A 57,671-nucleotide genomic window follows, 5' to 3' on the forward strand; every position below is an offset into this window, starting at 1 on the left:
GGCGGATCTTCCGAAGGTCCCGGATCAGCCCCAACCGCATGACGTCAGTCACCAAAGCCGTCCTCACCCTGGAGAGGCAGCGCTGAAAACGCTCACTGAGTGCCGACGCTCTGGTTTCGTCAGGATCCGTTGGCAGGTCAGCGCCAAGGCTCGGCGCGATGACTGCCGCACGGCCTTCGTGCCGCTCAAGCACCGGGCGGAGGGTGAGTACCGGGACGTCCCGGTAGCCCCGTTCGTCGAGCAGGAGATCGACGACCACCTGTCGCGGTGGGAGCCGGCGCCCGTGGCCTTCACCGGACTGCGGGGCAGGCGACGGCGTCTGGAGGTCTTCTTCGCCCCGCGCTAGCGTGGCAAGGGCGTGATGCCCACCGCCTCCACCTACGGCTACCACTTCAAGAAGGCGTGCGTGTCGGCCGGCCTGGTCGATGTGGATGGCAAGGCCAAATACACGCCTGGCAGTCTCCGGCACTTCTTCGCCTCGACCGCGTTGGCGAACGGCGTACCGATCCGCGAGGTCTCGCGCTGGCTCGGCCATAAGTCGATCAAGACGACCGTGGACATCTATGGTCACCTGGTCCCCGAGGCGTGGGATCGTTGTCGAGACGTCATGCAGAACGCCATGCGCCCTGCGGTCGAGGACTCGGGGGAGTCTGTCTCCGCGGCTTGATGTGCTTGATGTGCTGGATGAGTCCCGACGGTGCTGGATCGGTGCTGGATACGATCACCCGAAGGAACGTTTGCGCAGGTGGGAGCGCTGCATTGAACGTTCCGCTTCAACGTGTGAGCGTCTCGTCGCGGTGAGTCAAGGGCTTCGTCAAGCCTGCATGCAGCAAGGGGTCGGCCTCTCCGGGGTCGGCCCCTTGTTGTTGCCCTTGCCGGGGTGGTGCTGAGATGTCTGCTCTGAGCGGTGAGAGTGGTACGTTATCCGGTACCACTGCCGGAAGGGTGAGGTCATGTCGATAACTGCGAGCGAAGCCCGGAAGGCTCTCTTTCCGCTGATCAAGAAGGTCAACGAGAACCACGAGGCCATCGAGATCGTTTCCAAGCACGGCAATGCCGTCCTCGTCTCGGCCGAGGACTACGCGGCATTGCGTGAGGGCTCGTACCTGCTGCGTTCCCCGGCGAACGCTCGCCGGTTGCTCAAGGCGTACGAGAACGCCCTGGCCAACAGCAATGTGGCGGAGCGAGAGCTGATCGACCCCGAGTCGCCGGATGCGGTCAGTGAGGGTGCCGAGTGAGGCTGGTCTTCGAAGATCAGGGCTGGGAGGACTACACGTCCTGGCTCAAGAACGATCGCAAGATGCTCGCTCGGATCAACAAGCTCATCGAGGACGTCAAACGCGACCCCTTCACGGGAATCGGTAAGCCCGAGCCGCTCAAGTACCACCTGCCAGGTGCTTGGTCGCGGCGGATCGACGACGAGCAGCGGCTGGTCTATCTGGTCACGGACAAGGAGGTCGTGATCCTCGCGGCCCGCTATCACTACTGAGTTCTCCGTTGTCGCCACTGAGCCAGTCCCTCGGTCGGGACGGAACGGATGCAAACAGCAGTTACGGGACAGTCCTTAGGCGCTTACTAACGTCGATGTTAGTAACTTCGGTGTCACCAACCCGGTTCGGGGGTCGTTGGGTGCGCCCCGCAACGGGTGGCTACTGGCCCCGGCCCGCCCGCTCACACCGTGAAGACGATCTTGCCGAAGTGGTGGCCCGCGGCCAGGCGGGCGAAGCCCTCTGCGGCTCGGGGGAGGGGGAAGGTCTGGTCGATGACCGGGCGGGTGCCGGTGGTGGTGCAGAAGGTGAGGAGGGCGGTGAGTTCCTCGCGGGTGGCGATCGTGGAGCCGATGACGGTGAGTTCGTGGTCGACGATGCGGGTCAGTTCCGTGTGCGGGGGGCGGTCGCCGGTGGTGGCGCCGGAGACGACCAGGGTGCCGCCGCGGCGGAGGGAGCGGACCGAGTGGGACCAGGTGGCGGCGCCGACGGTTTCGAGGACGGCGTCGGCCGGGTGGGGGAGGCGGGTGCCGGGCGGGAGGGCGTCGGTGGCGCCCAGGGTGCGGGCGCGGGCGCGTTTGCGGGCGTCGCGGCTGGTGGCGTAGACGCGGAGGCCGGCGGCCCGGGCGAGGGTGATGGCGGCGGTGGCGACGCCGCCGCCGGCGCCCTGGACGAGGACGGTGTCGCCGGGGCGGGCGCGGGCCTGGGTGAAGAGCATGCGGTAGGCGGTGAGCCAGGCGGTGGGCAGGCAGGCGGCCTCGGCGAAGGAGAGTTCCGGGGGCTTGGGGACGAGGTTCGCGGTGGGGACGGTGACCTGCTCGGCGAAGGTGCCCTGGTACTTCTCGGTGAGGATGGAGCGGGCCTCGCCGGGGGCGAGACCGTGGCCGGTGAGGCCGACCACGGGGTGGACGACGACCTCGTTGCCGTCCTCGTCGACGCCGGCGGCGTCGGTGCCGAGGGTCATGGGGAGCCGGTCGGCGGGCAGGCCGACCCCGCGCAGCGACCACAGGTCGTGGTGGTTGAGGGAGGCGGCCCGGACGGTGACGCGGGCCCAGCCGGGGCGGGGGCGGGGAGCCGGGAGGTCCCCGACGCGCAGGCCCCGGAGGGGGTCGGGGAGGCCGGTCTCGGCGGCGTGGGCGGCCAGCATGAGGGGGTGGTCACCACTCCCGCTGCGGGAAGTCGTCCCGGCCGCACCAGTGCACGACCGTGCCGCCGTAGCTCATGCCGGCGCCGAAGCCGAGCAGGAGGATCGCGTCGCCGGGGGCGAGGCGGCCGGTGCGCTCGGCCTCGGCGAGGGCGATGACGACGCTGGAGCCGCTGGTGTTGCCGAACCGGTCGGCGACGACGACCGCCTTGCCGGCCGGCTGGCCGAGGCGGCGGATCAGCTCCCGCACGAGGGTGGGGTTGGCCTGGTGGGTGACGATCAGTTCCAGCTCGTCGAGGGCGACGCCCGCCTTCGCGGTCACCTCGTCCACGAAGCCGGGGACCACGTGCAGGGCGAAGTCCTTGACGCCCTTGCCGTCCATGCGGGTCACGTTGGGCCCGCTGAAGCGGTTCAGCCGCCCGTCCTCGGCGACGCGTTCGATGTACGCGGTGTAGTAGCGCCCGGGGTCGGTGCCGAGGACGGTCCGGCCGATGCCGGGGCTGCCCGTGCAGTGCTCCAGGAGGTAGCAGGCGGCACCGTCGCCGAAGATGGCGTGCTGGGTGCGGTCGTCCGGGTCGTTGAGCTGGGCCACCGTGTCGGCGACGACGACGGCCACGCGCCGGTACTGGCCCGACTCCATGTACTTGTGGCCGACGTCGAGGGCGAACAGGCCGCCGGCGCAGCCGCCCGCGTTCACGTCGAAGCCGGGCACGCCGTGCACCTGGGCCTTGCGCAGGACCAGGGCGGCGACCGCCGGGATCATGTGGTCGGGCGTGGAGGTGCAGCAGATCAGCAGGTCGATGTCCGCCGGGTCCGTGCCGGCCCGCTTGCACGCGTCCTCCAGCGCGCCGAGCGCCAGGTCCGAGGTGAACTCGTCGGGCCCGGCGATCCGGCGGCCGGTGATGCCGAGCCGTTCGCGCATCCAGGCGTCGCTGGTGTCGAAGCGTTCGACGAGCTGTGCGTTGGTGACCTCGTGCCGTGGGAGGCAGACGCCTATGGAGCGGATGCCGACGCCGGTGGGCACCCGCGTACTGTCGACGGACCCCGTCATGGTGGTGGTCCCCTTCCCCTGTCTCGGGCGTTGCCGGGTCATGTGCTGCGGTGCCGCAGGCCGGACGACATCCGTACCGCGCCGTCGACGCGGAGCGTCCCGCCGTTGATCATCGAGTTGTCGAGGACGTGGGCGACGAGCGCGGCGAACTCGGCCGGATCGCCCCAGCGGCGCGGATGCACCAGGTCGCGGTCCAGCTCCGTGCGGGCGGCGGCGGGCAGCGTGGCGGCCGCCGGTGTGGTGAAGAAGCCCGGCGCGACGGTGACGACCCGGATGAGGGAGCCGGCCAGTTCGCGGGCGAGCGGCAGCGTCATGGAGACGATGCCGCCCTTGGACGCCGCGTAGGCCGCCTGCCCGGCCTGCCCCTCGTAGGCCGCGAGGGACGCGGTGTTGACCAGCACCCCGCGTTCGCCGCGGGCCGGTTCGTTGCCGGCCATGCGGGCGGCGGCCAGCCGGACGACGTTGAAGGTGCCGATCAGGTTGTTCGTGACGACCTGCGTGAAGTCCTCCAGGGAGTGCGGGCCGGACCGGCCGAGCACCCGCGCCGCGTGGGGTTCTCCGGCGCAGTTCACGACGGCGCGGAGGGTGCCGTGCCGCTGCGCGGTGTCCAGTGCCGCGGTCACCTCCGCCTCGCTCGTGACGTCGCCGCGGACGAACACCGCGGTGCCGCCGAGCGTCTTGAGGGCCGCCTCGCCGCGCTCCGCGCTCCGGCCGAGGAGGACCGGGACGACGCCGGAGGCCATCAGCCGCTCGGCGACGGCGAGTCCGAGTCCGGAGGTGCCGCCGGTGACCAGTGCTGACGTGGTGGGTGGCATCAGTGCTGGTGCTCCTCGTGCGGGCCGCCGGGCGGGCGGGGCGCGGCGGTCCGCGCCGCGATGACGGCGGCGAGGGCGCGCGGCTGGTGGGTGAGGAAGTAGTGCCCGCCGCCGGGGATCTCGGCCAGCTCGACGTGGGCCGCGTACCGCTTCCAGTCCCGGTGGGCGTGGGCGTAACCCCGGGTGGCGGGGTCCTCGTCGCCGATGACGACGACGAGCGGCGCGTCGAGCGGCGGGTGCTGCCGCCGGCCGGATCCGGTCTGGAAGCGCAGGCCCTGGATCATGTCGTGCCGGAGCACCTTCAGGACCGTGTGCAGGTCCGTCGCGTCGAGGGCGCCGTCGAAGCCGCCGAGCGCCTTCATGTGGGTGTGGAGGGCGTCCGCCGGCCGGCGTTGGGCGCGTTCCAGTTCCTCGGCCGGCGCGGTGGAGGGCAGCGCGCCGCCGACGTACACGGCGGCGGGCCGCCTGCCCTGCCGTTCCGTGCGCTGCGCGACGGCGACGGCGAGGGCCGAGCCGGCGCAGTGGCCGTACACGGCGAAGGGGCCGTCGACGCGGTCGAGGATCTCGGCGGTGATCAGGTCGGCCGTCTCGTCCAGGCCGAGGAGGGGCTCGCCGGGGTGGGCCGGGTCGTGGCCGGGCAGTGCGGCGCTCCAGGTCGTGACGGAGGGGGCCAGTTCGGCGGCGAGGTGGTGGTAGGCGGCCGCGGTGCCGCCGCCGTACGGGACGCACACCAGGGTCAGGGCGGTGTCGTCCGTGGCCGGGGTGAGGGGGCGCAGGATGCGTCGTCCTCCGGTGTCGTGGAGCTGCCGCATGCGCCGGGCCAGCCGCTGGGGTGTGGGGTGCTGGAAGACGTCGAGGACCTCGACGCCCCGGCCGACGGCCCGGGCGAGACGGACGGCCTTGACGGAGTCGCCGCCGAGGGCGAAGAAGTCGTCGTGGACGGAGAGTTGCGCCACGGCGAGGGCGGTCCGGAAGGCGTCGAGCACGATCTGCTCGGCGGGGGTGGCCGCCGTGTCGTCGTTTCCGCCGGTGACCACCGGGTCGGGCAGGGCGCGCCGGTCCAGCTTGCCGTTGGCCGTGAGGGGGATCCGGTCGAGCGCCGTCACGGTGGCCGGGACCATGTGCGAGGGGAGCCGGCGGGCGAGGCGGCGGCGCAGGGCGGCGGTGTCGGCCCCCGCCGGGCCGGCCGGGACGACGTACGCGGCGAGCACGCGGTCGCCGGCGGCGTCCTCGCGGACGACGACACGGCAGGCCGCGACCGCCGGGGAGCAGGCCAACGCGGCCTCGATCTCGCCGAGTTCGATACGGAAGCCGTGGAGCTTCACCTGGTCGTCGGCGCGCCCCCGGTAGTGCAGGAGCCCGTCGGGGGTGCGGCGGGCGAGGTCCCCGGACCGGTACATGCGGGCGCCGGGCGGACCGGACGGGTCGGCGACGAAGCGGGTGGCGGTGAGCCCCGGCTGGTTCAGGTAGCCGTGGGCGAGCTGGGCGCCGGCCACGTAGATCTCGCCCGTGACACCGGGGGGTACGGGGCGCAGCCGCTCGTCGAGGACGTGGAGCGCGAGGCCCGGCAGGCTCCGTCCGATCGGGCTCCCGGCGTGCCGGGTGAGGTGGGACGGGCCGAGGGCGAGGTGGCTCGCGTGGACCGTGGTCTCGGTGATCCCGTACATGTTGACCAGCGCCGGCCCGTCGCCGGGATGCAGGGCCCACCACCGCTCGGCCGACCGGACGTCTAGCGCCTCGCCGCCGAGGACGACGTAGCGCAGCGGCGGCCGCCGGCCGGGCCGCGGTGCGTCCTCGTAGGCCTGGAGGAGTTGCTGGAAGGCGGAGGGGGTCTGGCTCAGCACGGTGACGGACTCGTCCGCCAGGAGCCGCAGCAGGCGCTCTGGTGCGCGGCGGGTGGCCGGGGGCACCAGGACGAGCCGGCCGCCGTGCAGCAGGGGCCCCCACAGTTCCCAGACGGAGAAGTCGAAGGCGAAGGAGTGGGCCATCGACCACACGTCGTCAGGGCGCAGGTCGAAGAGTTCCCGGCTCGCGGCGAACAGGTCGAGCACGTTGCCGTGCGGGACGACCACGCCCTTGGGGCGACCGGTGGAGCCCGAGGTGTGGATGACGTAGGCGGCGTCGTCCCGGGTGAGGGCCCGGCCGGTCTCCGCGGGGGCCGGGTCGTGGCCGGGGAGGGCGGCCAGGGCGGCGAGGGTGTCCGGGGCGTCGGGCGCGAGGACCGCAGGGCCGGGGAGTCGCGGACCGTCGGCGGTGTCCAGCAGCAGGGACGGCTCCGCGTCGGCCAGCAGGGACGCGACCCGCTCCGGCGGGTGCTCCGGGTCGACGGGGAGGTACGCGGCGCCCGCCTTGAGGACGGCGAGCAGCGCCACCACGAGGCCGGGGGAGGGCGGCAGGCGGACGGCGGCCAGGCGGCCGGGGCCGCAGCCGTGCCGCAGGAGCAGGCGGGCCAGCCGGTTGGCCCGGGCGTTCAGTTCCCCGTAGGAGAGGGTCTCGGCGCCGCAGGTCACGGCGGTGGCGGCCGGGTGGCGGCCGGCACGTTCCTCGAAGGCGGCCACGAGGGTGGCGGGCCCGCCGTCCGTGCCGGCCCGGCGCGGGCGCACCCGTGTCAGGTCGCGCCGCTCCGCGTCGCCGAGGACGCCGATCGCGTCGAGGGGGTTTTCGGGCCGGGCGAGGACCTGCCGGAGGAACGTGTCGAACCGCTCGCGGTGGCCGGTGAGTTCGGCGTCGTCGTAGAGGCCGGGGTGGGCGTCGAGGGTGAACGTCAGGTTTTCGGGCGTGGCGTACACGCCCAGCATGAGGTCCTCGATCGGTCCGGGCGCGAGGTTGCCGAGCCGGGCGGGGCAGCCGCCGAACGACAGCTGCTCGCCGAGTGACATGACGTTGGCGATGGGGCCGAAGACGCGGGCGGTGCCCCGCCGGGTGCGCAGGTCGCGCCGGATGTCCTCGAACCGGTGGCGGCGGTGGGGGCGCGTCCCGTCGATCGTCGCGCGGACGCGGCCGAGCAGGGTGAGGAAGCTGTCCCCGGGCGGGCAGGAGACCCGCAGAGGAATGATGTTGGAGACCATGCCGGGGGTCGTCGCGGCCGCCTCCGACCGCCGGTTGGCGACCGGGAGCCCCAGCACGACGTCGGGCGCGCCGGTCATCAGGCCGGTGTGGGCGGCGCACGCGGCGATCACGGTGTGCGGCCAGGTGACGCCGTGGGCGTCGGCGAACGTGGTGAGCCGGTCGCGGAGCGCGGGGTCCGCGTACCAGGTCTGCCGGAGGGCGACGCCCGTCGGCGGCAGGGACGTGTCCCGGAAGCCGGGCACCCGGTCGAGGCCCTCGAACACGCCGCGCCAGTACCGGCGGTCCTTCTGGAAGCCGGCCGAGGCACGGTACCGCCCGTCCTCCTCGACGAGTGCGGCGAGGGGACCGAAGGGGGTGGCGGCAGGTGCCCGGCCGGCGGCCAACGCGTCGTGGACCTCCGCGGCGCGCCGGACCAGGAGCAGCGACCCCGCACCGTCGGAGACGATGTGGTGCAGCTGCCAGAACCAGAGGTGCCGTTCCGGGGAGAGGCGCAGCACCGCCGTGCGGGCGACCTCGCCCGCGGACGGGTCGAGGGGGGAGTGGACGCGTGCCCGCATCCACTCCTGTGCCGCCCGCCACGGGTCCGCCTCGCCGGTGAGGTCGACGAGCGGCACGGCGTGCTCCCGTCCGGCCCGGATCCGCTGCCAGGGGCCGTCCGCGTCCTCGCCGAAGACGGTGGACAGCGACTCCGCCTCGGCGAAGGTCCTGCGGACGGCCTCCCGGAGGAGCCCGGGCCCAAGCGGTCCCGTGATGTCCAGGTACTCGGCGTAGGCGTACGCGAGCCCGGAGGGGTCCAGCCGCAGGCCGTACCAGATCCCGGCCTGGCCCTGGGTGAGCGGAAGCCGGGACGGGAGGCCGGCGGAGGAACCTGGCACGTCAACCCTCTCGTGGGAGGAGGGCCGGACGCCCCGGCCCTCCCGCTGGGTGGTGCGGTGTATGTGGGGGGAGGGCGGCTACCGGGCGGCGGCGCCGGTGCCGCGGCAGATCTCCAGCAGCGCCATCGCGATGGCCGTGCCCTGCCGTCCGTAGACCTCGGCGTAGGGGGAGATGACGCTCATCTCGCGGGCGAGGTCGGTGCGGGTGCCCCCGGCACTCTGGCGGATGCGCTGGATCTCGCGGGAGAGCTCGCGGCGGCGTTCCACCAGGGCTCGGATCTCCGCGTCCACGAGGTCGAGGTCGGCGCGGAGGGCGGACACGTCCGCCGGCGCGGTCGACTCGGTCTGCTGCATGGTCAGTTGCCCCAGGTGTGGCCGAGCGTGCCGATCAGGTTCTCGACGAGCTGACGGGCCTGCTGCTCGAGGTCCACGACCGTCTGCGCCGCGGCCGGGACCGTGCCGCCGCCGGTGGTCTCCGCGGCCATGGCCGAGGGAGCCGTCGCGACGGCGGCGAGAGCGACTAACGCGACGGTGGCGACCCGGCGGGTGGTCGGCCTGACGGTGGTGTGGGCAAGGGTGCGCATGAATGTCTTCTCCTCGGAACCTTCACGTCGGTGAAGTGGTCGTGTTCGGTGCTTCGATCCTCACACTCACCTCAAGTCCCGTCAGCACTACGCAATGTCAGGGTCCTGTGATGGCAACTCCTTGTCACCGCAGTCGATTTGGCCATCCAGGCCGTCACCCGGGCCGTCCCCCGGACCGCCGCCGGCGCCGAGCTCCTCCAGGGCGCTGACGAGCGGCAGGGCCGGCGCCCAGTCGAGGCACGCGCCGACCGCCGGAGGCAGCGCGCGGGCCACCAGACGGGCCGCCGCCCGCTCGGTCTCCCCGCTCTCGGGGTGGCCGAGAAAGAGCGTCAGATGGGTCCCGCCGTCGGCCGCGCGGAGCACGTGGACGTGCTCCAGCCGGTCCTCGGGCCGCGCCAGGCGGTGGAGCCGGTCGATGAGCGGGGGCTCGCGGGGCAGCGCTCCGGCGGGCACGGTCGTCGACACCAGATACATCAGTTGCGCCTCCGCGAACATCCGGTGAACCAGCTCGTATACCTCTGAGTAGCGTTGCCCTGGCTCGAAACCGGCTGGGATAATTGAGGTGACTGCGGTGTAATTCGCGCTGTCGACGGGGGAACTTCGGGGGGAGTCGGACGATGGGACAACTGGGTCTTGATGCGGATGCCGAGGCGGTGTACCGGATCCTTCTCAAGCGGCCCAGGGCAGGTGTGGCGGAGATAGCCGAGGGGCTCGACTGGCCCGTGGAGCGTGCCAGGCACACCTTGGACAGACTGGCCGAACTCACCCTGGTACGGAAGTCCTCCGAGGAGCTGGGCAAGGTCCGTCTGGTCAACCCGGAGTTCGGGCTCGCCGGACTCCTGCAGCGCCGGGAGCGGGAGCTGGCCCAGCATCAGCAGGCCGTCGCCGCCACCCGCCTGGCCATCACGCAGATGCTCACCGAGTACGGTGACGACAGCGGCGCGCAGACCGACGAGGTCCGCCGCTACACCGGCCTCGACGCCATCAACTCCCAGATCGAGCGGCTGGCGCAGGGCGCCGAGAGCAGCGTCGAGGTGTTCGCGCCCGGCGGCGCCCAGACGGAGGCGGCCCTGGAGGCCGCCCGGCCGCTGGACCAGGCCGCCGTCGAGCGGGGTGTCGACGTCCGCTACGTCTACCTGGACTCGGTGCGCAACGACCCGGCGACGCTGAACTACGCCCGCTGGCTGGACGAGATCGGCGGCGAGGTGCGGGTGCTGCCCCAACTGCCGCCCCGCATGATCATCTTCGATCGCCGGGCGGCCATCGTGCCCATCGACCCGGAGGCCGCCGCCCGCGGGGTGCTGATCCTGCGCGGCGCCGGTGTCGTCACCGCGCTGGTGTCGCTCTTCCGGGAGACGTGGGCGCGGGCGCAGCCGCTGTGCGGGAGCCGGGCGACCACGGTGGATCCGGACGGACTGACCCGCCAGGAACAAGCCGTTCTCGACCTGCTCTTCGAGGGCCACACCGACGAGGTCGTCGCCCGCAAGCTGGGCGTGTCCGTGCGCACCGGCCGCCGTATCACCGCCGACCTGATGGCCCGTCTGGGTGCCCGCAGCCGCTACCAAGCGGGGGCGCTGGCGATGGAACGCGGCTGGCTCGGCAGGAGCGCCCGCAGCGGCGCGGACGCCGACGAGGACACGGCGGGAGGCGGGTCCGGGCACGACGGCGCGGCGCCCTCCGCGCCGGCCGCGGAAGGGGCGGCCGGCGGCTGAGGCCGCCGGGCGGGCGGCGCCGGTCGGCGCCGTCATCGCGCGTGCACGGGCGCTTCGTGTCGGGCGTCGGCCGCGTTCGGCGCCGGCGACGCGAGGGGCGCGTTGACCGCCTCCGGCACCGGCATGCCGGTGAGCGCCAGCAGCACCGACTCGGCCGCCTGGGTGCCGGCCCGCTCCTGTGCCTCGGGCGTGCTCGCGCCCAGGTGGGGCGTCACGATCACGTTGTCCAGCGTGAACAGCGGGGAGTCGGTGCAGGGCTCCTGCGCGTACACGTCCAGGGCGGCGCCCGCGATCCGCCCTTCCGCCAGCGCCGCGTACAGCGCCTGTTCGTCGACGATGCCGCCGCGCGCCGCGTTCACGATCCGCAGGTCGCCGCGGACGCGCCGGAGGGCGTCGGCGCCGATCAGTCCGGCGGTCCCGCCGGTCAGCGGCAGGTGGACGGTGAGGAACTGGGCCCGGGCGAGGAGTTCGTCGAGGCCGGTCAGCCGCACCCCCAGGGCGCGGGCGTGCTCCTCGTCCGCGTACGGGTCGTGGGCGATCACCTCCATGTCGAACGCGGCGAGCCGGCGCGCCACCAGGGAGCCGATCCGGCCGAGGCCGAGCACGCCGAGGGTCTTGCCCGCGAGCTCCACGCCGGTGAACGCGCTCCGCGCCCAGCGTCCGTCCCGGAGCGCGGCGTCGGCCCGCGGGACGTGCCGGGCGAGGGCCAGGAGCAGGGCGACGGCGTGCTCGGCGGCGCTGACCACGTTGGACGCGGGGGCGTTGGCGACGAGCACCCCGGCGGCGGTGGCCGCGGGGACGTCCACGTTGTCGAGGCCGACCCCGGCCCGGGCCACCACCCTCAGCCGCGGGGCGGCGGCGAGGGCCTCGGCGTCGATGCGGGTGGCGGAGCGCACCAGCACCGCGTCGGCTCCGGCGAGCGCGGTGAGCAACGCCGGCCGGTCGGTGCCGTCGACGTGCCGCACCTCCACGGAGCCGTCGCGGGTGAGGACCTCCGCGGCCTGCGGGCTGAGCGCGTCGGCGATGAGGACGACGTACTGACTCATGGGACGACTGGCCTTTCCGGGGTGAGAGGAATGAGGTCACGGGCGGCCCGGGGGAGGTCCGCCGCCGTGACGGCCGCGGCGAGCAGGGCGGACCCGTCGTGAACGGCCGGGCGCACCGGGGCGCCCACGGACGCCAGCGCCGCCAGGTGTCCGGCGCCGGCGTCCAGGTCGTACAGGCGCAGCGGCAGCCGCGGGCGGTCCGGGCCCGACCAGGACAGCAGCCGGGGCGGGGCGTCGGGCGCGGTGACATGCAGCAGCGCCGGCGACACGGCGAGCCCGTCGCCGGTCGCCTTGAGCAGGGCCTCCTTGCGCGTCCAGTAGCGCACGAAGCCGGCGGGGCGGCGCGGCTCGGGGAGCGCCGCGAGGACCGCGCGTTCCGGCTCGCGCAGCACCCGCTCGGCGGTCTCCCGCGCGTGCGGGACGATCCGCTCCACGTCCACGCCGACCTCGGTGCCCGGCGTCACGGCGAGGACCACCCGGTCACCGGAGTGCGACCAGGACAGCCGCAGCGGCCCCGGCGGGCGGGGCTTGCCGTGCGGGCCGCCGCACCCCTTGCAGGTGGCGGTCAGCGTCAACTCCGCGACGGGCACGCCGAGGTGGGCGGCCGCCACGGTGCGGGCCAGCGCGTGCGCGGTGAGATGCAGCGCCCGCGCGGCCGGCCGCCGCAGCCGGTCGTTGCGGGCGCGGCCGGCCGCGTCGAGGAGGCCGCGCAGCGCCGGGTGGGCGTCGCGGACCGACGCCCACCACAGCTGGCAGGCGCCGGGCCGCAACGCCGGCACGAGCCCCGCGGCCGTGCTCGTCACAGGCCGCCGTCCACGGGCAGCACGGCGCCGGTGACGTAGGAGGCGCGGTCCGAGGCCAGGAACGCCGCCGCCTCGGCGACCTCCGCCGCCAGGCCTGCCCGGCCGAGCGCGGTGCGTTCCACGACCTGCGTCCTGGCCTGCTCGTCGAGCACGGCCGACATGTCCGTGTCGATCAGGCCGGGCGCCACCGCGTTGACGCGGATGCCGCGCCGGCCGACCTCTTTGGCGAGGGAACGCGAGAACGCGATGATCCCGGCCTTGGACGCCGCGTAGTTGGTCTGGCCCGCGTTGCCGTACAGGCCGGAAACGGAGGCGACGGTCACGATGCTGCCGGCCCGCCGCTTCATCATCGGGAAGACCACCGCCCGGCACACGTGGTAGACGCCGTCCAGGTTGGTGTCCACGACCTCGTGCCAGTCGCTGTCGGCCATCAACAGCAGGGGCTTGTCCCGGGTGATGCCGGCCGAGGTGACGGCGACCGCCACCGGCCCGAGATCCCGCTCCGTGGTCTCCACCCAGTCCCGCACGGACGGTGCGTCGGCCACGTCGACCCGCCGCGCCAGCGCCCGGACACCGAGGCCGTCCAGCTCCTTCTCCAGGTTCGCGGCGGCCTGTTCGTCGCCGCGGTAGCAGAAGGAGATGTCGTACCCGTCCCGCGCCAGCCGCAGGGCGACGGCCCGGCCGATGCCGCGCGACCCGCCGCTGACCAGGGCGACCGGCCGGCCGTCCGCCGGCCCCGCGCCGCTCACGCGTCCGCCCCGTCCGTCAGCAGCCGGAGCACCGCGCACCCCACCGGACCGTCCGGGTCCGTGGTGGTGACCAGGGCGACCCGGCCCGGCTCGCCCGGCTCCGACAGCAGCGCGGCCAGCTGGTACGCGCCGGTCGCCGCGGCCGTCTCGCCGAGCAGCGCGACGGACGCCGCGCGGCTGCGGACCTCCGCCGGGAACAGCTCCTCGTGCACCCGCAGCTCCTGCTCGCCCGCCGTGCCGGGGGCGTGGCCCGGCACGGCCGCCCAGACATCGCCGGCCGCGACGCCCGCCTCGGCGAGCGCGGCGTGCACCGCCGCCGTGAGCGCCCCGGCGAAGCCGCCGTCCGGCGCCACCCGGTGGTGGACGGCCAGCACCTCGGCCAGCGGCTCGCCGGCCGCCGCGTCCCCGGGCTCCAGCAGGACCATGACGCAGCCCTCGCCCAGCACCACACCGGTGCCGTGCGCGGCGTGCGTGAGGTGGGCGCGGGCCGCCGAGTACTCCTCGGCCGACCCGGTCAGCACCCGCTGCGCGTGCCCGTCTGCGAGGAGCCTGCGCGCCTGGTCCAGGGCGACGAGGCCGGAGAGCCGGCCGGCCGCCACGGTGGTGTTGGGCCCCTTCAGGCGGTGGCGGATCGCGCTGGCCGAAGCGGCCCGGTTCATCGCCATGTTGGGCGTCTTCGACGGCGGCACGTCGATGGGGCTGGCGCCTTCGAGGGACGCCTTGGTGAACTCCATGAACCCCTGGACGCTGCCGGAGGCGATGCCCAGCACGAGACCGGTGCCGAGGGCGCCGTCCGAGCCGTCCGAGCCGTCCGAGCCGTCCGAGCCGTTCGGACCGTCCCGGCCGGCCGTGCCGTCGGCGCCGGCCGGGACAATGCCGGACAGCAGCTCCCGGACGGTGACCGCGGTGAGGCCGGTCAGCCGGTCCATGCCCCGCGTGCCGGCCTTCCCCAGCGCGTCACGGACCTCGAAACCGGGCACGACGCGGGCCGTCGCGTCCGGGTCCGCGGTCCACTCCTCGGGCCCGGCGGACGCGGGCGCCCCGGCACGGGCGCGCAGCCCCGCGGCGAGCGGGTCGCGGCCCGTGCCGTACGGCGACACGGCCGACCATGCGGTGATGACCGCGGTACTCATCGGACGGACTCCCCTCGGGGGCTCTCGTGGCGGCCGAGCAGGACGACGGCGTTGTTGCCGCCGAACGCGAGGCCGTTGTTCTGCACGATCCGCACGTCGGCGTCGACGGCGGTGTTCGGCACCACGTCGACGGGACAGTCCGGGTCGGTGGTGCGGTGGTTGGCCGTGGGCGGCACGAAGCCGTGCCGGACGGCGAGCGCGGAGGCGATGGCGCCCAGCGCGCTGGCGGCCCCCATGGTGTGCCCGATCATCGACTTCACGCCGATGGTGCGCGGCGGCCGGTCCCCGTAGACCTGCCGGATCGCCGCGACCTCGGTGGCGTCGTTGGTCGGGGTGCCGGTGCCGTGCGCGGAGACCAGGTCGACCTCCTCCGGCTTGACGGACGCGTTGTCCAGGGCGAGCCGGATGCAGCGGGCCACGCTGTCCCGTTCGGGCGCGGTGGGGTGCGCGGCGTCGCAGTTGATGCCGTAGCCGAGGACCTCCGCGTAGATCCGCGCGCCACGGGCCAGCGCGGACTCCTCGGTCTCCAGCAGCAGCACGCCCGCGCCCTCGCCGGTGAGCAGTCCCGCCCGGTCGGTGTCGAACGGACGGCACTCGTCGGGCGCGACGAGACCGAGCCGGGAGAAGCCCGCGAAGGTCTTCCGGTTCAGCGCGTCCGCACCGCCGACGAGGGCCCATTCGGCGCGGCCGCTGCGGAGGGCGTCGAACCCGGCGCCGATCGCGTAGTTGCCGGCCGCGCAGGCGGTGGCGACCGTGGAGGTCTCCACGTCGGACAGGCCGAGCTCGCGGACCACGCCGAGGGCGAGGCTGCCGGTGGCGGTCCGGCCCAGGCTCGCGCCGGTGAAGGCGGTGAGCCCGAGGGCGAGCGCCGACTCGGTCAGCAGGTCGAGCTCGCCGACCTCGCCGTCGGTGGTGCCGACGACGACGGTGCCGCGCCGGGCGAGCAGCCACTCCTCGTCGAGGCCGGCGTCGTCGACCGCCATCCGGGCCGCCGCGGCGGCGAACTGCGTGGCCCGGCCCGCCCGTTCGGGCTCCACCCGGTGCAGCATCGCGGTGGGGTCGAAGCCGTGCACCTGGTGGCCGCGCCCGCTGGGGAAGCCGGCCGTGTCGAAGACGGTGATGTCGCCGGTGCCGACCCGGCCGGCCCGCAGGCCCGCGGTGAACTCGGCGACCCCGTTGCCGATGCTGGACAGGGCGCCGCAGCCGGTGAGGACGACGCGGCGCGGCCTCCCGGCGGGGCCGGCCGTCGTCGGGGCGGCGGTCACGGCAGGCGCCGTTCCGCCGTGGCCAGGACGGCGAGGACGGCGTCCAGGTTGACCAGCTTGACCAGGGCGTCCTGCGGGATGACGACGCCGAGCTCCTTCTCGATGCGGGAGAGGATCTCGATGGCGCCCAGCGAGTCCGCGCCGTGGTCCTCGATGAACAGGCTGGTGCCCGTCAGCTCGTCGTCCTCGAGCTCCAGGATGTCGACGATGATGGCCCGGACGGCCGTGACGTCCACGGACGTGTTCACAGTCATGGCAGCTGCCTCTCGGTTCTGGATGGCCTGGTGTTCAGGCGGCGTTGCGGATGAGGGACTGGGGACGCATGTCGGTCCAGGTGCGCTCGATGTGGGCGAGCGCGGCGTCGCGGGGGCCGGCGGGCAGGACGGTGGTCCAGCCGGCCGGGACGGCGGCGAACTCGGGCCAGATGCAGTGCTGCCCCTCGTCGTTGACCAGCACCAGGAAGGTGCCGTTGTCGTCGTCGAACGGGTTGTTCTTCATGGTTTTCCCTTCCCTGGGGAACAGGTCCGGAATGCCGGGGCCGGAGCCGTCCGGGAATCCTTTCCGGAAGCGGTTTTCTGGTGTCTCCCGCGGTCATGACGGGATTGTGTGGTTCCGGGAATTCCTCGCGGAGTTCCCGTTCACCGCAGCCGTTCGAGGTGTGCGGCGAGGATCCGGCCGATCTCCCGCTGCGGTTCGGGCCGCATCATTCCGTCGTGGTCCGAGGCGATGCCGTGGTGCGTGACGCGTCCGCCGATGTACGGCTCCCACACCGCCACCGTCGGGGAGTCCTCGTCGACGCCCTCCTCGGCCGACAGGAAGAGCACGTCCCCGCCGAAGCGGTCCGGCACGAACTCGGCGCTGAGGACCGCGTGATGGCGCACGATCCGCAGCAGCCGGGCCAACTGCGCCTCGTCCAGGCCGGCCAGCGGGTTGGCGTCCCGCCGGAACAGCTCCAGCACCTCGGAGAGCGTGGGCTCCCCGCCGGCGAACGCCGCCGCGTCGTACCCGCAGTACTCCAGGATCTTGGCGAGGAGGGCCCGGTCGTCCGGGATGCCGTCCGGCTCCGGAACGGGGTAGCTGTCGAGGTTCGCCAGCAGCGCCACGCGGTGCCCGAGCCCTTCCAGGCGGGTGGCCGCCGCGTGGGCGAGGAGCCCGCCGAAGGACCAGCCGACGAGGTGGTACGGGCCCTCGGGCTGGATGTCCAGGATCCGGCGGACGTACTCCTCGGCCATGTCCGCGATCGACGCCGCGAGCGGCGCTTCCGTGACGATTCCGGACGCCTGGAAACCGTAGACCGGGAATTCCTCGGACAGGTGCTCGGCCAGCCCGAGGTACGGCCAGCTGAGCCCCACCCCGCCGTGCAGGAAGAACAGCGGCTCGCGGCTGCCGTCGGGCCGGATCGGCAGCACCTCCTCGAACGCCTCCAGGAGCAGCGCGGGCCGCCGCGCGCCGGCCCCCGGGGCCCGGGCCGCGGCGAGTTCGCCCGCCCGCTCGGCCAGGGTGCGCAGCGCCCGGAACCAGCCCTCGGCCAGCGCCTCGGCGTCGTCGGACTCCAGCAGCAGGCCGGCCCAGGTCCAGGTGGCGACCAGGACCGGCCCGTCGGGGCCGTCCTCGACCAGGGCGTCCACCTCGACGGTGTGGCCCAGCGGCATGCCGCCGGTCGTCGCCGCGAACGCCTCCCGCGCCTCGGGCGCCGCCGCCCAGCCGCCGTCGTAGGACTCCACGGCGGCGAACCGGCCCAGGTAGTTGAAGCCGAGCTGCGGGTTCACCGCGGGCAGCCGGGCGGACCCGTCGGCGAGGTGGCGCAGGATGCCGTGGCCGAGTCCGTGGTCGGGGAGCGCGGCGAGCTGCTCCCGCATCTCCTTGACCGCCTGCTCGGCGCCGAGCGCGGCGGCCCGCAGCAGCACCGGATGGGTGCCGGTGAACCAGCCGACGGTACGGGAGAGGTCGACGCCCGCGTGCAGCTGCTCACGCCCGTGCGTCTCGACCTCCACGAGGAGGCTCCGGCCGCGCCAGTCGGCGACCGCCAGGCCGAGCGCGGCGAGCAGTACGTCGTTGATCTCCGCCTGGAAGGCCACGGGGCCGTGCTCCAGGAGCGGGCCGGTGTGCTCGGCCGGCAGGGTCAGGCGCAGGGTCCGGGCGGTGGCGTAGGTGTCGCGGTCCGGGTCCAGCGCCCGCGCGCCGACCGGCCGTTCGCGGTGCGACAGCAGTGTCGTCCAGTACGGCAGTTCCCCGGTGCGTGACTCCGCCTGTTCCCGGAGCAGCCCGGACCAGTGGCGCAGGGAGGTGCCGACCGGGTCCAGGGCCGCGTCGGGCCGCTCGTAGGCGGTGAGCAGGTCGGGCAGCAGCACGCGCCAGGAGACGCCGTCCACGACGAGGTGGTGCAGCATCAGGATCAGCCGGCCGGGGCGGTCCGGCCCGCGGTCGATCCACACGGCCTGCAGCGTGATCCCCTCGCGCGGGGCGAGCCGGTCGCGCGCGGCCTCCGCCTGGGCGGCCACCGCCCGCCGCAGCAGCGCCTCGTCCGCGAACGCCCGGTGGCCCGCGTCGATACGGGTCACCAGCGGCGCCACCCGCACCGTGCCCGGCGCGCCCACCACCAGCCGCCAGTCGTCGGGACCCCGGCCCGTCAGGCGCAGCCGCAGGGCGTCGTGGTGGTCGACGACCCGCTGGAGCGCCCCGGTGAGCCGCGGCAGGTCCAGAGCGGCGGGGGTGGTGAGGACCACGGACTGGTTGAACCCGTCGACCGGCCCGCCCTCCTCCAGGAGCCGCAGCATCACCGGGAGGGGTGCCAGCTCGCCCACGCCGTCGTCGGTGCCGGCGATCTCGGCGGGCTCGGCCTCACCGACGGCGGCGGCCAGCGCGGCCACCGTCTTGTGGGTGAACACGTCGGCCGCGGTGACCCGCAGTCCGGCCCGCCGGGCGCCGGCGACCACCTCGATGGAGCGGATGCTGTCGCCGCCGAGGTCGAAGAAGCTGTCGTCGATCGAGACGGACGGCAGCCCGAGCACGCCTGCGAAGACCGCTCCGAGGGCACGCTCGGTGTCCGTGCGGGGCTCCCGCGCCGGACCCGTCGGGCGGGCCGTGGGGTCGGGTGCGGGCAGGGCCTTGCGGTCGATCTTGCCGTTGGGGGTGAGGGGGAGGGCGGGGAGGGTGACGAAGGTGCTGGGGACCATGTAGCCCGGCAGTGTCGCCGCGAGGGCGGTTTTGGGGTCGTCGGTGGTGCCGATGAGGTAGGCGACGAGTTGTCCGTGGTGGACGGTGGTGGCGGCGTCGGTGATGCCGGGGAGTTGGCGGAGGGCGGTTTCTATTTCGCCGAGTTCGATGCGGTGGCCGCGGATTTTGATCTGGTGGTCGGTGCGTTCGAGGAATTCGAGTTGGCCGTCGGGGCGTTGGCGGACGCGGTCGCCGGTGCGGTACATGCGGGCGCCGGGGTGGGGGGTGTGGGGGTCGGCGGTGAAGGTGGTGGCGGTTTTGGTGGGGTCGTTGAGGTAGCCGTGTCCGACGCCGGTGCCGGCGACGTAGAGCTCGCCGGGTGTGCCGGGGGGTACGGGTTGGAGGTGGTGGTCGAGGATGTAGAGGCGGGTGTTGCGGACGGGGTGGCCGATGGGGGCGCGGGTGTCGAGCGCGGTGGCGGGGGTGATGACGGCGTGGGTGACGTCGTCGGAGCACTCCGTCGGCCCGTACGCGTTGACGAGCGGGATGTGCGGCGCCAGGTCCAGCCACTCCCGCGCCAGGTCGGCGGGCAGCGTCTCACCCGTCACCATCAGGTGGGTGAGCGGGGCGAGTTCGGGACGCTCCAGGCCGTTGCCCCATGCGTCGACGGCGGCGCGCAGAAGGGAGGGCACCACTTCGAGGACGGTGACGCCGTCGGTGGTGATGCGGCCGAACAACTCCTGCGGGTCGGCGGCGGTGTCGCGGTCGACGACGAGGAGTCGTCCGCCGGTGATGAGGGGGCAGAGCATCTGCCAGACGGAGATGTCGAAGGTGACCGGGGCGTTGTGCACGGTCACGTCGTCGGCGGTCATGCCCAGGTCGTCGACCTTGGCCAGCAGGTGGTTGACCATGCCGGCGCGGTGGACCATCGCCCCCTTGGGACGCCCCGTGGACCCGGACGTGAAGATCACGTAGGCGAGGTCGTCGCCGGTGCCGGAGGGCGGCAGGAGGTCGGTGTCGCGGGACGCGTCCCACGTGACCGTGGCCGGTGCGCAGGTGGCGGCGGCAAGCAGCTCGGTGGCGGTGTCGTCGAGTCCGGGCCCGACGTAGAGGACGTCGGGGCCGGAGTCGTCGAGCAGGGCGGCGGTGCGGGCCTGGGGGGCGCGCAGGTCGAGCGGGACCCAGGCGGCTCCGGCGCCCAGGACGGCGAGGATGCCGGTGACGAAGGGGAGGCCGGGTTCGCACAGCATCGCCACTCGTGACCCGCGGCGCACTCCGGCCGCCGTCAGCCGGCGGCTCAACGCAGATGCCTGGCTGACGAGTTCGGCGTAGGTGGCGGTACCGGCCGGGTCCTGCACGGCGACCCGGTCCGGATGCGCGGCAGCCTGCGCCCGCACCCGCTCGACGACTCCGGCGTAGGGCTCGTCGACCGTGGTCGCCGCCCAGCCCGCCCGTACCGCCGCCGACTCCTCCGGCAGCAGCACCTCGGCCTCGCGGACCGGACGGTCCGGGGCCGCGACGAGCAGGCCCAGCAGGTGGGCGAGCCGGTCGGCGAAGGAACGCGCGGTGGACTCGTCGAACAGGTCGCTGCTGTACTCCAGGACCGCGTCGATCCCGTCGGCCGCACCGTCCGGCGTACGCCGCTCGAACAGCTCGAAGGCCAGGTCGGCCTTGGCGGTCCCGGTGCCGAGGAGCAGCGGCTCCGACTCCACGCCCGCCAGCCGCACCGCCGGGTCCGGCGTGTTGTGCAGGGTGAGCATCGTCTGGAACAGCGGGTGCCGGGACAGGGAACGGGTCGGCGCGAGTGCGTCGACCAGCGCCTCGAACGGCAGGTCCTGGTGCGCGTAGGCGGCCAGGTCGGTGGCGCGGACGCGGTCGAGCAGCTCTTCGAAGGTGGGGTCGCCCGACAGGTCGGTGCGCAGCACCAGGGTGTTCACGAACAGGCCGACCAGCTCGTCGAGTGCCGGGTCCGTGCGGCCCGCGACGGGTGTGCCGAGCGGGATGTCGTCGCCCGCGCCCAGCTTGGACAGCAGGGTGGCCACCGCTGCCTGGAGCACCATGAACGTGCTGACGCCCCGCGCCCGGGCCAGTTCGCCGACCGCCGCGTGCAGTGTGCCGTCGATGCGGAACTCCACCTGCCCGCCCCGGTACGTGGCCGCGGCGGGGCGCGGCCGGTCGGCCGGCAGCTCCAGCTCCTCGGGGAGGTCCTTCAGTGCCTCCCGCCAGTGGCGGAGCTGTTCGTCAGACACCTCCGTGAGCAGGTCCCGCTGCCACAGCGTGTAGTCCGCGTACTGCACGGGCAGCGGTGCCCAGGCCGGGGCCCGGCCCGCGCGGCGCGCCTCGTAGGCCGTCGCGAGGTCGGTGCCCAGCAGGCCCACCGACCAGCCGTCGGCCGCGATGTGGTGCACGACGAGCAGCAGCACGTGCTCCTCGTGCGAGGCCCGGAACAGCTCCGCCCGTAGCGGCAGCTCGGCCGCCAGGTCGAAGCCGCGCCGTGCCGCGTCCCGCACCGCGTCGTCGCTCAGCGCGGTCACCGGCAGGCCGATCCGTATCTCCGCCGCGTCCACGACCACCTGCCGGGCGCGCCCGTCGGTGTCCGGGTAGCGGGTGCGCAGCGCCTCGTGGCGCACGACGACGTCGCGCACCGCCGCCCGCAGGGCCGGCACGTCGAGGGCGCCCTTCAGCCGGACCGCGACCGGGATGTGGTACGCCGGGTTGCCGCCCTCCAGCCGGTCGAGGAACCACAGCCGCTGCTGGGCGGGGGACAGCGGCAGCACGTCCGGGCGTACGGCCGGCGCCGGGGCGGGCCGGGCCTCCCCGGCGTCCGCGACGCGGGCGGCGAGGGCCGCCGGGGTCGGCGCGTCGAAGACCGCGCGGACCGGCAGGTCGGCGCCGAGCGCCGTGCGGATCAGTCCGGTGAGCCGGGTCGCGAGCAGCGAGTGGCCGCCGAGCTCGAAGAACGACGCGTCCGGGGCCGCGGGCGCGGGCAGCCCGAGCACCTCCGCGAACACCTCGCACAGCAGCTGCTCCTGCGGGGTGCGCGGCGCGCGGGCCGCGGTGGCCGGGCCCTGGGCGGGGGCGGGCAGCAGCTTGCGGTCGACCTTGCCGTTCTCGGTGAGCGGCAGCGTGTCCATGGCCACGTACAGGGCGGGCACCATGTGTGCGGGCAGGGTGTCGGCCAGATGCGCGCGGAGCGCGGCGGGGGCGGCCGTGCCGACGGTGTAGGCGACCAGTTGGGTGCCGCCCGGGAGGTCCTCGCGGGCCACGACCGTCGCCTGCCGGACCTCGGGGTGGGCGGTGAGTTCCGACTCGATCTCGCCGAGTTCGATGCGGAAGCCGCGGATCTTCACCTGGTGGTCGGCGCGTCCGATGTACTCCAGCTGCCCGTCGACGCCCCAGCGCACCACGTCGCCGGTCCGGTACATGCGGCTGCCGGGCGGCCCGAACGGGTCCGGCACGAAGCGGGTAGCGGTCAGTGACGGGCGCCCGTGGTAGCCGCGGGCCAGGCCCTCGCCGGCGATGTACAGCTCGCCGACGGCCCCCGTGGGGGCGGGCCGCAGCGCGTCGTCGAGGACGTACACCTGCGTGTTGGCGATGGGCCGGCCGATCGGCGGCACCCCGCCGCGCTCGCCGTCCAGGACGGCGGCGGTCGACCAGATCGTCGTCTCGGTGGGCCCGTAGACGTTGGTGACCTCGCGGGCCGCGGCGCGCAGCGCGTCGGCGAGCGGCTCGCCGACGGCCTCGCCGCCGATCAGGACGCGCAGCCCCGCCAGGCTGTCCGGGTGCTCGGTGACCAGGGCGTGCCACAGTGTCGGCGTGGCCTGCACGACGGTCGCGTCGCTGGCGGTGATCAGCTCGGCGAGGGCGGCCGGGTCGCGAACCGTGTCCCGTTCGGCGAGGACGAGTTCGGCGCCGGTGAGCAGCGGGACGAGGATCTCCAGGTTGGAGATGTCGAAGCCGAAGGTGGTGACCGACAGGAAGCGGTCGTCGCCGGTGACGGCGAACCGCTCGCCCATGTCGTGCACGAGGTTGATCAGCGCGCCCTGCGGCACGACCACGCCCTTGGGCCGGCCGGTGGAGCCCGAGGTGTAGATCGTGTACGCGGTGTCCAGCGGGTCCGGGTCCGCGGTGTCCGTCGGGCCGGTCGGCCGCTGGGCGAGGAGCGCTTCCGCCGTGTCCAGGGTCAGGTGGGGGCGTTCGGTGACGGCGGGCAGCGTCCCGGCGACGTCGGTGGTGGTGACCACGAGGGCGGGTGCCGCGTCGTCGAGCATGTAGCCGATGCGGTCGGCGGGGTAGTCGGGGTCGAGCGGCAGGTAGCCGGCGCCCGCCTTGACGACGGCGAGCGTGGCGACGATCAGGTCCGTCGACCGGGGCAGCGCGATCGCCACCAGGGCGCCCGGGCCCGCGCCGCGCGCCACCAGTTCGTGGGCGAGCCGGTCGGCGCGGGCGTGCAGTCCGGCGCGGGTCAGCCGCTCGGCGCCGCAGCGCAGGGCGGGCGCGTCCGGGGCGGCGGCGGCCCGTGCAGCGAGCTGCTCGCGCAGGGCGTGCCGGGGGTGGGAGCGGGCGGTGGCGTTGTACGCGCCGAGCAGCGTCGTCCGCTCCTCGTCGCTCAGCAGCTCCAGGCGGGACAGCGGCAGGTCGGCCGCGTCGGGGAGCGCGGCGAGGAGCCGCAGCACCCGCCCGGCCAGCGCCGCCGCCTCTTCGGCGGTGACCAGGTCGGGTGCGTGGTCCAGTCGCAGCGTCAGCTCCTCGCCGGGCAGCACCAGCAGCGACAGCGGGTAGTGGGTGGCGTCGCGGCCCTGCACGCCGGTGAGCGTCAGACCGGGGACGGCCGTGCGCAGCGCGTCCGGGTCCAGCGGGTAGTTCTCCAGGATCAGGACGGTGTCGAACAGTTCGCCGTGGCCCGCGTCCTGCTGGATGCGGGACAGGCCCAGGTGCTGGTGCGGCAGCAGCTCGGTGTGCTGCCGCTGCGCCGCCTGCACGACCTCAGCGAGGGTCCGCGAGGCACCGGTGCGCAGCCGCACGGGCAGCGTGTTGATGAACAGGCCGACCATCGACTCCACGCCCGGCAGCTCCGGCGGCCGCCCCGACGTCGTGGTGCCGAACACCACGTCGTCCCGGCCGGTCAGCGCCCCCAGGACGACGGCCCAGACGCCCTGGAGGACGCCGGCCAGGGTGACGCCGCGCGTCCGCGCCCAGTCGGTCAGGCGGGCCGTGGCGTCCGCGTCGAGCCGGGCGATGTACTGCTCCGGCAGCACCGGGGCGCGGCCGGGCGGCGCCGGCACGAGCCGGGTGGGCTCCTCCAGGCCGGCGAGCAGCTCGCCGTAGGCCGCGGCGGCGGCCCGGTCGTCCTGCCGGTCCAGCCAGGACAGGTAGCGCTTGTACGAGGTGACGGCGGGCAGCGCGGAGGCGTCCCCGCCCGCCGCGTACGCGGTGAACAGCTCGGACAGCAGCAGCGGCATCGACCAGCCGTCGAGCAGGATGTGGTGGCAGGTGACGAGGAGCCGGTGCCGCTCCGGGCCGGTGGAGACCAGGGTGAAGCGGATCAGCGGCGGCCGGCCCACGTCGAACGGCTCGGTGCGGTCCCGGTCGGTCAGCGCCGCCAGGTCGCCCGGCTCGGTCACCTCCCGCCACGGCACGGGCACCTCGCGGGGTATCAGCTGCACCGGCCGGCCGTTCTTCCGGTAGCGGAAACCCGCCCGCAGGTTCGGGTGCCGGGCCAGCAGGCCGGCCGCGGCGGCCCTGAGCGCTTCGCGGTCGAGCGGTCCCTCCAGGTCGAGGACGAGCTGGACCGCGTACACGTCGAGTTCCTGACGGTCGTACACGGCGTGGAAGAGGAGGCCCTCCTGGAGCGGCGTGAGCGGCAGTACGTCGCTCAGCCCGCCCGACGCGCGCGGCGCCCCGGGTCCCTTCCCCTGTGCGGTCGTGCTCATCCGTCGTCCCCCCACTCGTGTGTGAACTCGTTCTCGAACTCGTCGATCTCGTCCTGGCCGAGTCCCTCGACGAGCTCCAGGTCCGAGGGCGTGAAGCCCCCGGCGTCGGGCCGTGCGGCGTGCGCGGCCAGCGCCTCCAGCGCCCGGAACCAGCCCCGTGCGATCGCCTCCGCGTCCGGGCCGGCGACCGCCAGCCCCGCCCAGGACCACTCGGCGACCAGCCGCGGGCCGTCCGGCCGGTCCTCGGTGCGCGCGTCGACGCCGAGCGCGTGCGGCAGCGGCATGCCGGGGTCGGTGCCGGCCATGACGTCCAGCGACTCCGGTGCGAGCTGCCAGTCGCCGGGCTCCGGCAGCGCCATCCGGCCCAGGTAGTTGAAGCCCAGCTGCGGTGCCGGCCGGCCGCCGAGCACGGCCGCCGAAGCGGTGTCGAGCCGGCTCAGCAGGCCGTGGCCGATTCCGTGGTCCGGGATCCGGCGCAGCTGCTCCTTGACCTCCTTGAGCACCTGGCCGAGCGCCGGCCCGCCCGCCCACACCTCGTCCCAGTCGCACAGGCCCACGTCGAGGCGGACCGGGTGGGTGGTGGTGAACCAGCCCACCGTGCGGGCCAGATCGACGCCCGGCACGATCTCCTCACGGCCGTGCCCCTCCAGGTCGACGAGCACGTCCTGCCGTTCGCCGCGCCCGCGCCGCCAGTCGGCGACCGCGAGGGCGAGGGCGGTCAGCAGCACGTCGTTGATCTCGGCGTGGAAGACGGCCGGGACGGTCGTGAGCAGCTCCGAGGTGACCGCGGCGGGCAGCTCCAGCCGCAGGCGGCGGGCGGTCGCCGCGGTGTCCCGCCCGGGGTCGAGCGGACGGGAGCCGAGCGGCGGGTCGCCGCCGTCCGTGATCTCCCGCCACAGCGGCAGTTCGGCCCGGCGCTCCGCGCGGGCGGCCTCCTCGTGCAGCAGCAGCGCCCACTGCCGGAACGACGTGCCCACCGGCGCCAGGGGCCGCCCGGGGTGCTCGTACGCCTGCGCCAGGTCGGGCAGCAGGATGCGCCAGGACACGCCGTCCACCACCAGGTGGTGCAGCGTGAGCAGCAGCCTGCCGGGCCGCCCGGGGCCGGCGTCGAACCACACCGCGCGCACCATGTCGCCCCGGGCGGGCGCCAGTTCGGCGCGGGCGGTGGCCGCCTCCTCGCGCACCAGGGCGGCGAGGTCGTCGCCGGGCCCGGCCGCGGTGCGGCGCAGCACGTCCCCGGCCCGGACCGTGCCCACGCCGAGGATCTCGTCGCCGCGCCGGCGCAGCGCGTCGTGGTGGTCGAGCAGCGCCTGCAGCGCCGCCTCGATCCGCTCGTACGAGGCCCCCGCCGGGGTCTGCACGACGGCGGCCTGGTGGAAGCCGTCGGTCGGGCCGGGGATCGCGTCGAACCAGGCGGTGATCGGCGTGGCCGGCACCGGCCCCGTGCCGTCACCGGCCCCCACGGTCCCGGTCGGCCCGGCGGTGCCGGCGACGAGCGCCAGCGCCTGCGGGGTGCGGTGGACGAAGACGTCCTGCGCGGTGATCGCGAGGCCCGCCTCCCGTGCCCGGGCGACCAGCTGGATGGAACTGATGCTGTCGCCGCCGAGGTCGAAGAACCCGGCGTCGGCACCGGCGGACTCCAGTCCGAGCACCTCCGCGAACGCCCGGCACAGCAGCGCCTCCCGCTCGTTGGCGGGCGCCGGCCCCGCGGCGGCCAGGGTGTGGTCGTGCGCGGGCAGGGCCCGCCGGTCCAGCTTGCCGTTGCCGGTGAGCGGCAGCGCGTCGAGGGCGACGACCGCGCTCGGCACCATGTGCTCGGGCAGCTCGGCGGCGAGACGCGACCGGACCTCCCGCACGTCCACCGGGTCGCCCGCGGCGACGACGTACGCGACGAGCCGCTTGTCCCGGGGCCGGTCCTCGCGGACGATCACCGCGGCGCCCGCGATGTCGTCCCGGGACAGCAGCACGCCCTCGATCTCGCCCGGTTCGATGCGGAAGCCGCGCAGCTTCACCTGGTCGTCGACGCGGCCCACGTAGTCGAGGCTGCCGTCGGCATTCCAGCGGACCAGGTCACCGGAGCGGTACATCCGGCCGCCCGGCGCGGTGGCGTACGGGTCGGCGACGAACCGGCCCGCGGTCAGCTCCGGGCGCCGCAGGTAGCCGCGGGCCAGCTGGTCGCCGCCGATGTACAGCTCGCCGGTCACGCCCGGCGCGACCGGCCGCAGCCGGCCGTCGAGCACGTACAGCCGCGTGTTGTGCAGCGGGAACCCGATGGGCGGCTTGACCGCGCCGGACAGCGGTTCGCTGATGCTCGCGCAGACGGTCGCCTCGGTCGGCCCGTACGCGTTGCGCATCACGCGCCCGCGGGAGAACCGCTCCACCAGCTCCGGCGGGCAGGCCTCGCCCGCCACGACCAGCTGCACACCGTCCGGCATCGGCCGGTCGGCCGGCCACGCGGACAGCACCGTCGGCGGCAGGCAGACCATGGTGGTGCCGGTGCGTTCCACCAGCTCGGCGAGCGGCCCGCCCGGGCCGCGCGCCTCGGCCGTCGACAGGATCATCGTCGCGCCCGACAGCAGCCCGATGGACAGCTCCCAGGTCGCCGCATCGAAGCTGTACGAGGCGAACTGCAGCCAGCGGGTCGCGGGACCGATGCCCATCCGCGGTCCCTGGTCGGCCACCATCACGGCGACCGTGCGGTGCTCCACGACGACGCCCTTGGGCCGGCCGGTGGAACCGGAGGTGTAGATGACGTACGCGGCGTCGCGGACGGTCAGCGGCCGGGTCCGGTCGGCGTCCGTGACCGCACGGTCCGGCCGGGAGCGCACCGCGGCCCGCACGTCCGGGTCGTCGAGCAGCAGCCGGGGCACGTCCGAGCCGTCCAGGCCGGCGGACTCGGCGTCCGTGGTCAGGGCGAGCACCGGACGCGCGTCGTCGAGCATGTAGCCGATCCGGTCCCGCGGGTAGGCGGCGTCGATCGGCAGGTAGGCGGCGCCCGCCTTGAGGACGGCGAGCAGCGCGACGACCATCTCCGGTGAACGCGGCAGCAGCAGCGCCACCAGGTCGCCGGGCCCGGTGCCGCGGGCGGCCAGCTCGTGGGCGAGCCGGTTCGCGCGGGCGTCCAGCTCGGCGTACGACAGCACCTGCGTGCCGAACTCCAGTGCCGGGTGGGCGGGTTGCGCCGCCGCCCGGGCCGCGTACAGCTCGTGCACCGGGGCCACGGCGACGTCCTGCACCGGCCCGGCCCACGTTCCCAGGACGCGGGCGCGTTCGGCGGGCAGCAGGACGTCGACCCGGCCCAGCGGCAGGTCGGGGTCGCGGGTCAGCACGCCGACGAGGTGCGCGAACCGCTCCGCCATCGAGCGGGCCGTCGCCTCGTCGAACAGGTCGCTGCTGTACTCCAGGACGGCGTCGATGCCGTCCGGCGCCCCGTCGGGCCGGTGCCGCTCCGTCAGCTCGAACGCCAGGTCCAGCTTGACGGTGCCGCCGCGGACCGGGACCGTCTCGACGTCCAGACCGGGCAGGGCGAGGTCGGCGGAGGCGTTGTTCTGCAGCACCAGCATCGTCTGGAACAGCGGCTGCCGGGACAGCGACCGGCTCGGCGCGAGCGCGTCGACGAGCGTCTCGAACGGCAGGTCCTGGTGCGCGTAGGCGGCCAGGTCGCCGGTGCGGACCCGGTCGAGCAGCTCGCGGAAGGTCGGGTCGCCGGACAGGTCGGTGCGCAGCACCAGGGTGTTGACGAAGAAGCCGACCAGCTCGTCCAGGGCCGGATCGGTGCGTCCCGCGACGGGCGTGCCCAGCGGGATGTCCTCGCCCGCGCCGAGGCTCGACAGGAGCGTGGCGAGCGCGGCCTGGAGCACCATGAAGGTGCTCGCGCCCTCGGCCCGGGCCAGCGCGGCGACGGCCGCGTGGAGTCCGGCGTCGACCCGGAAGGCGACCGTGCCGCCGCGGTGGGTGGGCACGGTGGGCCGCGGCCGGTCGGCCGGCAGCTCCAGCTCCTCCGGGAGGCCGTCGAGCGCCGCCTTCCAGAAGGCGAGCTGCTCCTCGGCCACCGTGTCCAGGAGGCCGCGCTGCCACAGCGTGTAGTCCGCGTACTGCACCGGCAGCGGCGCCCGCTCGGGGGCCTCGCCCGCCCGCCGCCGCCCGTACGCCTCGGCGAGGTCGCGGGCCAGCGGGGCGACGGACCAGCCGTCGGACGCGATGTGGTGCAGCACGACCAGCAGGACGTGCTCGTCGCCGGAGAGCCGGAACAGCTCGGCGCGCAGGGGGAGTTCGGCCGCCAGGTCGAAGTCCCGGGCGGCCGCGGCGGCCAGTGCCCCGGCCAGTGCCTCACGGCTCGTCACGGTGACCGGCAGCGCGGGGAGCGCCGCTTCCGGCGGCAGGATCCGCTGGACCGGCCGGCCCCCGGCGTCCGGGAAGACGGTGCGCAGGCTCTCGTGGCGGGCCACGACGTCGCCCAGCGCCGCGCCCAGCGCAGCCGTGTCCAGCTCGCCGGACAGGCGCACGGCGAACGGCAGGTGATAGGCGGCGGCGCCGGTCTCCAGGTGGTTCAGGAACCACAGCCGCTGCTGGGCGGGGGAGAGCGGCAGCTCGTCCGGGCGGGGATCGGCGGCCGTCAGCGCCGGCCGCGGCGGCCCGTCCGCGCCGTCCAGGCGCGTGGCGAGCTCCGCGACCGTCGGCGCGTGGAACAGCGTCCGGATGGTGACCTCGATGCCGAGCCGGGCCCGGATGCGGGACGCCACCCTGGTGGCGAGCAGCGAGTGCCCGCCCAGGTCGAAGAAGCTGTCGTCGATGCCGACGGCGGGCAGCCCGAGGACCTCCGCGAAGATCTCGCACAGCGCCCGCTCGCGCGGGGTGCGCGCCGGCACCAGCCCCGAGACGTCGGTGTCCGGATCGGGTGCGGGCAGGGCCTTGCGGTCGATCTTGCCGTTGGGGGTGAGGGGGAGGGCGGGGAGGGTGACGAACGTGCTGGGGACCATGTAGCCCGGCAGTGTCGCCGCGAGAGCGGTCTTCGCGTCCTCGGTGGTGCCGATGAGGTAGGCGACGAGTTGTCCGTGGTGGACGGTGGTGGCGGCGTCGGTGATGCCGGGGAGTTGGCGGAGGGCGGTTTCTATTTCGCCGAGTTCGATGCGGTGGCCGCGGATTTTGATCTGGTGGTCGGTGCGTTCGAGGAATTCGAGTTGGCCGTCGGGGCGTTGGCGGACGCGGTCGCCGGTGCGGTACATGCGGGCGCCGGGGTGGGGGGTGTGGGGGTCGGCGGTGAAGGTGGTGGCGGTTTTGGTGGGGTCGTTGAGGTAGCCGTGTCCGACGCCGGTGCCGGCGACGTAGAGCTCGCCGGGTGTGCCGGGGGGTACGGGTTGGAGGTGGTGGTCGAGGATGTAGAGGCGGGTGTTGCGGACGGGGTGGCCGATGGGGGCGCGGGTGTCGAGCGCGGTCGTCGGGGTGATGACGGCGTGGGTGACGTCGTCGGAGCACTCCGTCGGCCCGTAGGCGTTCACCAGCGGTATACCGGGTTCCAGCCGGCCCCACGCGACCGCGAGGTCCGCGGGGAGCGTCTCCCCGGTGACCATCAGCGAACGCAGCCCGCCCGTCGCGGGCCTGGGGGTGCCCGACTCCCATGCGTCGACGGCGGCGCGCAGGAGGGAGGGGACGACCTCCAGGACGGTGACGCCGTCGGTGGTGATGCGGCCGAAGAGTTCCTGGGGGTCGGCGGCGGTGTCGCGGTCGACGACGAGGAGTCGTCCGCCGGTGATGAGGGGGCAGAGCATCTGCCAGACGGAGATGTCGAAGGTGACCGGGGCGTTGTGCACGGTCACGTCGTCGGCGGTCATGCCCAGGTCGTCGACCTTGGCCAGCAGGTGGTTGACCATGCCGGCGCGGTGGACCATCGCGCCCTTGGGGCGCCCGGTGGAGCCTGAGGTGAAGATGACGTAGGCGAGGTCGTCGCCGGTGCCGGAGGGCGGCAGGAGGTCGGTGTCGCGGGAGGCGTCCCAGCTGACCGTGGCCGGCGCGCAGGTGGCCGCGGCCAGCAACTGGGCGGCGGTGTCGTCGAGTCCGGGCCCGGTGTAGAGGACGTCGGGGCCGGAGTCGTCGAGCAGGGCGGCGGTGCGGGCCCGGGGGGCGCGCAGGTCGAGCGGGACCCAGGCGGCTCCGGCGCCCAGGATCGCGAGGATGCCGGTGACGAAGGGGATGCCGGGTTCGCACAGCATCGCCACCCGTGACCCGCGGCGCACCCCGGCCGCCCTCAGCCGGCGGCTCAACGCCGATGCACGGCCGACGAGTTCGGCGTAGGTGGCGGTACCGTCCGGGTCCTGCACGGCGAGCCGGTCCGGATGTGCGGCAGCCTGCGCACGCACCCGCTCCACCACACCGGCGTAGGGCTCCTCGACCGTGGTCGCCGCCCAGCCCGCCCGCACCGCCGCCGACTCCTCCGGCAGCAGCACGTCGAGTCGGTCGACGCGCGCGTCGGGGCCCGCCTCGGCGAGCGTGGTCAGCCAGGCGAACAGCCGGCGCCGGTGCAGGTCCAGCTCCTCCTGCGTGTAGCGCGTCGGGTTGGCGTCCAGACGGACCGCGTAGCCTTCCTCGGCCGCGTCGAGGTAGATGATCTGGAGGTCCTCGACCGGACCGGTCGACAGGTTGTGCAGCAGACCGGTGCACGCGCCGAAGGCGTAGTCGAAGCCCGACTCCAGGACGTTGACGGTCGGGCCGAGCGAGCGGCCCGCGTCGCCGGTGAAGCCGAGGTCGCGGCGGATGCGGTCACCCCGGTAGTTCTGGTGCCGCAGCGTGGCGCGCAGCTCGCCCGCGCTGTCCCGCAGGAAGTCGGCGACCGTCAGGCCGGGACGCACCCGCACCGGGTGCGGCACGAAGTTGGCGCGCATGCCCGGGACCGCGCGTGCGGCGGCCGTGGCACGGGCCGGCACCGCGAGGGTGAGCAGGGCGCGGTCCACGCCGGCGGCCCGCTGCACGTACGCGCCGGTGGCGGCGATCAGCAGCGTCTGCCAGGTGACACGGGCGTCCCAGGCCAGCGCCCGCAGCCGCTCGACCGTGGCGGCGGGCAGCACCGCCTCGCAGCGCAGCGAGCTCCGGGCGGGCCCGCCGGGGCGCGGCGAGAGGCTCACCGGCTCCGGCTGCTCCTCGAAGCGGGCCCGCCAGAACGCCTGCTCCTTGCGGTACTTGGGCGTCTCGGCGTAGGCGGCCTCGTCGTCGGTGAGGGTGCGCGGGTCGGGGAACGCGCCCTCGGCGTCCGGGTCCGCGTACAGCGCGGCGAGCCGGTTGTAGACGAGGACGCGGCTGAAGCCGTCGACCAGGATGTGGTTGACCCGGATGTAGAACAGCAGGTGCTCCGGGCCGAGCCGCAGCAGGACCGAGCGGAGCGTGCCCGCGGTCAGGTCCGGCGGCACCAGCAGGTCCTGCCGCATGAACGTCTCGGCGGCGTCGCGCGGGTGCGGCTCGCCGGACAGGTCGAGCGTCTCGACGGGGAAGTCCGCGGCGTCGGCCAGCTCCTGGCGCGGCTCGCCGTCGTGCTCGCTGAACAGGGCGCGCAGGGTGCCGGCCTCCCGCAGCACGCGCTGCCACGCGGCCGTGAAGCGGGCGGTGTCCAGGGGGCCGCGCAGCTCCAGGAAGTCACCCATGGTGAACACGGGGTTGCCCGGGTCGGCCTGCTGCCCGTACCACATCTCGCGCTGGGCGGCGGAGAGCGGCAGCTGCCGGGCGGGAGGGGTGGAGGAGGTCATGACTGCGCAGCTCCCGTGGAGAGTCCGGTCGGTTCGAGGCCGTACACCTCGCGCACCCAGCTCTGCTGGTAGACGGTGTCCAGATAGCGCTCACCGAGGTCCGGGGCGATCGCGACCGCCGTGCCGTTCTCGCCGGGACGGTGCTCGGCGAGCCAGCGCAGCGCACCGCTCACCACGGTCCCGGTGGAGCCGCCGAAGAGGAATCCGCCGCGGGCCAGGGCGTGGCAGGCGCTCACCGTGTCGGCCTCGGACACGTGCACCACGTCGTCGATGAACGAGGTGTCGAGCAGCGCGGGACGCACGCCGGTGCCGAGCCCGGGGATCAGGCGCGGGCCGGGCGGGCCGCCGAACGTGACGGAGCCGACGCTGTCGACCGCGACGACGGTCACCGGCCGCGGCAGCTCCTTGAAGTAGCGGGCGCAGCCCATCAGCGTGCCGGTGGTGCCGGATCCGACGAACAGCACGTCCAGGTCGGGGAACCGCTTCTCGATCTCGGGGGCCGTGGTGCGGTAGTGCGCCCGCCAGTTGTCCGGGTTGGCGTGCTGGTTCAGCCACACGGCCCGTGGGTCCTCGGCGAGCAGCCTCCGGACGTAGGTGAGCCGGGCCGCCAGGAACCCGCCCTCCTCGGCCGGCTCCGTGACGGTGTGCACCTCGCTGCCGAGCGCCTCGATGAGCTTGCGCGTGGCGACGTTCGTCCGCGTGTCGACCACGCAGATGAAGCGGTAGCCCTTGGCCGCGGCGATCACGCTGAGCGCGACGCCGAGGTTCCCCGACGACGACTCCACCAGCGTCGAGCCCGGGGTGAGCGCACCGCTGCGCTCGGCCGCCTCGATCATGCTCGCGGCGGCCTTGAGCTTGATCGAACCGGCGAAATTGAAGCCCTCACACTTGAGGTGCAGTGGGTATCCGTACAGCGCCCGCAGATCGACGTAGAGATCTTCGGTGTTGAATTCGTGCGGAGCCGATATGACCGGCATGATTCCCCCAGTAGGACAAGCCCTATCGCGTTGCCGAAATGCGGTACACGCGCAGGCTGAGAGGTATGAGAACGGCGACGAGCACCCCGATGCTGATCGCCGATACGAGCACCGCGTTCTCCACCGGGAAACTTGCCGACGTGGCGGCCCCGGTGTTTCCCCACAGTTGCCGGCAGGCCTCGGAGACCGCGCTGACCGGATTCCATTCGGCGACGGTGCGCAGCCAGCCGGGAAGTCCGGTCAGCGGCATGAACGAGCTGGAGAGGAAGGAGAACAGCACCAGGAGCAGGGCGGCGACGCCGCTGATCGCCTCCAGGTTGCGCATCACCATGCCGAGGAGGGCGCCGACCCAGAGCATGGCGTAGGCGAAGCCGAGCAGCAGCAGGAAGCCGGCCGCGTTCTCGACGAAGGAGCCGTGCACCCGCCAGCCCACGGCGAGTCCGGTGACCGCGACGAGCCCGATGCTCAGGGCCGCGGCGGCGAGGTCGGCCAGGGTGTGGCTGACCAGGACGGTGGCGCGGCCCATCGGCAGCGAGCGGAACCGGTCGATGAGGCCCTTGCCGAGGTCACCGGCCACACCGATCGCGGTGATGCCGATGCAGGAGAGCCCGACCTGGGCGAAGACCCCGGCCATGATGTACTCGCGGTAACTGCCGCCGGTGTTCCGCACCTCGACGACGGTCGCGAAGAGATAGCCCAGGATCACGACCATCGCGACGGGCGTCAGCGCCACGCCGATGATCTTCTCCGGGGTGCGCCGCAGGTGGCGCAGGTGCCGGCCGGTGAGGGCCGCGACGTCACTGCCGTGGGCAAGCACCGAACTCATGGGGACGCCTCCGCCTTCGCTGCGTCGGGGTGCGGGGCCGGCGTGCCGGTGAGCTCGCCGGTCAGATGGAAGAACACGTCGTCGAGCGAGGGGCGCCGCAGCGCGAACTCCTCGACGGTGACGCCCGCGTACTCGAGCGCGGTCGCGGCGGACGCCAGCGCGCCCATGCCGTCCGGCAACTGCACGTGGACGGTGCGCTGCCGCTCGTCCAGCTGCGGCGGGCCCACCGCGAGCGGCGTCAGCACGGCCACGGCCTGCGCCAGCCCGGCGGGATCGGCGACGGCGACCTCCAGGCGTTCGCCGCCGACCTTCCGCTTCAGCTCGTCGGAGGTGCCCTCGGCGATCACCCGGCCCCGGTCGACGACCAGGATCCGGTCCGCGAGGAAGTCCGCCTCCTCCAGGTACTGCGTGGTCAGCAGGACGGTGACACCCTGGTCGACCTGGTCCTGCACCATTCGCCACAGCGTGGCCCGGCTGGCCGGGTCGAGGCCGGTGGTGGGCTCGTCGAGGAAGAGCACCTCGGGCGAGGCGATCAGGCTGACGGCCAGGTCGAGGCGGCGCCGCATGCCGCCCGAGTACTCCCGGGCGGGCTTGTCGGCGGCGGCCTCCAGCTCGAACTGCGCCAGCAGTTCGGCGGCCCGGGCGGCGGCGCCCCGGCGGCCGAGCCGCAGCAGCCGGCCGAGCAGGACCAGGTTCTCGCGCCCGGTCAGCAACTCGTCGACGGCCGCGTACTGCCCGGCGAGACCGATCCGGCGGCGCACCTCGCGCCGCTGCCGCACGATGTCGAAGCCCGCGACGCGAGCCGTGCCGGCATCGGGTTCGAGCAGGGTCGCGAGCGTGCGGACCGTAGTGGTCTTGCCCGCTCCGTTGGGCCCGAGCAGGCCGAGCACGGTGCCCGCTTCGACCGACAGGTCCACGCCGTCCAGGGCGCGGTGGCTGCCGTACTGCTTCGTCAGGCCGGCCGCCTCGATCGCGGTGTTCACGGAATTCCCCCTTTCACGCTTCAGGTGAAGTGGTTGGCTGGTTGTGGAATGGCATGGGAACCGGCGGGGGTGGGTACGTTCGGGGCGGGAATCCGGTGAATGGGCCACGGTGGGCGGATCGCTTTTCCGCACCGTCCGGAAAGTCCCGACGAGAAGGAACCTAACCGCCGACTTGGCCGGATCGCGCCGCTCCTCCTGGCAACGGGCTGCCGCTGCAGCATGTTGCAGACATTGCCCCCGGAACCGGGTTGGCAGGATGCTGCAGCGGCAGTCAACTGACATGCGCGCACGGGAAGTTGCAGCCTCCCGGATATTTACAGTGAGTGACGTCGCTCATCCAGCGCCCCGCTGACGTCCCACTGGGAGAGGTAATGGCAAGGCAACGAAATCTGGCGGCGTCACTGGGCGCCTGGAGCGCCCGGCACCCCAAGACCGCACTTTTCGGATGGCTCTTCGCCGTCATCGCGCTCACGGTCCTCGGCGGCATGGCGGGGCAGAAGAGCCTGACCGAGGCCGACTACGGCACGGGCGAGTCCGGCCGTGCCGCCCGGGTCCTCGTCGACGCCGGCATCACCAGCCCGGCGCCCGAGATGGTCCTCGTGCACAGCGGCGAACACACCGCGGCAGACCCGGAGTTCAAGAAGGCCGTCGCCGACGCCATCGCCGCCGTGGACGGCACCGGCCTCGCCCAGAACATCGGCGACCCCTACAAGACGGGCGCCGTCTCCGAGGACCGGCACGACGCGCTGATCCAGTTCGCCGTGAAGGGCGACCCGGACACCGCCGCCGACCGCATCCAGCCCGTCATCGACGCGCTCGCCGAGACCGAGGACGCCCACCCCGGCGTGACCCTCGGCCAGTACGGCGCCGCCAGCGGCCTCAAGGGCATCAACGACTCCCTCGGCGAGGACTTCACCCGCGCCGAGTTCACCGCCGTGCCCGTCGCCCTCGGCATCCTCCTCGTCGTGTTCGGCGCGCTCGTCGCCGCCCTCCTGCCGCTGATCCTCGCCATCACCGCGTGCGTCGCCGCCATGGGTCTGCTCGCGCTGTCCAGCCAGCTCGTCCCGGTCGACGCCATGACCAACTCGGTGCTGCTGCTGATGGGTCTCGCCGTCGGCGTCGACTACTGCCTCTTCTACATCCGCCGCGAGCGGGAGGAGCGCGCCGCCGGCCGGGACAAGGAGAGCGCGCTGCGCATCGCCGCCGCGACCTCCGGCCGCTCGGTGCTGATCTCCGGCCTCACGGTCGCCGTCGCCATGTCCGGCATGTTCCTCTCCGGCCTGACCGTGTTCGAGGGCTTCGCCATCGCCACCATCGAGGTCGTCCTCATCGCGGTGCTCGGCTCCATGACGGTGCTGCCCGCCGTGATGGCGATGCTCGGCGACCGGATCGACGCCGGCCGGATCCCCGGCCTGCGCCGCAAGAAGGCCGTCCGCACCGCGGACCAGAAGCCGGGCCGGCTGCTCGGCGCGGTGCTGCGGACGCCCGCCCTCTTCGCCGTCCTCGGCATCGCCTTCCTCCTCGCCCTCGCCGCACCGGCGCTGTCCATGAAGACGGAGAAGCTCGGCTTCGACCAGCTGCTCCCCGCCGACAACGTCACCGCCCAAACCGCGCAGCGGATCGAAGCCGTCTTCCCGGGCGCCCCGGCACCGGCCCAGATCGTCTTCAAGACCGCCGACATCACCTCCGCCGAGGCCACCGGCGCCCTCGACGGCTTCAAGGAGCGCGCCCTCGCCTCCGGCCACGTCAAGAACCCCGTCGAGGTCACCGTCCACGCGGACGAGGACATCGCGGTCATCAGCGCGCCGCTCGCCGGCGACGGCCGCAACGCCACCTCCGAGCGCGCCCTTCAGGAGCTGCGCGGCGACATCATCCCCGCCACCCTGGGCAAGGACGCGGACAACCAGGCGCTGGTCGGCGGCGACCTGGCCTTCTCGACCGACTACAACGACCAGCTCAAGTCGTCGATCGTGCCCGTCTTCGCCTTCGTGATGGGCGTCAGCTTCCTGCTGATGCTGCTCTGCTTCCGTTCCCCGGTCATCGCGCTCACCTCGATCGTCCTCAACCTGCTGTCCGTGGTCGCCGCCTACGGCGTGATGACCGCCGTGTTCCAGAAGGGCTGGGGCGACGAACTGGTCGGCACGACCGCCGTCGGCGCCGTCGAGTCCTGGATGCCGCTGTTCGTCTTCGTCGTCCTGTTCGGACTGTCGATGGACTACCACGTCTTCGTGGTCTCCCGGATCCGCGAGGCCTACGACCAGGGCGTCGACAACCGCGCCGCGGTCGCCCACGGCGTGCGCGCCACCGCCGGGGTCGTCACCAGTGCCGGACTCATCATGGTCGCCGTCTTCGCGGTCTTCGGCACCCTGTCCATGCAGGACTTCAAGCAGCTCGGCGTCGGCCTCGCCGTCGCCGTCTTCCTCGACGCCACCCTGGTGCGCGCCGTCCTGCTGCCCTCTGTCATGGCCCTGCTCGGCAGGTCCAACTGGTGGCTGCCGTCCTGGCTGCGCTGGCTGCCCGAGCTCAGCCACGGCGAGGAGCAGCCCCAGCCGGCCGCGCCCCCCGCGCAGCAGCCGGCCGAGTCGCCCGAGCAGCCGCTGGCGAGCCGCTGAGCGGCGCCCGCCCGCACGGCCGCCGTCCGCTCCCCCTCATCCGCTCACGAACCCAAGGACCCTTCTGTCATGTACGAGTTCAGCGTCGTCGGCGGCAAGGCCGCGCGGGAGATCATCTCGGCCTCCCGCCAGGACATCGTCGACGTCGTCCGCGACACCTACCTCGCCCACCACGCGGGCGACTCGGTGAACCCCGACAGCTACTTCCTCCGCTTCCCCGACAAGCCCGACGCCCGCATCATCGCGCTCCCCGCCCACCTGGGCGCCGGCGCCGACGTGTCCGGCATCAAGTGGATCAGCAGCTTCCCCGCCAACATCGACCGCGGCATCCCGCGCGCCTCGGCGGCCCTGCTGCTCAACGACCACGAGACCGGCTACCCCTTCGCCTGTCTGGAGGCCTCGCAGATCAGCGCCGCCCGCACGGCCGCCTCCGCGGTCCTCGCCGCGGAACGGCTCACCGGCGGGCGCGTCGCCGGACGGCTGACCGTCGTCGGCGCGGGCATCATCGCCCGCAACATCCTGGAGTTCTTCGCCGCCCGCGACTGGCAGGTCGGTTCCGTCACGGTCCACGACCGGAACGCGGAGTACGGCGCGGCGCTCGCCGCCCACACGAGGGACGCCCTCGGCTACTCCGCCGGCACCGAGCCCGACCTCTCCACCGCCCTCACCGGCGCCGACGTGGTCGTCCTCGCCACCACCGCCGCCGAGCCGTACATCACCGAGCCGGACGCCTTCGCACCCGGCCAGGTCGTCCTCAACATCTCGCTGCGCGACATCGGCCCGGAGCTCATCGAGGGCGCCTACAACATCCTCGACGACGTCGAGCACTGCCTGAAGGCCAACACCTCCCCCCACCTCGCCGAACAGAAGTACGGCGACCGCCACTTCGTCACCGGCACCCTCGCCCAGTTCATCCGCGGCGAGGTGGCCGTCGGCGACGACAGGCCGGTCATCTTCTCGCCCTTCGGCCTCGGCGTCCTCGACCTCGCCGTCGGCCTGCACGTCCTGCGCGCGGCCCGGGCGGCGGGCGAGGCCGTGGAGATCGACGACTTCTTCGGCGAAACCACCCGCTGGTAGCCGACCACCACCCCTCCGCACGACGGGGCCCGGGCAGACAGTCACCTGCCCGGGCCCCGCAGCGCGCCTCGGCTCAAACACCAGGGTCCCTTGCATGATCGTGGTCTGTCCGGATGTCATCCGGTGAGGCCGAGGGCGGTCAGGGGCCCTTGCCGGTCGCGAGCGGTCTCCAGCGAGCCGGCGCGGCGGCCAGCAGGCTCAGTAGCGAAGCAGAAGGCCCTCACCAGCGGGTGAGGGCCTTCTCTCAGGCAGAGGGGCGGGGCCCCTTCTCTCCTGCCAGTTGCCATCGAGCGTGTCGCGGAATCACGATCCTCGCGAAGGCAAATACTGCAAGGCCTGCTGTGATGCCCGGCCATGTACTGACCAGCGCCACTGTTGCACCGACTGCCGCGCCGAGAAGGGCCGCAATCACGGTCGCATAGCGCAGAGCTGCCCGGTCGATGGCGTGCGGGTCAGATGCGAACCGCCGCCACGCCATCGGTCCCAGATAGAGCAGCCATGCCCCAACGATGAGCGCATAAACGGCGTTCGACAGTGTGTCTTCAAGCACCGCTGGGTTCCCCCTTACTTGCAGTTGCGCTGGCCCTTCTTGTGCCGCTCTGGCTTCAGCGTAGGGCCGATCACCTTCAGCTTCACGCAGTTTCCCTCTTCGTAGTAGCGGGCCGCTGCAATCCCGATCCCGCCCGCCTGGGCCGTGATGGGAAAGCAGATGGGGAAGCCGGCGGAGCACACGCCGGCCGCCAGGGCGACGATGTAGCCGGCGTCGCGCGCGTTGCGTGTCTCCTTACGGTTCAGATAGAGAGTGCCGGTGGCGATGCCCCAGTTGAATTCCCACTGAGGCTTCAGCATCCCGTCCTTTTCTGGCCCGCTGGTTTCGGTTTGCCACTCAATGGCGGCAGCGATGTCCTCGGCGGTGATGTTCAGGATAGCGTCGATGTCAGCGTCGTCGTTCGTCAGTGCTGCGAGGGTCATGCTCAGGCGGACGTCGCTGGCGCTGAACTGGTTGCTCTGCTCAGCGGCACGGAACATCGCGTCGAACATGCCGCTGTCCAGCAGCTTCTGATAGCGGGCGGCCTGTGCAGGGTCGAGGGTGTCGACCACCAGCTGGTCGGTCACCTCACCCTTGCTCTTCAGCTGCTCAAGGACGATCTGTGCCGCCTCGATGGTCTGAACCGCCCCCGGCTGAGCGGGAGCCGGCGGGGCCGCCTGTGCTGCAGTCGTCGCCAGTAGGGTCGCGGCGGTGGCGGTCGCAACAGCAGTGGCGATACGCCTCATAACTGGACGCCTCGTCTTCGAGCGCGTTGCGGTAAGCAAAACGGTTCCCCCTTGGAATGATGGTTGTGGCTGACGGCACCCGTGCTGATACGTGGTCGGCATATGCGCGGACGCCGGGGCAACCGTAGATCAACACCAAGGTTCACAAGCAAGATCAGCGCGGCTCCAATGGCCGGAAGGTTCCGCTGTGCTGGACGGGGCGTGCCCATTGCCCAGGCTGCTTCGTGGCGGAACTCACAAGGAGCTTCGCAAGGGGACAATCAGATGGGGAATGGCTTGTTCTATTCGCCTACACCCAGGAGCGGCTCGACTGTGTCGGCCAGGCTGCCTGAGCTGCCGAAGCGGCTCGTGGGCAGACCTTGAGCCGGACTGCAACGGACATGCTCGTGAGCTCCAGACTACATCGGTCCGGGGCCCCAAAAGCTGTTCGAGGTGCGGCTGCTACAGGTCGAACTCGAGGTGTTCAATGTCCGTGAACCAGACTTCTTCCAGGGAGCCGACGCGGCGGCCGCCGTCCTGGAAGTACGCCTTCTTGAGCGCTTCGGCCGCGATATCCTCGAGTTGTTGGTCGGTTGCGCTGGCCTCCTGGGCGTCGAAGAGGCGGGCGGCGTACTGCGGGAGCAGGCGACGGTCAGGTGTCGGATGCGGTCTTGGTCCGTCGGCCCGATCGGCGCGGCGTAGCCGATGCGGGCACAGGTGTCGATGACGATGCCGCCCGTCCCGGCCGCCGTCTCCTTGGCCTTGGCCCGGATCTGCGGCTTCCACCGCCTCTTCACCTCGCGCTCCAGACGCGCGGCGAGGTCGGGGCGGGGCTTCCTGATCTGGCCCTTCACGTACCGCTCGACGGTGCGCTGGGAGACCCTCAGCATCTGGGCGACCGCCTTCGTTCTCTTGAGCTTCTTGACCAGGTACCGCACCTGCGCGGGCGCGCTCTTCGGTGCCGGGCGGGCGAACGCCTTCTGTCGTTCCGGCGACCTTCGTGATCGCTCTGGTCGGGCAGCACTGGGCACGGCGTAAGAAAGCCGGGTGATGTGAGCCCCCGGCCCACAAGGAACGGCCCGTCCGGGCGCATCGCGTCCCGGACGGGCGGTTCCCCTCCGTCCTCCTGCGGCCGCCTGGCGCCGGCCAGGCCCTCCGCCTCACCCCACCAGCCGGTACGAGGCGGCCACCCCCAGGAAGATCAGCGCCGCCAGCGTGCTGCACGTGTAGTGGAGCCGCCCGGTCACCGCCCACCAGCGGCGCCGCCAGGACAGGACCGTGCACACCACCATGGCGCCCGTGGTCGCCAGCGCGACGCCGGTCAGCGCCGGGACGGCCCTCAGCAGCGGCGAATCGCCCACGATGATCGTGCGGTTGAGGGCGTTCGGGTCGGCGGACAGCAGCAGGAAGCAGACCACCGCCGCGATGATCAGCGCACCGGACGCCCACAGCAGCAGTCGTGCGGCCCGTGCCCCGGCCGGCGCGCCCGGGGAGCGGCGGCGCACCAGGGCGAGCACAGGCAGAGCGAGCACCGTCAGCGCGAGGAACGCCAGCGAGCCGAGCAGCACCTGCTGGTGCAGCACCGGGGAGAGGTACCAGGGCAGCCGCTCGTAGGAGACGGAGGCGTCGGAGGCGACCGACAGGCGTCCGTCGCGGAACGCGATGCGGTCCTGGCCGCCCTTCTCCTGGAACAGCCCCGGGCTCAGCTGCACCCAGTGCCGCTCGCTCACCCCCGGGTCGCGGGACAGCCCGGTCGTGGTCAGCGTCGCACCCTCGCCCGCGGTCACCCGGACCGACCCGATCAGGGCGCTGACGCGGGTCAGCTCCGAGGAACTGGTGCGCGTGGAGCGGTACTCGCCCTCGTACGGCGTGACGTCGGCCCGCGAGACGGAGCGGCGGGCGCCGGCGGCCGTGCCGAAGTGGTCGGCGAAACGGTCCACGACCTCCTGCCCCGCGTAGGCGGCGGAGCCGTTCTCGCCGTCGCCGTTGTAGACGACGTACACCGCCGCGTCCCGGTCCGGCAGCAGGGCGAGATTGCCGTGGAAGCCGGGCAGGTCGCCGTCCTTGACGAGCATCCGCTGCCCGTCGCGGACCCGCTCCTCCAGGATGTAGCCGAGGCCGGGCAGCCGCTCGTCGTTGCCGAACTGACGCTTCATCAGTGCCGCGGTCGAGCGTTCGGTCAGCACCGGGCCGCCGCCGTCGAGCAGCACGGTCAGCAGCCGGCCCATGTCGGCCGCCGTGGTGACCGCGCCCGCACCGGTCGGGGACCAGTCGCCGTACTGCCCGTCCTGGGCGCGCTGGCCACCGCCCGCCGGGCGGTGGCCGCGGGCGAGGCCGGCGGCGACGGCGGGCGAGTGCGGCTGCGCGAAGCTGGTCCGCGTCATCCCGAGCGGCCGCAGCACCGACTGCTCCAGGTAGTCGGCGAACGGCGTGCCCGTCACCGACTCGACCAGGTAACCTGCCAGCGCCACACCGTAGTTGTCGTAGCTGGCGACCTCGCCCGGCGGGCGTACCCGGCGCGGCTGGTGCGCGGCGAGGCTCTCGCCGAGCGGGCGCACGTCCTCGGGCCGGGTGGCGGCCCGCCCGATGATGGTGTTGTCGAAGCCCGCCGTGTGCGTGAGCAGATCGCGTACCGTCACGGGGTGGCCCGGATACGTGTCCTTCACCTGGAAGGTCCTGAGGTAGCGGTTGACGTCGGCCGACAGGTCGAGACGGCCGCGCTCCACCTGCTGCAGGACCGCGACCGCCGTGAACAGCTTGGCGTCGGAGGCCAGGAAGAACCCGGTGCGCCGCGGGTCGACCGGCGTCCCCGCGGCGGCGTCGGCGACGCCGTACCCGCGGGTGAGGACCGGCCGGCCGCGCTCGACGACCACCACCGACGCGCCGGGGATCCGGTGGTCGGCGAGCTGCCGGCGCACGATCGCGTCGACGGTCGCCGGCAGACCGGACGTCCCGTCGGCCGTGGGGAGTTCGGAGGCGGCGCGGGTCTCCGCCCGCACCGCGGGGGTCGCGGAGGCGGTGCCGGCGCCCCCCGCCAGGAGCAGCGGGACGCACAGCGGGAGGAGCAGGTGCCGCAGTCGCTGTCGCATCGTCATGGAACAAGTCAAGACGTCGCGCCGGGAGCGGGACAGCCACCTCGGTGGCGTCCCGAGGGGGACCTGGGTACACCATCCAAGACGGGACGCACGTCCCCTGTGCACGGCCCCCGCACGGAGCAGACTCAGGGCATCGGCACGGCAGGGAGCCGTGCACAGAGGGGAATGGGACGACCGTGAACAGTCTGGATGTACGCACCGGTTACCGAGCCGTCGGCAAGGGGCTGCCCGTCCTCGGTCTCGTGATCGCGGAACTCGTCCTCTTCTGCTTCTTCCTGACCGCGGTCTCGCTGATCGGCATCGGCCTGGGCGTCCTGCTCGTCCCGGCGCTCGCCGTCGCCGTGCGGTCGGTGGTCAACGCCTCCCGCCGGCTCGCGGAGAACTGGTCGGGCCGGCCGATCGAGGAGCCGTACCTGCCCGCCCCCGCCGCCGAACCGGGTCTCAAGGGCCAGTGGCAGCGCACCCACTGGGTGCTCACCGACCCGGCGACCTGGCGCGACCTGGCCTGGATGCTGGTCAACCCGGTGGCCGGCGTGGCCCTCGCCCTGATGCCCCTCGCCCTCGTCGTCAGCGGCATCGGCGGCATCCTGATGCCCGCCTACTACCGCCCCATCGCCGACGCGGGCTCCAACTACTACCTGTGGATCGAGATCAGCGACCTGACCTCCGCCTGGTACTGCGCCGTCCTCGGCGTCGTCGTCCTGGCCGCCGGCCTGACCACCGGGCCCGCCCTGCTGCGCGCCCACGCCTCCCTGGCCCGCACCCTGCTCGCCCCGACCCGCACCGTCCAGCGCGTCCGCCGCCTCACCGACAGCCGCAGCGACGCCGTCAGCAGCTCCGCGGCCGAACTGCGCCGCATCGAGCGGGACCTGCACGACGGTGCACAGGCCCGTCTGGTCGCCCTCGGCATGAACCTGGGCGTCGCCGAGCAGCTTCTCAGCAAGGACCCGGAGGCCGTCCGCGCCATCCTGTCCGACACCCGCAAGGCGTCCGCCGCCGCCCTGACCGAACTGCGCGACCTGGTCCGCGGCATCCACCCGCCGGTGCTCGCCGACCGCGGCCTCGCCGACGCGGTGCGCGCCCTCGCCATGGACAGCCCGCTCGACGTGACCGTCAACGCCGACCTGCCCGGCCGCCCCGAGGCGCCCGTGGAGTCCGCCATGTACTTCGCGGTCGCCGAGGCCCTCGCCAACGCCGCCAAGCACGCCGCGCCGGACACCGTGAGCATCGACCTCTGGTACGAGAACGGCGCCCTGCGCGGCCAGGTCATCGACGACGGCCGGGGCGGCGCCGACCCCTCGCGCGGCACCGGGCTGCGCGGCATCGAACGCCGGCTGGCCGCCTTCGACGGCCTCCTCGCCATCAACAGCAAGCCGGGCGGACCGACCACCCTCACCATGGAGCTGCCGTGCGTGTTGTCCTAGCCGAGGACCTCTTCCTGCTGCGGGACGGACTCGTCCGCCTGCTGGAGTCCTACGACTTCGAGGTGGTCGCCGCCGTGGACACCGGGCCCGGACTGCTCCGGGCCCTCCTCGACCACAAGCCGGACGTCGCGGTCGTCGACGTCCGGCTTCCGCCGACGTTCACCGACGAGGGCCTGCGGGCCGCCCTGGAGGCCCGCAGCCACATCCCCGGCCTGCCGGTCCTCGTCCTCTCCCAGTACGTGGAACAGCTCTACGCCCGCGAACTCCTCGCCGACGGCAGCGGAGGCATCGGCTACCTCCTCAAGGACCGGGTGTTCGACCCCGACGGCTTCGTGGACGCGGTGCGCCGCGTCGCGTCCGGCGGCACCGCGATGGACCCCGACGTCGTCGCCAAGCTGTTCGCCAAGGAGCACCACCGCGACGGCCCGCTCTCCCGCCTCACCCCGCGCGAGCGCGAGGTCCTCGGCCTGATGGCGGAGGGCCGCTCGAACGCGGCGATCGCCCAGGAGCTGGTGATCACCGAACGGGCGGTCATCAAGCACACGTCCAACATCTTCACCAAGCTGGACCTGCCCCCGTCGGAGGCGGACAACAGGCGCGTCCTCGCGGTCCTCGCCTACCTCAAGTGAGGTCCATCGGCACGCGTCACGGCCGCCGTCGCCGCCCGTGTCGGTGAACTCGGGACGCGCCGGCCGGTCGTCGGAGCCCGGCTGCCGCCGCCCGGTCGGTGGCCGGCCGACCGGGGCTCAGCGCCCGGTCGACCCGTCGATCAGTTCGCGAAGGATGTCCGCGTGACCGGCGTGGCGGCCTGTCTCCTCGATCAGGTGCGTGAGGGCCCAGCGGGTGCTGGGTGAGGAGCGCCCGGGGAGGGGCGCGGCGAGGTCGGTGCAGGAGTCGAGTACGGCGTTCGCCCGGTCGACGGTCTCCCGGTAGCGGGCGACGACCTCGGCGACGCCGTCCCCCTCGGGGGCCCGGAAGGTGGCCTGCCAGTCGGTGACCCGTTCCCCGAGGAACGTGGCGCGCTCCACCCAGGTGAGGTGGTGCAGCAGGCCGAGCAGGTTCGTGCCGGACGGGACCGCTGCCGTCCGCACCCCGGGTTCGGGGGCACCGTCGACCTTGTCCGCCATCGACGTCCGCAGGTAGTCCAGGAAGCCGCGCAGGACGTCGGCCTCGGTGTTCGCGGTCCGGGGCGGCGGGGTGTCCCGGCGTCGGCGGTGAGGGGCTGTGGGCGGGGGCATGGGGCCTCTTCCTTCGGTGGTGAACAAGGCGGCGGCGGAGCCGACGTGTTGGTGGGGCCCACGGGTTCGGTGGGCCGACGGGGCCGGTGGGGCTCACGGTTCCGTGAGGCCGACTGAAGCGGTGTGGTTCGGCGGGCCCGACCGGTTCGGTCGGCGGCCGACGGGTTCGACCGGTCGCGCCGACCGGACCGGCCGGCCGCCGGGTCAGCCGGTGCGGCGTACGAGCAGGATGTGGTCGGTGACCTCGGCGGTGCTCCCGTCGGGTCCGGTGGCCGTGCGGGGCGACGCGTCGGCGCGGTCGACCGTCCAGGTCGCCGGATCCAGGGCCAGGCCCTCCGCGACCTCCGTGGGACTCGGGTACCGGACGTCGGGGTCCTGGTCCCACGACCAGGGGGCCGTCGATCCGTGGTCGACGACCAGCAGGCGGCCGCCTGGGCGCAGGGCCTGCGCGGCCCGGCGCAGAACGGTGGCCCGGTCGAGTTCGTAGGGGGTGTGCAGATAGTGGGCGGTCACGAGGTCGAAACGGCCCGCCGGGAACGACCGGCTCAGGTCGTGGCGTCGGGCGCTGACCTGCTCGCCCAGGCCGGCCCCCGCCGCGCGCTCGGTGAGCCGCCGCACCGCCACGGCCGACAGGTCGACGGCCGCGACCCGCCAGCCCCGTCCCGCGAGCCAGAGGGCGTCGCCGCCGTCGCCGCATCCCAGGTCGAGGGCGTCGCCGGGCCGCAGGTCCGCCGCGGTCTCGACCAGCCGGGCGTTGGGGCGGGGGGAGGCGGCCTGCGGACGGGCGGCGTGGACGTCGTCCCAGAAGGTGACCGCTGCCTCGGTCGCACTCATCGGGGCTCCTCATCGGGTCGGTGTGCGCTCTGCCGGAGTGTTCGCCAGTCTCACCCGATGTCCCGGAACCGGCACGGCAACTTGCCGCTTCGGCAAAGAAATTCCCGTAGGGGTCCGTCGAGGGCGGGCGGCGCGACCGCCGCAGGAAAACCGGCCCCGGCGGGCTGCCGCCGGACCTGGCAGGTCCTCGCCGGACCTGGCGGGCGCGGTGCGACCGGGGTGCGGCCCGGCTACGGCTTCCGCTCGTCGGTGACCGCCGCGGGCAGCGGTGAGGGACCCCCGTGCGAGGTGCAGAAGAACCGGAGTTCCCTGATCGTCGTGGACGGGGTGTTCGGTCCGCAGACGTCGAAGTACATGAGCTGGGGCTACTACACCGACAACGGCGGCTGGATGCTCTGCTGACCCTCGGTTCCGGACTGTTCGGCGGGAGTGCCCGGCCCGACGCCGGGCCGGGCACTCGGCGCGTCGGCCGAGCGCTCCTGCCGGTGCCGTGCCGGTGGGCCGGGGGACCGTTGCGGACCTCCGTCCGCATGTGTCGCGGGCGTGGCGGGGCTGTTTCGTTCGTGCAGGGCCCTTGTGCAATTCCTGTGGAACCCTCAATCTTTCGCTGATGCCCGGATGAAGAAGCCCGCAATTGACATGTTCCTGTCAGTGGCTGGTTTCCTCCGCCACCCCTGGGGTCCGTGCATCGACCGCACCACCCCCCACAGCACACGCACCACCGACTGAGGAGGAACCCTCACATGGCAGTGATGCGTCATCCCCGGCGAAGACTGGCCACCCTCGGTGCCGCGGCGTCCGCCGCGCTCGTCGTCAGCCTCGTCTCCGCTCTCCCCGCGGGCGCGGCCCCGGCCGCGGCCGAAGGCCGCATCCAGTACGAGGGCGCGGCGAACGCCGTCGCCGGCAGCTACATCGTGACCCTGAAGGCGGACGAGGCCCGCTCCGACACCACGGAGGGCCGGGCCGTCGCCAAGAAGCACGGCGCGGAGATCGAGCGGACGTACACCAAGGCCCTGAACGGGTACGAGGTCGAGGCGTCCGAGGCCGAGGCGAAACGTCTCGCCGCCGACCCGGCCGTCGCCTCGGTCATCCAGAACCGCACCTTCCACGTCACCGGCACCCAGCCGAACCCGCCCTCCTGGGGCCTGGACCGGATCGACCAGCAGAACCTGCCGCTCGACAACTCGTACACCTACCCGGATTCGGCCGGTGAGGGCGTCACGGCGTACGTCATCGACACCGGAGTGCGCATCACGCACAGCGACTTCGGCGGCCGTGCCTCCTACGGCTACGACGCCATCGACAACGACAACACCGCCCAGGACGGCCACGGCCACGGCACCCACGTCGCCGGCACCGTCGCCGGCAGCTCCTACGGCGTGGCCAAGAAGGCCAAGGTCGTCGGCGTGCGGGTGCTGAACAACTCGGGCTCCGGCACCACCGCCCAGGTCGTCGCCGGCATCGACTGGGTCGCGCAGAACGCGGTCAAGCCGGCCGTCGCCAACATGTCCCTCGGCGGCGGCGCGGACAGCGCCCTCGACACGGCGGTCCGCAACGCCATCGCCTCCGGTGTCACCTTCGTCGTCGCGGCGGGCAACGAGTCCACCAACGCCTCCACCAAGTCCCCGGCCCGGGTGACCGAGGCGATCACCGTGGGTGCGACCACCTCCAGCGACGCGCGCGCCAGCTACTCCAACTACGGTTCCGTGCTCGACGTGTTCGCGCCCGGCTCCGCCATCACCTCGGCCTGGAACAGCGGCGACTCGGCCACCAACACCATCTCCGGCACGTCCATGGCGAGTCCGCACGTCGCCGGCGCCGCCGCCCTGCACCTCGCCGACAACCCCTCGGCCACCCCGGCCCAGGTCTCCTCGGCGCTGACCGCCGCCGCCACCTCCGGCGTCGTCGGCAACCCGGGCAGCGGTTCGCCCAACCGCCTGCTGCACGTGGGCGAGGGCGACACCACCCCGCCGCCGCCCCCCGGTGACCGCTTCGAGAACACCACCGGCGTCACCATCGGCGACCGGTCCACCGTCGAGTCCCCGGTGACCGTCACCGGCGTGGCCGGCAACGCGCCCAGCGACCTGGCCGTCGAGGTCGACATCAGCCACACCTACATCGGCGACCTCCGGGTCCAGTTGATCGCCCCCGACGGCTCGGCGTACACGCTGAAGTCGTACGGCACCGGCGGCAGCGCGGACGACATCCGGACCACGTACACCGTGGACGCCTCCTCGGAGACGGCCAACGGCACGTGGAAGCTGCGCGTGAGCGACAACGCGTGGTGGGACACCGGCCGGCTCAACAGCTGGGCCCTGCAGTTCTGACGGGCCCCGGGCCCCGCTGAGGGCCCGTACGCCCACCGTTCCACCGCTCGGCACAACGGCGTCCTCGTCCTCGTGACCGGTCGCGGGTCCTCGGGCCCGTCCCGCGTCGCGGGGACGAGGCGTGCGCGGTCCCGCACAGTTCGTGCGGGGGCCCACCGTACGGGCCGCACGCCGCCCGCCTACGATGCGCGCAGCCGCCCGTCGGCCGTAACTCCCGCGCAGTGCAGCCGAACCAGGAGCGGTCCCCGTGTCATCAGCCCCGCCCGCCGGGCCCCAGCAGCCGTACGACCCGGCGGACCCGGTCCCCGGTCCCGGCGGCGAGGCCCCCGCCCCGGATCCGTTCGCGCCGCCCGCGACCGTCGCGCCGACCGACGGCACCGGCCCCGCCCCCGCGCCCCCGTACGGCGGCTCCCTCGGCCTTTCGGCCGCCGGCCCCCGTCAACGGCGCCGCGATCGTCGCCTTCGCATTCGGGCTGCTCTGCTTCGTCATCCCCCTGGTGGGGCTGGTGCTCGGGCTCTTCGCGCTGTGGCGGATCCGGCGTCGCGGGGAGCGCGGCCGTGGCCTGGCGATCGCCGGGTGCGCGCTGTCCTCGGTGGGGCTCGCCCTGTGGTCGGTCCTGCTGACCACCGGGGCGGCCGCCGAGGCGTGGAGCAGCTTCCGGGACGGGCTGCGCAGCGGCGGCGCGCCGGCCCTCCGGGCGGGCGACTGCTTCATGGCGCCGGAGGGGATGCAGGCCTGGGCCTTCTGGTCCCGGGAGTCCGAGCCGGTGTCCTGCGCCGGGGAGCACGACGGCGAGATCTTCGCCCGCGTACGGCTCCCCGACGGCCGCTACCCGGGCATCGAGGCCCTCGTGACGTCCGCGCATCACGAGTGTCACGCCCACCGCCGGGCCTACGTCGTGGACCCCTGGACCGTGCCGGTCAACACGGACGTCTACTCCGTCACCCCCACCGAGGAGAGCTGGGACCTCGGCGACCGGGAGATCCTCTGCGCCTTCGGCAACGTCGACCCGTTCGCCCGGCTCAGCGGCTCGCTGCGCCGGGACGAGAGCTCGTTCGACGCCGACCAGCTGACCTACCTGGAGGCCGTCGGACTGCTGGACGACGCCTCGGACCGCGTCCCGGTGACCGAGCCCGAGGACGACCTGCCCGGCCACAAGAAGTGGGCCGAGCACATGGTGTCGGCGCTGGACCAGCAGACCGGGATGCTGCGCGAGCACACCTGGTCCGCCGCCGCACAGCGCCCGGTGGCCGACCTGGTCGCGGTGCTGGAGGAGGCGCGGGGGGAGTGGGCCGCGGCGGCCGGGGCCGAGGACGCGGACACCTTCTTCGACCACCAGCTGAAGGGCTGGGTGCTCACCGAGTGGGAGCAGGAGCCGGAGGTCACCGCACGCAAGGCTCTGGGGCTGACCTCGTCCCGGTCGACCTACGTCCCGGCCGGCGGGTAGGGCCGGCGGGCGGACGGATCCAGGTGTGACGGAGCCGGGAGCGGGGAGAAAGTGCCTGGGTACAGGCATGCCCGGCCGCGTTCATCACATCGAGTGATTCTCTGGCCTTTGCTTGCCCGGCGGAACCCCGGGTTGCCACGCTGTTGCTGTCTGTACAACCTGATGGGAGCGGCCCGTGACTTTCGGTGAGCAGCCGGCGTACCTGCGTGTCGCGGGTGATCTCCGCAAGAAGATCGTCGACGGCCGGCTGCCGCCGCACACCCGGCTCCCCTCCCAGGCCAGGATCCGCGAGGAGTACGGCGTCTCCGACACGGTGGCGCTGGAGGCCCGCAAGGTGCTGATGGCGGAGGGCCTGGTCGAGGGCCGCTCCGGTTCGGGCACGTACGTGCGGGAGCGGCCCGTGCCCCGGCGGGTGGCCCGCTCCGGCTTCCGGCCCGAGCGCGGCGCCACGCCCTTCCGGCAGGAGCAGACCGACGGCGCGGTGCACGGCACCTGGGAGTCCAGCAGCGAGCAGACCGAGGTCTGCGGCGCCGTCGCCGAGCGGCTCGGCATCGAGCCCGGCGACCGCGTGATGCGCACGAAGTACCTCTTCCGCGAGGCCGGCGAGCCGATGATGCTCTCCACCTCCTGGGAGCCCCTCGCCCTCACCGGCCGGACCCCCGTGATGCTGCCCGAGGAGGGCCCGCTCGGCGGCATGGGCGTCGTCGAGCGGATGCGCGCCATCGACGTCATCGTGGACAACGTCACCGAGGAGGTCGGTGCCCGACCCGGCCTCGCCGAGGAGCTCGTCCTGCTCGGCGGCGTGCCCGGCCATGTCGTCCTCGTCATCCAGCGCACCTACTACGCCTCCGGCCGCCCCGTGGAGACGGCCGACGTGGTGATCCCCGCCGACCGCTACCGAGCCGCCTACCACCTCCCCGTGCGGTAGCGGACGCCCGTCCCGGCCGGGTGGTGTGAGCCCCCGGCGCTCCCTTCACGCTCCCCGTGCGCCATCGCTCCGGCGTGCGGTTCACCGGGCGCGGGCTCCGGCGGCGTAGCAATCCGGTCGTTCTCGCTGGTCGCCCGGGAGCCGCGGCCGGGCCCCGGCGTGCCCCTGACCGGACCCGTCGACCGGACGCACGGCGCATTCACCACCCTGCGCCCCCTGCGTTCTGGCTGGTTGGGTACCTCGTTGTGAAAAGACGTATTCGCAGCGTGAAGGTAAGGCGTAGGCTCGGGCATATGCGGATTGCGGTTTCCTTACCGGGCGGGTCGCGGGCGGGACGTGGAGGGGCGCGATGAACGACGGCACGGTGACACTTCCCTGGCTCGTCGTGCGCCAGGACGACAACGGCAATCGCTACCGCGTCGGCCGGTACGCGAGCCGCGCCGAGGCGCAGCGGATCGCGGACAGCCTCGACGCCCGGGGCCACGAACAGCTCTACTGGGTCGAGCGGATCAGCCAGAACGGCCGTCCGGCCGACTGACGCCCCGCCCGGGCGGCGACCGGTGATGGCCCGTCCCTCCCGTAGGCTCCCGCTCATGGACGAGCGGATCGTGGTGGTCGGTGCGGCCCTCTGGCACGAGGGGCGGCTCCTCGCCGCCCGCCGCAGCGCCCCCGCCGACCTGGCCGGGCGCTGGGAACTGCCGGGCGGCAAGGTCGAGCCCGGCGAGAGCGGGGAGGCGGCCGTCGTACGGGAGTTGCGCGAGGAACTCGGCATCGACGCCGAGGTGGGGCAGCGCGTCCCGGGGGAGTGGCCGCTGCGTCCGCCCTACAAGCTGCGGGTGTGGACGGCCCGGCTGCGTCCCGGATCCCCCGCCCCCGCACCCCTGCAGGACCACGACGCGCTGCGCTGGCTCGCCCCCGCCGAGGTCTGGGACGTCGACTGGCTCGACCAGGACGTGCCCGCCGTGCGGGACGCCCTCGCCCACATCCGCCGCTCCCCGACCCGGACCTGAGACCGCCTCCCGACGACACGGACGCCCGGCGCCTCGCCCGACGGCACGGACGCCCGGCGCTACGGACCGACGGCACACGCGGCGCCGCGACCGACGAACCGCCCCGCGCCGCGGACGGACGGCACGCCCGGCGCCTCGCCCGACGGCGCGCCCCGGCGCCTCGCCCGGCGGCACGGACGACCGGCGTTACGGACCGACGGCACACGCGGCGCCGCGACCGACGAACCGCGCGGCGCCGCGGACGGACGGCATGCCCGGCGCCACGGCCGGCGCCACGGCCGGCGGCACGGACGACCGGCGCTTCGGGCCGACGGCACTCGCGGCGCCGTGGCCGACCGCACGCCCGGCGCCTCGCCCGTCGCCGCCACCGGCAGCCACCCGGCCCCGCGCACAAGGACCGCGGCCGACGGTATGCGCCCGCTAAATGGGGTATGTGCCACTTATTCGACGAAGTCGGGTGAGATCGGACGCGATTGCCGGGAAGTGAGCCGTGTGATCGACATCGAGGGCGACTGTGCCGCGTGGACCTTCCCCGCCGAGCCGGGCGCCGTCCGCGGCGCCCGCGCCGCCGTCCGGACCCAACTCCACGGCTGGGACCTCGACGGCGTCGCCGATCTCACCGCGCTGCTGGTCAGCGAACTCGTGACCAACGCCCTGCGCCACGCCACCGGCCCCATCGGGGTCCGCCTGGTACGCCCGCGCGGACTGACCGGTGTCCTGCTGGTGGAGGTGTCCGACACCCTCCCCGACCTCCCGCACGAGTGCGTCCCCCGCCCCGAGGACGAGCACGGACGGGGCCTCCAGCTCGTCGCCTCCGCCTCCCGCCGCTGGGGCACCCGGCCCGGCGGCGACGACGTCGGCAAGACCGTCTGGTTCGAACTCGCCGTGCCGCGCTGACCGCCCCGTGACGCCGTGTCGCACGGCGTCACGAAGGAGCGCGAAAAGGGGGTACGCGGGGGTGCGGCGGCTCGCTCGGAGGGTGTACGCACCCCCTTCTGCTGTCGAACGGCCGGATCGTGTCCGCGACCGGTGCCGGACAGGGGGGTTCGACGACGTGTCCGCTGGTTAGAAGACTGGGAGTGTTCTCATGGCCCGGACCGAAAAGCAGTGGGACCGAGCTGTGATCGTGAACACCGTGTTGTGCGGCGCCGTAGTGCTGGATACTGCGGGCAGCCGCCCCCGGTGACCGGTGCCGGACGCGGTGAGCTGGAGGGGACGGTTCGCGTGAGCGAGATACCAGCGAAGGCGACGGGGTCCGAGGACCCGTCGGGCGGCGCGATGACGGAGGCCGCGGACGGCCTCTCCTCAGGCGATGCCCCGTCCGCCGACATGATGTGGCAGAGCAGCCCGCCCGGCTCCATGTACGACTACATCAAGGTCGCCTCGTTCTCCATCGGCCCCGACGGCCTCGTCGACCAGTGGAGCCTGCGCGCCGAGCAGCTCCTCGGCGTCCCGGCCGAACGGGCCGTCGGCATGGACCCGATCGCCGCGTTCGTCGACCCGGCCCGGCGCGAGCAGGGCCAGCGCAAGATGGCGGAGATCCTCGACGGCCGCGAGTGGACCGGGGTCGTCCCCGTCCGGCTGCCGCACACGGCGGAGGACGGCGCCCGCGAGGGCGAGCACGGCCGGGAGGGCCTCGCCGAGGTCTATGTGATGCCGACCCGCACCGAGGACGGCGAGAAGGCCGCCGTCTGCATCGTGGTCGACGTCCGTACGCTACGCAGCATCGAGACCGACCTGGCCGCCTCGCAGGCCATATTCGGCCAATCTCCGTTCGGCTTCGTGCTGATCGACCCCGACCTGCGGGTGCGCCGGGCCAACCAGCGGTTCGCCTCCCTCTTCGGCGGCACCCCCGACGACCACCGCGGCAAGGGCGTCCACGACTACCTGCCGCGCGGTGAGGCGGAGCGCGTCGAGGCGACCCTGCGCCGGGTGCTTCAGACCGGCGAGTCCATCACCGACATGCACGTGACCGGCTACCTCCCCGGCGCCGAGGAGCGCCGGCACTGGTCCGTCAACCTCTACCGCGTGCACAGCGGCAGCGGGCGCCCCATCGGCATCGCCTGGCTCGGCATCGACATCACCGCCCGTCGTGCCGCCGCCCGCGAGGCCGCCGCCGCCCGGCGCAATCTCGCCCTGCTGAACGAGGCCGGTGCCCGGATCGGGAACTCGCTCGACCTGGAGACCACCGCACGCGAACTCCTCGACGTCGTCGTCCCCGGTTTCTGCGACCTGGCGACCGTCGACCTCTACCAGGGGCTGCTGTCCGGCGACGAGACCCCGCAGGGCCTGGCCGACGGCAGCGCGGAGGTGCGCCGGGTGGCCTTCGCCAGCGCCGTCTCCGAGGCCCCCCTGGGCACCACCGGCGAGACGGTGAAGCTGGGCGCCGTCCACCACTACCCCTTCAACTCGCCCTGCGCGGACGCCCTGCGCACCGCCCGTCCCCAGTCGGTGCCCGGCGAGGAGGGCGGCCTCGTGCAGTCCACCCTCGCCGTGCCGATGGTCGCCCAGGACACCGTCGTGGGGCTCGCCCGGTTCGCCCGCACCAAGGGCAGCGAGCCGTTCGGCGACCGCGACCGCGACCTCGCCGTGGAACTCGCCGCCCGCGCCGCCGTCTGCATCGACAACGCCCGCCTGTACCGCCGCGAACACGAACGCGCGTTGATACTCCAGCGTTCCCTGCTCCCGCCCGGCGACCCGGAGGCCTCCGGCCTCGACATCGCCTGCCGGTACCTGCCCGGCAACGCGGCCACCGGCCGGCCCAGCGAGGTCGGCGGCGACTGGTTCGACGTCATCGAACTGCCCGGGCACCGCACCGCACTCGTCGTCGGCGACGTCATGGGCCGCGGCCTGCGCGCCGCCGTCGCCATGGGCGAACTGCGTACCGCCGTCCGCACCCTCGCCCAGCTCGACCTGGAACCGGCCGAGGTGCTCGCGCAGTTGGACGAGATCGCCCGGGGCCTCGGCGCCCCCGGCGGCATCCACCAGGCCACCCGGGCGGCCCGCCGCCCCCGCGAGGCCGACCTCTCCGAGGTGTATCTGGCGACCTGCATCTACGCCGTCTACGACTCCGTCACCAGACGCTGCACCTTCGCCAACGCCGGCCACCTGCCGCCCGTCCTGGTCGAACCGGGCGAACCCGCGCTGATGCTGGACGTGCCGCCCGGCATGCCCCTCGGCGTGGGCGGTGAGCCCTTCGAGGAGGTCGAGGTCGAACTGCCCGAAGGCGCCCTGCTCGCGCTCTACACGGATGGACTGGTCGAAAGCCGCGATCACCCCCTCGACGAGGGTCTCCAGGCCTTCGTCGGCGCCCTCACCGACCCGGCCCAAACATCGCCCGGCCACCCGTCCGCGACGCCGGCGACGCCCGCGGGCGGCACCCGTCCGAATCTCGAGGACGTCTGCGACCACGTGCTCAACACCCTCGACACCCACCACGGCGAGGACGACATCGCCCTGCTGATGGCCCGCGTCCAGGGACTGCCCGCCGGGTCCGTCGGCGACTGGACCCTGCCGCGCGAGCCCCGCAGCGTCGGCCGGGCCCGCGAACACGCCCGCGCCAAGCTCCTCGGCTGGGACCTCGAACCCCTCGTCGACACCACGGAACTCCTGGTCAGCGAACTGGTCACCAACGCGCTGCGGTACGGCGAGGGCGAGATCCGGCTCCGCCTGCTCCTCGACCGCACCCTGGTCTGCGAGGTCTGGGACTCCGGCCTGGTCCAGCCCCGCCGCCGCCGCGCCCGGGACACCGACGAGGGCGGCCGGGGCCTGCAACTGGTCGGCCTGCTCAGCGCCGCCTGGGGCTCCCGCCGGACGCCCCGCGGCAAGACCGTCTGGTTCGAACTGCCGCTCCCCGGCGGCGACACCACCCTCACCGACCCGGCGGAGGCCCTGCTGAGCCTGTTCTGAGCCGCCGCCAAGAGCCGCCGCGCCGGCCGCCCGCAACCGGGGCGCCACCGGTGATCGTCCTCCCCGGAACACATCAGCCACGCGGGCCCGCGGGCCCGCCGGGGAGGGGATCCGGCCATGGAACCGACCGACCACCCGCTGGACGCCGGACCGGACACCGGGAGCCGGCCGGACCGGCCCGAGCCCGGTCCGGCCGGGACGGGCACCACCCCCGGCCCCGACGGACCGGAGCCCGACGGGACCCGCGACGAGGCCGCCGTCCGCCGCAGACCCTGGGTGCGACGGGTCCGGCGCACCGCCCTCGTCCTGGTGCTCGCGCTGCTGCTGCCCGTGCTCGCCGCCCAGACCGCCCTGTGGATCAACTACACCGGCGACCCCGCCGACGGGACCCGCAGCCGTGGCCGCGACGCCCTCTGGCTCGGCCACGCCTGGGTCGACGGGCGGAAGAAGGACGCCGACGTCACCGCCCTCGCCCGCCGCCTGGAGGGCACCGGGATCCGCGACCTGTATGTGCACTCCGGGCCGCTGGAGCACGACGGTACCCTGCCGAAGTCGGCCTACCCGCGCGCCCGTTGGTTCATCGACGCCGTCCACCGCGAGATGCCGGACGTCCGGGTCCAGGCCTTCCTCGGGGACGTCCTCGCCAACGGGGGCCCCGACGGGCTGCACCTGGACCGCGCCGCCACCCGCGCCGAGGTCGTCCGCAGCGCCGGTCAGGTCCTGGACGCGGGCTACGAGGGCGTCCACCTCGACCTGGAGCCCCTGCACTCCGACGACCGGGACTACCTCACCCTCCTGGACGACCTGCGCGACGTCACCCGCGCCCACGGGGCCACGCTGTCCGTGGCCGCCCACCAGATCGACCCGCTCCCCGCGCTGCACACCGTCGCCGGTGTCTTCGCCGACCACCCCAAGTGGTGGTCACAGAGGTTCTTCGGCCAGGTCGCCCGGCGCGTCGACCAGATCGCCGTGATGTCGTACGACACGGCGCAGCCGCTGCAGAGCAGCTACGGCGGCTACGTGGCCCTGCAGACCTCCCTCGCCCTGGAGGTCACCCCGCCGACCACCCACCTGCTGATGGGGCTGCCCTTCTACCACGAGAGCAACTTCAGCCACTGGGGCCATGCGGAGACCGTCGCCGCCGCCGTGCGCGGCGCCCGCCTCGGCCTCTCCC

Annotated in this window: 40 protein-coding genes and 3 pseudogenes (1 of these 43 running past the window's edge); 18 read left to right on the plus strand and 25 right to left on the minus strand. The window is 73.7% G+C overall.

The features are described from left to right. The 5 genes and pseudogenes from ACIRPP_RS13085 to ACIRPP_RS13105 all read left to right on the plus strand — a co-directional run. Positions 1–86 (plus strand): annotated as a pseudogene (locus ACIRPP_RS13085) (IS5/IS1182 family transposase); the annotation flags it as partial. Between the two features lie 92 nt (positions 87–178). Then, positions 179–346 (plus strand): hypothetical protein, encoded by a 168-nt coding sequence (locus tag ACIRPP_RS13090; RefSeq protein WP_403641227.1) that lies wholly within the window; start codon positions 179–181, stop codon positions 344–346. 15 nt (positions 347–361) lie between these two features. Continuing rightward, a complete protein-coding gene (locus ACIRPP_RS13095) occupies positions 362–667 on the plus strand; it encodes a tyrosine-type recombinase/integrase (RefSeq protein WP_403642152.1) in 306 nt (101 codons plus the stop codon). 286 nt (positions 668–953) lie between these two features. Next, positions 954–1,238, plus strand: a complete 285-nt coding sequence (locus ACIRPP_RS13100; protein WP_403641230.1) for a type II toxin-antitoxin system Phd/YefM family antitoxin — start codon at positions 954–956, stop codon at positions 1,236–1,238. Next, positions 1,235–1,489 (plus strand): Txe/YoeB family addiction module toxin, encoded by a 255-nt coding sequence (locus ACIRPP_RS13105; protein WP_403641233.1) that lies wholly within the window; start codon positions 1,235–1,237, stop codon positions 1,487–1,489. The genes ACIRPP_RS13100 and ACIRPP_RS13105 overlap by 4 nt, the downstream gene beginning before the upstream one ends. A 182-nt stretch (positions 1,490–1,671) precedes the next feature. Here ACIRPP_RS13105 and ACIRPP_RS13110 read toward each other — a convergent pair whose 3' ends face one another. The 7 genes from ACIRPP_RS13110 to ACIRPP_RS13140 all read right to left on the minus strand — a co-directional run bounded on the left by ACIRPP_RS13110 (position 1,672) and on the right by ACIRPP_RS13140 (position 9,520). Continuing rightward, positions 1,672–2,634 carry a zinc-binding dehydrogenase gene (locus ACIRPP_RS13110; protein ID WP_403641236.1) on the minus strand — a complete coding sequence of 321 codons (963 nt, stop codon included), beginning with the start codon at positions 2,632–2,634 and terminating at the stop codon, positions 1,672–1,674. Between the two features lie 10 nt (positions 2,635–2,644). Continuing rightward, the gene (locus ACIRPP_RS13115) at positions 2,645–3,682 is read right to left on the minus strand and encodes a 3-oxoacyl-ACP synthase III family protein (protein WP_403641238.1); all 1,038 of its coding nucleotides are present in this window, start codon (positions 3,680–3,682) and stop codon (positions 2,645–2,647) included. Positions 3,683–3,720: 38 nt separating this feature from the next. Continuing rightward, positions 3,721–4,497 carry an SDR family NAD(P)-dependent oxidoreductase gene (locus tag ACIRPP_RS13120; protein WP_403641241.1) on the minus strand — a complete coding sequence of 259 codons (777 nt, stop codon included), beginning with the start codon at positions 4,495–4,497 and terminating at the stop codon, positions 3,721–3,723. Next, a complete protein-coding gene (locus ACIRPP_RS13125; RefSeq protein ID WP_403641244.1) occupies positions 4,497–8,441 on the minus strand; it encodes an amino acid adenylation domain-containing protein in 3,945 nt (1,314 codons plus the stop codon). The genes ACIRPP_RS13120 and ACIRPP_RS13125 overlap by 1 nt, the downstream gene beginning before the upstream one ends. A gap of 78 nt (positions 8,442–8,519) precedes the next feature. Continuing rightward, positions 8,520–8,795 (minus strand): chorismate mutase, encoded by a 276-nt coding sequence (locus tag ACIRPP_RS13130; RefSeq protein ID WP_192232026.1) that lies wholly within the window; start codon positions 8,793–8,795, stop codon positions 8,520–8,522. 2 nt (positions 8,796–8,797) lie between these two features. Then, complete coding sequence (locus ACIRPP_RS13135) at positions 8,798–9,025, minus strand: hypothetical protein (protein ID WP_403641247.1); 228 nt, start codon at positions 9,023–9,025, stop codon at positions 8,798–8,800. 87 nt (positions 9,026–9,112) lie between these two features. Continuing rightward, complete coding sequence (locus ACIRPP_RS13140; protein WP_403641250.1) at positions 9,113–9,520, minus strand: hypothetical protein; 408 nt, start codon at positions 9,518–9,520, stop codon at positions 9,113–9,115. A gap of 122 nt (positions 9,521–9,642) precedes the next feature. Between ACIRPP_RS13140 and ACIRPP_RS13145 the strand changes: the two genes are divergently transcribed. Then, complete coding sequence (locus ACIRPP_RS13145) at positions 9,643–10,737, plus strand: LuxR C-terminal-related transcriptional regulator (RefSeq protein ID WP_403641253.1); 1,095 nt, start codon at positions 9,643–9,645, stop codon at positions 10,735–10,737. A 101-nt stretch (positions 10,738–10,838) separates the two neighbouring features. On the opposite strand, the pseudogene ACIRPP_RS13150 reads toward ACIRPP_RS13145, so the two are convergent. The 12 genes and pseudogenes from ACIRPP_RS13150 to ACIRPP_RS13205 form a co-directional block, all read right to left on the minus strand. After that, positions 10,839–11,783: pseudogene (locus ACIRPP_RS13150) on the minus strand (hydroxyacid dehydrogenase); the annotation flags it as partial. Continuing rightward, a complete protein-coding gene (locus tag ACIRPP_RS13155) occupies positions 11,780–12,586 on the minus strand; it encodes a 4'-phosphopantetheinyl transferase family protein (protein ID WP_403641255.1) in 807 nt (268 codons plus the stop codon). The pseudogene ACIRPP_RS13150 and the gene ACIRPP_RS13155, both read right to left, overlap by 4 nt. Then, the gene (gene fabG, locus ACIRPP_RS13160) at positions 12,583–13,335 is read right to left on the minus strand and encodes a 3-oxoacyl-[acyl-carrier-protein] reductase (protein ID WP_403641258.1); all 753 of its coding nucleotides are present in this window, start codon (positions 13,333–13,335) and stop codon (positions 12,583–12,585) included. Before fabG ends, ACIRPP_RS13155 begins: the two co-directional genes overlap by 4 nt. Then, positions 13,332–14,468: a beta-ketoacyl synthase N-terminal-like domain-containing protein gene (locus ACIRPP_RS13165; RefSeq protein ID WP_403641260.1), complete on the minus strand. Its 1,137-nt coding sequence runs from the start codon at positions 14,466–14,468 to the stop codon at positions 13,332–13,334. The genes fabG and ACIRPP_RS13165 overlap by 4 nt, the downstream gene beginning before the upstream one ends. After that, positions 14,465–15,733 (minus strand): beta-ketoacyl-[acyl-carrier-protein] synthase family protein, encoded by a 1,269-nt coding sequence (locus ACIRPP_RS13170; protein WP_403641263.1) that lies wholly within the window; start codon positions 15,731–15,733, stop codon positions 14,465–14,467. Before ACIRPP_RS13170 ends, ACIRPP_RS13165 begins: the two co-directional genes overlap by 4 nt. After that, complete coding sequence (locus ACIRPP_RS13175) at positions 15,730–15,987, minus strand: acyl carrier protein (RefSeq protein ID WP_403641266.1); 258 nt, start codon at positions 15,985–15,987, stop codon at positions 15,730–15,732. The genes ACIRPP_RS13170 and ACIRPP_RS13175 overlap by 4 nt, the downstream gene beginning before the upstream one ends. Positions 15,988–16,021: 34 nt before the next feature. Beyond that, positions 16,022–16,231 (minus strand): MbtH family protein, encoded by a 210-nt coding sequence (locus ACIRPP_RS13180; protein ID WP_192233165.1) that lies wholly within the window; start codon positions 16,229–16,231, stop codon positions 16,022–16,024. Between the two features lie 140 nt (positions 16,232–16,371). Then, the gene (locus ACIRPP_RS13185; RefSeq protein ID WP_403641269.1) at positions 16,372–24,822 is read right to left on the minus strand and encodes an amino acid adenylation domain-containing protein; all 8,451 of its coding nucleotides are present in this window, start codon (positions 24,820–24,822) and stop codon (positions 16,372–16,374) included. Next, entirely contained in the window at positions 24,819–32,555 is a 7,737-nt protein-coding gene (locus tag ACIRPP_RS13190) for an amino acid adenylation domain-containing protein (RefSeq protein WP_403641272.1), read from the minus strand. Before ACIRPP_RS13190 ends, ACIRPP_RS13185 begins: the two co-directional genes overlap by 4 nt. After that, positions 32,552–33,532: a 2,3-diaminopropionate biosynthesis protein SbnA gene (gene sbnA / locus ACIRPP_RS13195; RefSeq protein ID WP_403641274.1), complete on the minus strand. Its 981-nt coding sequence runs from the start codon at positions 33,530–33,532 to the stop codon at positions 32,552–32,554. The genes ACIRPP_RS13190 and sbnA overlap by 4 nt, the downstream gene beginning before the upstream one ends. Positions 33,533–33,554: 22 nt before the next feature. Continuing rightward, complete coding sequence (locus ACIRPP_RS13200) at positions 33,555–34,358, minus strand: ABC transporter permease (RefSeq protein ID WP_403641277.1); 804 nt, start codon at positions 34,356–34,358, stop codon at positions 33,555–33,557. Further along, a complete protein-coding gene (locus tag ACIRPP_RS13205) occupies positions 34,355–35,341 on the minus strand; it encodes an ATP-binding cassette domain-containing protein (protein WP_403641280.1) in 987 nt (328 codons plus the stop codon). The genes ACIRPP_RS13200 and ACIRPP_RS13205 overlap by 4 nt, the downstream gene beginning before the upstream one ends. 371 nt (positions 35,342–35,712) lie before the next feature. Here ACIRPP_RS13205 and ACIRPP_RS13210 point away from each other — a divergent pair, with 371 nt between their 5' ends. Both ACIRPP_RS13210 and sbnB read left to right on the plus strand, forming a co-directional pair. Beyond that, a complete protein-coding gene (locus ACIRPP_RS13210) occupies positions 35,713–37,953 on the plus strand; it encodes an MMPL family transporter (RefSeq protein WP_403641282.1) in 2,241 nt (746 codons plus the stop codon). A 69-nt stretch (positions 37,954–38,022) separates the two neighbouring features. Then, a complete protein-coding gene (sbnB, locus tag ACIRPP_RS13215) occupies positions 38,023–39,030 on the plus strand; it encodes a 2,3-diaminopropionate biosynthesis protein SbnB (protein WP_403641285.1) in 1,008 nt (335 codons plus the stop codon). 244 nt (positions 39,031–39,274) lie between these two features. Here the strand turns inward: sbnB and ACIRPP_RS13220 are convergent, their stop codons facing one another. The 4 genes and pseudogenes from ACIRPP_RS13220 to ACIRPP_RS13235 all read right to left on the minus strand — a co-directional run bounded on the left by ACIRPP_RS13220 (position 39,275) and on the right by ACIRPP_RS13235 (position 43,379). Next, the gene (locus tag ACIRPP_RS13220; RefSeq protein ID WP_164350427.1) at positions 39,275–39,580 is read right to left on the minus strand and encodes a hypothetical protein; all 306 of its coding nucleotides are present in this window, start codon (positions 39,578–39,580) and stop codon (positions 39,275–39,277) included. Positions 39,581–39,594: 14 nt separating this feature from the next. Next, positions 39,595–40,305 carry a hypothetical protein gene (locus tag ACIRPP_RS13225; RefSeq protein WP_403641288.1) on the minus strand — a complete coding sequence of 237 codons (711 nt, stop codon included), beginning with the start codon at positions 40,303–40,305 and terminating at the stop codon, positions 39,595–39,597. 441 nt (positions 40,306–40,746) lie between these two features. After that, a pseudogene (tpg, locus tag ACIRPP_RS13230) lies at positions 40,747–41,315 on the minus strand (telomere-protecting terminal protein Tpg). 129 nt (positions 41,316–41,444) lie between these two features. Then, positions 41,445–43,379 (minus strand): serine hydrolase domain-containing protein, encoded by a 1,935-nt coding sequence (locus ACIRPP_RS13235; protein WP_403641291.1) that lies wholly within the window; start codon positions 43,377–43,379, stop codon positions 41,445–41,447. A gap of 176 nt (positions 43,380–43,555) precedes the next feature. On the opposite strand from ACIRPP_RS13235, the gene ACIRPP_RS13240 reads away from it, so the two are divergent. Continuing rightward, complete coding sequence (locus ACIRPP_RS13240) at positions 43,556–44,803, plus strand: sensor histidine kinase (protein ID WP_403641294.1); 1,248 nt, start codon at positions 43,556–43,558, stop codon at positions 44,801–44,803. Next, the gene (locus ACIRPP_RS13245; RefSeq protein ID WP_164338798.1) at positions 44,788–45,432 is read left to right on the plus strand and encodes a LuxR C-terminal-related transcriptional regulator; all 645 of its coding nucleotides are present in this window, start codon (positions 44,788–44,790) and stop codon (positions 45,430–45,432) included. The genes ACIRPP_RS13240 and ACIRPP_RS13245 overlap by 16 nt, the downstream gene beginning before the upstream one ends. A 117-nt stretch (positions 45,433–45,549) precedes the next feature. Here the strand turns inward: ACIRPP_RS13245 and ACIRPP_RS13250 are convergent, their stop codons facing one another. Then, a complete protein-coding gene (locus tag ACIRPP_RS13250) occupies positions 45,550–46,041 on the minus strand; it encodes a DinB family protein (protein WP_403641297.1) in 492 nt (163 codons plus the stop codon). Positions 46,042–46,245: 204 nt separating this feature from the next. Beyond that, positions 46,246–46,875 (minus strand): SAM-dependent methyltransferase, encoded by a 630-nt coding sequence (locus tag ACIRPP_RS13255; RefSeq protein ID WP_403641300.1) that lies wholly within the window; start codon positions 46,873–46,875, stop codon positions 46,246–46,248. A 743-nt stretch (positions 46,876–47,618) separates the two neighbouring features. Here ACIRPP_RS13255 and ACIRPP_RS13260 point away from each other — a divergent pair. The 8 genes from ACIRPP_RS13260 to ACIRPP_RS13295 all read left to right on the plus strand — a co-directional run. Next, positions 47,619–49,202 carry a S8 family peptidase gene (locus ACIRPP_RS13260; protein WP_403641302.1) on the plus strand — a complete coding sequence of 528 codons (1,584 nt, stop codon included), beginning with the start codon at positions 47,619–47,621 and terminating at the stop codon, positions 49,200–49,202. A gap of 497 nt (positions 49,203–49,699) precedes the next feature. Further along, positions 49,700–50,650, plus strand: a complete 951-nt coding sequence (locus ACIRPP_RS13265) for a DUF4190 domain-containing protein (RefSeq protein ID WP_403641305.1) — start codon at positions 49,700–49,702, stop codon at positions 50,648–50,650. A 175-nt stretch (positions 50,651–50,825) separates the two neighbouring features. Next, positions 50,826–51,578: a GntR family transcriptional regulator gene (locus tag ACIRPP_RS13270; RefSeq protein ID WP_164334378.1), complete on the plus strand. Its 753-nt coding sequence runs from the start codon at positions 50,826–50,828 to the stop codon at positions 51,576–51,578. Positions 51,579–51,927: 349 nt separating this feature from the next. Then, on the plus strand, positions 51,928–52,116 hold the full coding sequence (locus ACIRPP_RS13275; protein ID WP_403641308.1) for an SPOR domain-containing protein: 189 nt from the start codon (positions 51,928–51,930) through the stop codon (positions 52,114–52,116). 55 nt (positions 52,117–52,171) lie between these two features. Then, positions 52,172–52,588 carry a (deoxy)nucleoside triphosphate pyrophosphohydrolase gene (locus ACIRPP_RS13280; protein WP_403641311.1) on the plus strand — a complete coding sequence of 139 codons (417 nt, stop codon included), beginning with the start codon at positions 52,172–52,174 and terminating at the stop codon, positions 52,586–52,588. Between the two features lie 483 nt (positions 52,589–53,071). Then, positions 53,072–53,485 carry an ATP-binding protein gene (locus ACIRPP_RS13285; protein WP_403641314.1) on the plus strand — a complete coding sequence of 138 codons (414 nt, stop codon included), beginning with the start codon at positions 53,072–53,074 and terminating at the stop codon, positions 53,483–53,485. A gap of 327 nt (positions 53,486–53,812) precedes the next feature. Beyond that, positions 53,813–56,497: a SpoIIE family protein phosphatase gene (locus ACIRPP_RS13290; RefSeq protein WP_403641317.1), complete on the plus strand. Its 2,685-nt coding sequence runs from the start codon at positions 53,813–53,815 to the stop codon at positions 56,495–56,497. 117 nt (positions 56,498–56,614) lie between these two features. Continuing rightward, a protein-coding gene (locus tag ACIRPP_RS13295) for a hypothetical protein (protein ID WP_403641320.1) crosses the window boundary here: on the plus strand, positions 56,615–57,671 show its 5' portion. 104 nt of this gene lie beyond the right edge of the window; 1,057 of the gene's 1,161 nt are visible here — the first part of the coding sequence; it begins with the start codon at positions 56,615–56,617; its stop codon lies beyond the right edge, outside the window.

It is taken from the genome of Streptomyces sp. NPDC101219 (assembly GCF_044767675.1).
Lineage (GTDB): Bacteria > Actinomycetota > Actinomycetes > Streptomycetales > Streptomycetaceae > Streptomyces.

Excerpts from the sequence above, each read along its gene's own strand:
- ACIRPP_RS13095 (WP_403642152.1), top strand. The coding sequence starts at position 362 with ATGCCCACCGCCTCCACCTACGGCTACCACTTCAAGAAGGCGTGCGTG.
- ACIRPP_RS13100 (WP_403641230.1), top strand. The coding sequence starts at position 954 with ATGTCGATAACTGCGAGCGAAGCCCGGAAGGCTCTCTTTCCGCTGATC.
- ACIRPP_RS13110 (WP_403641236.1), bottom strand. The coding sequence starts at position 2,634 with ATGCTGGCCGCCCACGCCGCCGAGACCGGCCTCCCCGACCCCCTCCGG.
- ACIRPP_RS13115 (WP_403641238.1), bottom strand. The coding sequence starts at position 3,682 with ATGACGGGGTCCGTCGACAGTACGCGGGTGCCCACCGGCGTCGGCATC.
- ACIRPP_RS13120 (WP_403641241.1), bottom strand. The coding sequence starts at position 4,497 with ATGCCACCCACCACGTCAGCACTGGTCACCGGCGGCACCTCCGGACTC.
- ACIRPP_RS13130 (WP_192232026.1), bottom strand. The coding sequence starts at position 8,795 with ATGCAGCAGACCGAGTCGACCGCGCCGGCGGACGTGTCCGCCCTCCGC.
- ACIRPP_RS13135 (WP_403641247.1), bottom strand. The coding sequence starts at position 9,025 with ATGCGCACCCTTGCCCACACCACCGTCAGGCCGACCACCCGCCGGGTC.
- ACIRPP_RS13140 (WP_403641250.1), bottom strand. The coding sequence starts at position 9,520 with ATGTTCGCGGAGGCGCAACTGATGTATCTGGTGTCGACGACCGTGCCC.
- ACIRPP_RS13145 (WP_403641253.1), top strand. The coding sequence starts at position 9,643 with ATGGGACAACTGGGTCTTGATGCGGATGCCGAGGCGGTGTACCGGATC.
- ACIRPP_RS13165 (WP_403641260.1), bottom strand. The coding sequence starts at position 14,468 with ATGAGTACCGCGGTCATCACCGCATGGTCGGCCGTGTCGCCGTACGGC.
- ACIRPP_RS13175 (WP_403641266.1), bottom strand. The coding sequence starts at position 15,987 with ATGACTGTGAACACGTCCGTGGACGTCACGGCCGTCCGGGCCATCATC.
- ACIRPP_RS13180 (WP_192233165.1), bottom strand. The coding sequence starts at position 16,231 with ATGAAGAACAACCCGTTCGACGACGACAACGGCACCTTCCTGGTGCTG.
- ACIRPP_RS13185 (WP_403641269.1), bottom strand. The coding sequence starts at position 24,822 with ATGAGCACGACCGCACAGGGGAAGGGACCCGGGGCGCCGCGCGCGTCG.
- ACIRPP_RS13190 (WP_403641272.1), bottom strand. The coding sequence starts at position 32,555 with ATGACCTCCTCCACCCCTCCCGCCCGGCAGCTGCCGCTCTCCGCCGCC.
- sbnA (WP_403641274.1), bottom strand. The coding sequence starts at position 33,532 with ATGCCGGTCATATCGGCTCCGCACGAATTCAACACCGAAGATCTCTAC.
- ACIRPP_RS13200 (WP_403641277.1), bottom strand. The coding sequence starts at position 34,358 with ATGAGTTCGGTGCTTGCCCACGGCAGTGACGTCGCGGCCCTCACCGGC.
- ACIRPP_RS13210 (WP_403641282.1), top strand. The coding sequence starts at position 35,713 with ATGGCAAGGCAACGAAATCTGGCGGCGTCACTGGGCGCCTGGAGCGCC.
- sbnB (WP_403641285.1), top strand. The coding sequence starts at position 38,023 with ATGTACGAGTTCAGCGTCGTCGGCGGCAAGGCCGCGCGGGAGATCATC.
- ACIRPP_RS13225 (WP_403641288.1), bottom strand. The coding sequence starts at position 40,305 with ATGAGGCGTATCGCCACTGCTGTTGCGACCGCCACCGCCGCGACCCTA.
- ACIRPP_RS13235 (WP_403641291.1), bottom strand. The coding sequence starts at position 43,379 with ATGACGATGCGACAGCGACTGCGGCACCTGCTCCTCCCGCTGTGCGTC.
- ACIRPP_RS13250 (WP_403641297.1), bottom strand. The coding sequence starts at position 46,041 with ATGCCCCCGCCCACAGCCCCTCACCGCCGACGCCGGGACACCCCGCCG.
- ACIRPP_RS13255 (WP_403641300.1), bottom strand. The coding sequence starts at position 46,875 with ATGAGTGCGACCGAGGCAGCGGTCACCTTCTGGGACGACGTCCACGCC.
- ACIRPP_RS13260 (WP_403641302.1), top strand. The coding sequence starts at position 47,619 with ATGGCAGTGATGCGTCATCCCCGGCGAAGACTGGCCACCCTCGGTGCC.
- ACIRPP_RS13275 (WP_403641308.1), top strand. The coding sequence starts at position 51,928 with ATGAACGACGGCACGGTGACACTTCCCTGGCTCGTCGTGCGCCAGGAC.
- ACIRPP_RS13280 (WP_403641311.1), top strand. The coding sequence starts at position 52,172 with ATGGACGAGCGGATCGTGGTGGTCGGTGCGGCCCTCTGGCACGAGGGG.